Annotated in this window: 45 protein-coding genes, 2 pseudogenes and 1 riboswitch (1 of these 48 only partly in view); of the genes and pseudogenes, 21 read left to right on the top strand and 26 right to left on the bottom strand. The window is 58.8% G+C overall.

All coding sequences use genetic code 11. From position 1 onward, the window contains the following. The 10 genes and pseudogenes from XI02_RS12275 to XI02_RS12225 form a co-directional block, all read right to left on the bottom strand. Positions 1–24, bottom strand: the 5' portion of a protein-coding gene (locus tag XI02_RS12275) for a glutamine synthetase family protein (RefSeq protein WP_016841940.1). 1,311 nt of this gene lie to the left of the window's left edge; only the first 24 of its 1,335 coding nucleotides appear in the window; it begins with the start codon at positions 22–24; its stop codon lies beyond the left edge, outside the window. Continuing rightward, positions 21–1,310, bottom strand: a complete 1,290-nt coding sequence (locus tag XI02_RS12270) for a hypothetical protein (protein WP_016841941.1) — start codon at positions 1,308–1,310, stop codon at positions 21–23. Before XI02_RS12270 ends, XI02_RS12275 begins: the two co-directional genes overlap by 4 nt. Continuing rightward, on the bottom strand, positions 1,307–2,209 hold the full coding sequence (locus XI02_RS12265) for a DMT family transporter (RefSeq protein ID WP_172648453.1): 903 nt from the start codon (positions 2,207–2,209) through the stop codon (positions 1,307–1,309). Before XI02_RS12265 ends, XI02_RS12270 begins: the two co-directional genes overlap by 4 nt. Positions 2,210–2,338: 129 nt before the next feature. Further along, positions 2,339–3,157, bottom strand: a complete 819-nt coding sequence (locus XI02_RS12260; protein ID WP_016841943.1) for a gamma-glutamyl-gamma-aminobutyrate hydrolase family protein — start codon at positions 3,155–3,157, stop codon at positions 2,339–2,341. Then, entirely contained in the window at positions 3,154–4,212 is a 1,059-nt protein-coding gene (gene rtxC / locus XI02_RS12255) for a dhydrorhizobitoxine desaturase (RefSeq protein WP_016841944.1), read from the bottom strand. The genes XI02_RS12260 and rtxC overlap by 4 nt, the downstream gene beginning before the upstream one ends. Positions 4,213–4,243: 31 nt before the next feature. After that, complete coding sequence (locus XI02_RS44870) at positions 4,244–6,655, bottom strand: 2-aminoethylphosphonate--pyruvate transaminase (RefSeq protein WP_016841945.1); 2,412 nt, start codon at positions 6,653–6,655, stop codon at positions 4,244–4,246. A gap of 1,807 nt (positions 6,656–8,462) precedes the next feature. Next, entirely contained in the window at positions 8,463–9,350 is an 888-nt protein-coding gene (cysC, locus tag XI02_RS12240) for an adenylyl-sulfate kinase (RefSeq protein ID WP_016841948.1), read from the bottom strand. Positions 9,351–9,441: 91 nt separating this feature from the next. Further along, positions 9,442–10,798: pseudogene (gene cysD / locus XI02_RS46355) on the bottom strand (sulfate adenylyltransferase subunit CysD). Positions 10,799–11,069: 271 nt separating this feature from the next. After that, positions 11,070–11,219, bottom strand: a complete 150-nt coding sequence (locus tag XI02_RS45320) for a hypothetical protein (RefSeq protein ID WP_016841951.1) — start codon at positions 11,217–11,219, stop codon at positions 11,070–11,072. Positions 11,220–11,338: 119 nt separating this feature from the next. Beyond that, positions 11,339–12,373: a sulfotransferase gene (locus tag XI02_RS12225; RefSeq protein WP_016841952.1), complete on the bottom strand. Its 1,035-nt coding sequence runs from the start codon at positions 12,371–12,373 to the stop codon at positions 11,339–11,341. A gap of 919 nt (positions 12,374–13,292) precedes the next feature. On the opposite strand from XI02_RS12225, the gene XI02_RS12220 reads away from it, so the two are divergent. Continuing rightward, positions 13,293–13,844, top strand: a complete 552-nt coding sequence (locus XI02_RS12220) for a MarR family winged helix-turn-helix transcriptional regulator (RefSeq protein WP_018270242.1) — start codon at positions 13,293–13,295, stop codon at positions 13,842–13,844. A gap of 1,863 nt (positions 13,845–15,707) precedes the next feature. Here the strand turns inward: XI02_RS12220 and ccoS are convergent. The 10 genes from ccoS to XI02_RS12170 all read right to left on the bottom strand — a co-directional run bounded on the left by ccoS (position 15,708) and on the right by XI02_RS12170 (position 24,659). After that, positions 15,708–15,926 carry a cbb3-type cytochrome oxidase assembly protein CcoS gene (gene ccoS / locus XI02_RS12215; protein WP_018270241.1) on the bottom strand — a complete coding sequence of 73 codons (219 nt, stop codon included), beginning with the start codon at positions 15,924–15,926 and terminating at the stop codon, positions 15,708–15,710. After that, on the bottom strand, positions 15,926–18,112 hold the full coding sequence (locus tag XI02_RS12210; protein ID WP_016841956.1) for a heavy metal translocating P-type ATPase: 2,187 nt from the start codon (positions 18,110–18,112) through the stop codon (positions 15,926–15,928). The genes ccoS and XI02_RS12210 overlap by 1 nt, the downstream gene beginning before the upstream one ends. Positions 18,113–18,124: 12 nt before the next feature. Beyond that, positions 18,125–18,625 (bottom strand): FixH family protein, encoded by a 501-nt coding sequence (locus XI02_RS12205; protein WP_016841957.1) that lies wholly within the window; start codon positions 18,623–18,625, stop codon positions 18,125–18,127. 22 nt (positions 18,626–18,647) lie between these two features. After that, complete coding sequence (ccoG, locus tag XI02_RS12200; RefSeq protein ID WP_026192394.1) at positions 18,648–20,117, bottom strand: cytochrome c oxidase accessory protein CcoG; 1,470 nt, start codon at positions 20,115–20,117, stop codon at positions 18,648–18,650. Positions 20,118–20,194: 77 nt separating this feature from the next. Then, complete coding sequence (gene ccoP, locus XI02_RS12195; RefSeq protein WP_018270238.1) at positions 20,195–21,067, bottom strand: cytochrome-c oxidase, cbb3-type subunit III; 873 nt, start codon at positions 21,065–21,067, stop codon at positions 20,195–20,197. 6 nt (positions 21,068–21,073) lie between these two features. Then, positions 21,074–21,238, bottom strand: coding sequence for a cbb3-type cytochrome c oxidase subunit 3 (locus XI02_RS12190; protein WP_016841961.1), 165 nt, complete (start codon positions 21,236–21,238; stop codon positions 21,074–21,076). Between the two features lie 11 nt (positions 21,239–21,249). Continuing rightward, on the bottom strand, positions 21,250–21,984 hold the full coding sequence (gene ccoO / locus XI02_RS12185; protein ID WP_194483400.1) for a cytochrome-c oxidase, cbb3-type subunit II: 735 nt from the start codon (positions 21,982–21,984) through the stop codon (positions 21,250–21,252). A gap of 8 nt (positions 21,985–21,992) precedes the next feature. Further along, a complete protein-coding gene (ccoN, locus tag XI02_RS12180; RefSeq protein ID WP_026192393.1) occupies positions 21,993–23,645 on the bottom strand; it encodes a cytochrome-c oxidase, cbb3-type subunit I in 1,653 nt (550 codons plus the stop codon). Between the two features lie 67 nt (positions 23,646–23,712). Further along, positions 23,713–24,045 carry a hypothetical protein gene (locus tag XI02_RS12175; RefSeq protein ID WP_125459132.1) on the bottom strand — a complete coding sequence of 111 codons (333 nt, stop codon included), beginning with the start codon at positions 24,043–24,045 and terminating at the stop codon, positions 23,713–23,715. Positions 24,046–24,431: 386 nt separating this feature from the next. After that, positions 24,432–24,659: a hypothetical protein gene (locus XI02_RS12170; RefSeq protein ID WP_075968369.1), complete on the bottom strand. Its 228-nt coding sequence runs from the start codon at positions 24,657–24,659 to the stop codon at positions 24,432–24,434. 248 nt (positions 24,660–24,907) lie between these two features. Between XI02_RS12170 and XI02_RS12165 the strand changes: the two genes are divergently transcribed. The 8 genes from XI02_RS12165 (at position 24,908) to hemN (ending at position 33,593) form a co-directional block, all read left to right on the top strand. Next, a complete protein-coding gene (locus tag XI02_RS12165) occupies positions 24,908–25,198 on the top strand; it encodes a hypothetical protein (RefSeq protein WP_125459131.1) in 291 nt (96 codons plus the stop codon). Between the two features lie 481 nt (positions 25,199–25,679). Further along, positions 25,680–25,880 carry a hypothetical protein gene (locus XI02_RS12160; protein ID WP_018270235.1) on the top strand — a complete coding sequence of 67 codons (201 nt, stop codon included), beginning with the start codon at positions 25,680–25,682 and terminating at the stop codon, positions 25,878–25,880. Between the two features lie 400 nt (positions 25,881–26,280). Beyond that, positions 26,281–27,711 (top strand): PAS domain S-box protein, encoded by a 1,431-nt coding sequence (locus XI02_RS12155; RefSeq protein ID WP_016841968.1) that lies wholly within the window; start codon positions 26,281–26,283, stop codon positions 27,709–27,711. Further along, complete coding sequence (fixJ, locus tag XI02_RS12150; protein WP_016841969.1) at positions 27,708–28,313, top strand: response regulator FixJ; 606 nt, start codon at positions 27,708–27,710, stop codon at positions 28,311–28,313. Before XI02_RS12155 ends, fixJ begins: the two co-directional genes overlap by 4 nt. Positions 28,314–28,966: 653 nt before the next feature. After that, complete coding sequence (locus XI02_RS12145) at positions 28,967–29,800, top strand: universal stress protein (protein WP_016841970.1); 834 nt, start codon at positions 28,967–28,969, stop codon at positions 29,798–29,800. Positions 29,801–30,292: 492 nt separating this feature from the next. After that, positions 30,293–30,976, top strand: coding sequence for a helix-turn-helix domain-containing protein (locus XI02_RS12140; RefSeq protein WP_233475709.1), 684 nt, complete (start codon positions 30,293–30,295; stop codon positions 30,974–30,976). Positions 30,977–31,127: 151 nt separating this feature from the next. After that, entirely contained in the window at positions 31,128–31,754 is a 627-nt protein-coding gene (locus XI02_RS12135; protein ID WP_035632897.1) for a hemerythrin domain-containing protein, read from the top strand. 486 nt (positions 31,755–32,240) lie between these two features. After that, a complete protein-coding gene (gene hemN / locus XI02_RS12130; RefSeq protein WP_026192392.1) occupies positions 32,241–33,593 on the top strand; it encodes an oxygen-independent coproporphyrinogen III oxidase in 1,353 nt (450 codons plus the stop codon). A 712-nt stretch (positions 33,594–34,305) separates the two neighbouring features. Here hemN and metE read toward each other — a convergent pair. Continuing rightward, complete coding sequence (metE, locus tag XI02_RS12125; protein ID WP_018270234.1) at positions 34,306–36,651, bottom strand: 5-methyltetrahydropteroyltriglutamate--homocysteine S-methyltransferase; 2,346 nt, start codon at positions 36,649–36,651, stop codon at positions 34,306–34,308. 101 nt (positions 36,652–36,752) lie between these two features. Further along, positions 36,753–36,956: riboswitch (cobalamin riboswitch) on the bottom strand. Between the two features lie 1,348 nt (positions 36,957–38,304). Here metE and XI02_RS12120 point away from each other — a divergent pair. The 6 genes from XI02_RS12120 to XI02_RS12095 all read left to right on the top strand — a co-directional run bounded on the left by XI02_RS12120 (position 38,305) and on the right by XI02_RS12095 (position 44,464). Next, positions 38,305–39,153, top strand: coding sequence for a hypothetical protein (locus XI02_RS12120; protein WP_016841977.1), 849 nt, complete (start codon positions 38,305–38,307; stop codon positions 39,151–39,153). Positions 39,154–40,300: 1,147 nt separating this feature from the next. Further along, entirely contained in the window at positions 40,301–40,495 is a 195-nt protein-coding gene (locus XI02_RS12115; RefSeq protein ID WP_016841991.1) for a type II toxin-antitoxin system VapB family antitoxin, read from the top strand. Positions 40,496–40,539: 44 nt separating this feature from the next. Next, a complete protein-coding gene (locus tag XI02_RS12110; protein ID WP_016841992.1) occupies positions 40,540–40,941 on the top strand; it encodes a type II toxin-antitoxin system VapC family toxin in 402 nt (133 codons plus the stop codon). Between the two features lie 1,112 nt (positions 40,942–42,053). Then, entirely contained in the window at positions 42,054–42,434 is a 381-nt protein-coding gene (locus XI02_RS46350; protein WP_157183433.1) for a transposase, read from the top strand. After that, positions 42,431–42,781 carry an IS66 family insertion sequence element accessory protein TnpB gene (tnpB, locus tag XI02_RS12100; protein ID WP_026192390.1) on the top strand — a complete coding sequence of 117 codons (351 nt, stop codon included), beginning with the start codon at positions 42,431–42,433 and terminating at the stop codon, positions 42,779–42,781. Before XI02_RS46350 ends, tnpB begins: the two co-directional genes overlap by 4 nt. A 99-nt stretch (positions 42,782–42,880) precedes the next feature. Next, positions 42,881–44,464, top strand: a complete 1,584-nt coding sequence (locus XI02_RS12095) for an IS66 family transposase (protein ID WP_018270228.1) — start codon at positions 42,881–42,883, stop codon at positions 44,462–44,464. Here the strand turns inward: XI02_RS12095 and XI02_RS12090 are convergent, their stop codons facing one another. Both XI02_RS12090 and XI02_RS12085 read right to left on the bottom strand, forming a co-directional pair. Beyond that, positions 44,465–44,902, bottom strand: coding sequence for a hypothetical protein (locus tag XI02_RS12090; protein ID WP_018270227.1), 438 nt, complete (start codon positions 44,900–44,902; stop codon positions 44,465–44,467). 145 nt (positions 44,903–45,047) lie between these two features. Then, positions 45,048–46,049, bottom strand: a complete 1,002-nt coding sequence (locus XI02_RS12085; RefSeq protein ID WP_276325455.1) for an effector protein NopP — start codon at positions 46,047–46,049, stop codon at positions 45,048–45,050. A gap of 41 nt (positions 46,050–46,090) precedes the next feature. On the opposite strand from XI02_RS12085, the pseudogene XI02_RS12080 reads away from it, so the two are divergent. From XI02_RS12080 to XI02_RS12070, 3 genes and pseudogenes are all read left to right on the top strand, one after another. Beyond that, positions 46,091–46,984, top strand: a pseudogene (locus tag XI02_RS12080) (IS630 family transposase). Positions 46,985–47,415: 431 nt separating this feature from the next. Then, on the top strand, positions 47,416–48,135 hold the full coding sequence (locus tag XI02_RS12075; protein ID WP_018270226.1) for a thermonuclease family protein: 720 nt from the start codon (positions 47,416–47,418) through the stop codon (positions 48,133–48,135). An 8-nt stretch (positions 48,136–48,143) separates the two neighbouring features. After that, entirely contained in the window at positions 48,144–48,893 is a 750-nt protein-coding gene (locus XI02_RS12070) for a carbonic anhydrase (RefSeq protein ID WP_233475711.1), read from the top strand. Positions 48,894–49,734: 841 nt separating this feature from the next. Here the strand turns inward: XI02_RS12070 and XI02_RS12065 are convergent. Beyond that, positions 49,735–50,877 (bottom strand): 8-amino-7-oxononanoate synthase, encoded by a 1,143-nt coding sequence (locus tag XI02_RS12065; protein ID WP_016842069.1) that lies wholly within the window; start codon positions 50,875–50,877, stop codon positions 49,735–49,737. Between the two features lie 579 nt (positions 50,878–51,456). Here XI02_RS12065 and XI02_RS46345 point away from each other — a divergent pair. After that, positions 51,457–51,618, top strand: coding sequence for a Dabb family protein (locus XI02_RS46345; protein WP_016842070.1), 162 nt, complete (start codon positions 51,457–51,459; stop codon positions 51,616–51,618). Positions 51,619–52,124: 506 nt separating this feature from the next. Further along, positions 52,125–52,478: a hypothetical protein gene (locus tag XI02_RS12055; protein ID WP_016842072.1), complete on the top strand. Its 354-nt coding sequence runs from the start codon at positions 52,125–52,127 to the stop codon at positions 52,476–52,478. A 700-nt stretch (positions 52,479–53,178) separates the two neighbouring features. Here XI02_RS12055 and XI02_RS12050 read toward each other — a convergent pair. Both XI02_RS12050 and XI02_RS46340 read right to left on the bottom strand, forming a co-directional pair. Continuing rightward, complete coding sequence (locus XI02_RS12050; protein WP_016842073.1) at positions 53,179–53,760, bottom strand: NYN domain-containing protein; 582 nt, start codon at positions 53,758–53,760, stop codon at positions 53,179–53,181. A 167-nt stretch (positions 53,761–53,927) separates the two neighbouring features. Beyond that, positions 53,928–54,191, bottom strand: coding sequence for a Flp family type IVb pilin (locus tag XI02_RS46340; RefSeq protein WP_016842074.1), 264 nt, complete (start codon positions 54,189–54,191; stop codon positions 53,928–53,930). Between the two features lie 977 nt (positions 54,192–55,168). Between XI02_RS46340 and XI02_RS12040 the strand changes: the two genes are divergently transcribed. Next, positions 55,169–56,884: an MFS transporter gene (locus XI02_RS12040; protein WP_018270225.1), complete on the top strand. Its 1,716-nt coding sequence runs from the start codon at positions 55,169–55,171 to the stop codon at positions 56,882–56,884. Positions 56,885–57,671 lie beyond the last annotated feature (787 nt).

The following is a 57,671-nucleotide window of genomic DNA, read 5'->3' as shown; positions in this document are numbered from 1 at the left end:
GCAACTGTCGCAGATGCCGGTCATTGGTTCGCTTCCTGCGGCACCAAATCGAACACCTGGTCCATCCGCATCGCACGCAGTTGGCGATAATCTTCCTCAAGCTGTATCAGGTCGTTGTTCACGAGATACACAATGCCTGGCGTCGACGCCAAGTCGATCGTCGGAACCAGGTTTTGCCCTATCGGAACGAACGCAATGGCATCCGCGAAGCTCGGCAGCTTGCCGATCGCATCGAGTCCGGGATAGCCGGCAACAACACCGCCCATGTCGGAGATCAGCGAGACGCACAGTGCATGAGCCTGCCGCTTGTAAACCCCGCGTCGCCTCATATACCCAGCAAAGCCTTTGGGATCTGCGTAACGCCACGCGGTGAGCGTCAAATGGTTATGGCCCAACGCCATCGTCCTGGCTTTTGCCGACATGGTTCCTTGCAGCCTCGCTCCGAAGTCGACCAGAACCGGTCCCCGATCATCGACGATGATCTCGGCATGAGCAGGTCCGTCGGTGATCCGAAGCGCCCGCAGCGCACGTTCAAGGTAGTCGGATAGTTCAAGAACGATTGGCTCCTTACCTCCCAATAACCGCTCGAGTGAGCAGACCGAAGACGCGCCCTCAATAGGAACAGTGTCATAGGTCCAGGCCTCCGTGACGAAGGTCTCGCCGTCGATCGAGACGGCATTTACGGTATATTGCTGGCCGTTGATTTTCTCCTGTCCAAGCGCCAATTGATTGAGCGTTCCGACACGGTTCGTCTTACCGACGATCGCGGTTACAGCGCGCTGAATATCGGCATCCGTCGAGCAAAAGAACACGTCCTCCGTGCCTGTGCTGTTCAGCGGCTTGATCACAAGCTCATCGAAGGTCTCTTGACGCTTCCATCTTGCGATCACTTCAGCATTGTCGGACACCACTTGTCTGATCGATCGCACGCCTGCTGAGGCCAACGCTTCAGACAGGCGCGATTTGTCCCGTCGGGCGGCCGAAAGGGCGGTGCCATTTGAAGGCAAGCCCAGCCGCTCCGAGATCGAATCGGCCAGCTCAACTCCTGTCTCGCACCCCGCTATGACGAACTCCAGCTCCCTGCCCTGGAGAGCCCGAAGATGATATTCAACGATCTCGTCGTACCCCATGCGCTCGGGCGGGCGAATGACTTCATCATACAGATTAGCATTGAAATGCGATTGAAAGATCGACGGAATCTGTGCAGCCGACATCACATGCACTGTTGAAATTCCATACCGCTTGAACTCTTCCGGCAAGAAGCGGCCGGTCGAATATGCGTCGACGATTACACAGTTTCGCTCGTTCATGCGGACCTCCGGTACTGCAAACAGACGTTGCCGACGGCAACAGCCGTGATGAGAACATTTCCAACGAACGTATGCGGCGAAGGCACGATACGAGAATCGAAGTACTGGAACAGAAACGTGATGACAGGAGCGGTGGACAGGACCATGTTGACCGTGAAGGGCTCGACGCGGCGAATACCCTCCTGGAACAAGAGCAATGGAACGATGATCGTGGATAGCCCAATCGTTGCGATCGCAAGCCAATGTTGCGAGATCTCGAGCACGATGGAGGAATGGTCGACCAGTCCCAGCAGCAAAAGGATCGTTCCGTAAAAACGATGCGCCAACACCTGTCGACCCGAAAATCCGCGGTCGAATAGCAGCTTGACGAGTATATTTGTAAGAGCGAGCGATAGGCCGGCCACGATTGCCAAGACGATGCCGAAGGACGATCGAGCTCCCCACTCCACGCCAGCGTTGCCGGTTGCCGAGATCCATATCATGTAACTTCCAACTGCCGCGATCGTCACGCTCACGACGATATCGGATGCTGGAGGAACGCCCTGGCGCCTGATCAGCGCGTTTAACCACACCGTCGCAGCGGGTCCTAGCGCCACCATGAACGCGACGACGATCGCCGGTTCGGTGTATTTCAGGCCGATAAACAACCCGATCCAACTGATCGCGGTCACGACATTGAGCGACACGAACACCAGGAGCGCCGACTTCGCAACCCGTGCCGTTTCTCTCTCGTGACCTGCCAGCAGATTAAATGTCAGACAGACCGCGGCAAAGGACACGAGGAGAGCGACGAACGCATCCGCCCGCTGAAAATACGATGCCGCATAAACTTCGCCTGCCGCGCTCAGGACGACATAGAGCGCTACAAAGAGAACTCCCAGAGCGAAGCGTCTTGTCAATCGCCCACCCGTCCTCTGCGGGCGGGGCGGCGCGGCCCGCCCCCCGGACCACGCTTGTCCACCAGTTCCGGAAGACTCACCTTTCGACCTGGGCGGACCGCGCTTGGTTTGAAACGTCACAATCCGCCTCTAATGTTTCTTTGTTTGGTAGTACGCAACACACGCCTCTCCAAAAGCCGTGAACAGTCGCTGGCTCAGGAGATCAGTTGAGGCGTGCCATTCGGGGTGCCATTGCACACCGATTTGCAACGTCGGCGCGCCGATGACCGAAGCCGCTTCGACCAGTCCGTCAGGCGCCCATGCCTCGCGCCTCAGTGCGGCGGCAAGCAGCTCGATGCCTTGATTATGCAGGGAGTTCACTTGCGCTTCGATGGCGCGCACGATCGGAAAGAGCGCACCATCAGGAGATATCCTCACGCTGTGCGCGGCATCGTACTGACGGTCTCTTGGACGATCTGGTTTCTCGGCATGCATCAGGCCACTTCCCAGTCTCCACTCAGCAAGCGATGGATGGAGAGTGCCGCCAAAATAGACGTTGAGCTCCTGAAGCCCGCGGCAGATGCCCAAGATCGGCATTCCGAGCGCGATGGCGCTCCCAATGGCTACCGCAGAGAGCCTATCCCGCGGGCGGTCACGAATTCCACCATCAACGTCCTGTTGGTCAGCCGGCGGAAGTGATGCAGGTGCCTTCAAGACGGCAGGGTCAATATTCGATTCATCCCCTGTCAAAACCAGACCGTCGAGCGCGCCCATGATCGCCAGGCCGACCTCTAGCCTCACATCTTCCGCGTCGATCGTCGGCAATATGACGCATGCCACGCCCGCATGATGAAGGAGGGCCTTGAGGTATTTTTGCCGTAGCCAGTCGCGATGCACACCATCGACCAAAAGACGGTTCGAGGTGACGCCGACCACGGCGCGAGCGTTGTCTGAGCGTTGCAATGTCACGCCACGTGCCCCTTCGCATGGGCATCAGCAAGCGATTGCTCATACAAGCGTCGATTTCGCTCCTTCAACTGAGTTATGACACTGGGTTGACCTTGCGGCCCCTTGACGAAGAGCCCTCCCCAGCTCGCGGCAACCTTTGCGTAACCCGGATCCTGCATCCGGATCTTCTGGGCCTTGTGCAACAGCCAGAATGGGATACCCGGCGAGAGGTGATGCTCGAGGTGATACTCGTCCAGGTTTTGTCCAAGGATCGCCCGCTCCAGGAAATTGCCTTTCCGATTCCTGGTTAGATAGACGTTCTTCGTTTCGCTCTCGCACATCGGCGAGTGCTCGGCGAGCTCGACAAACCAGCCAAGAACCTGAAACGTTGTGAGATAGGGGACGATCCAAAACAGGATCACGATGTGGAGCAGCCCAAGAGCGTATGATCCGGCCAGGATGCCGATCCAGAAGAGGTAAAAGCCATACTTGTCGACAAGTATGCTTGACCGGCTCTGGTCCTCGGAATCTGTGATCGAAAACCGGTTGGTCCAGAGATACTTCAGGTAGGCCAGTGTCGCGCCACCAAATATCGGCTTCCAGATGATATTGAAGGCGTACCGCTTGGGAGGCTGGACGTCGTAAACACCATTGGCCATGAAGAACTTCAGGTCGGGATCCTTCTCCGGGTCGCCGAGATACGGATGATGCAGATAGACGTGCGAGATCCGGTAGGCCCAGTGGCGCTGGAACAGGGGATAGGCCGCGAACAGAATGCCGAGGACGTAGTTCCAGGTCGTGTTCTTCGCGAGCGTACGGTGAGCCGCATCATGAGCGATCGTCGTCAGGCCGCGCTGGTAGGCACCGATCAGAAGAACGGCGAGCGGGTACAGCCACCAGGAGACGCAGAGCGTCGCGAGCGTGCAAGCGGCAATTACAGCGTAATCCTTGGCGATGTAGATCGCTCCCATCACATTGTCCGGCCTCAGCTCGGACAATTGCTTATTGATCTCCCGGCTGAACTGAACAGCCTCATAACGAGACGACCTCAGTTTCCAAGCGTCTGCCTGATTCATGAGAACCTCCTCCTGATCGCCTTACAAGTTGTCAGATTGCGGAAAGCGCCCTGTCCAGATCGCGCACGATGTCGTCGACATCTTCGATGCCCACGCAAAGTCGGATCGAGCCGCCAAATATGCCGGCGGCTTCGCGCTTCTCCCGCGGAACAGTGGTGTGGGTGGTCGAAACAGGATGCGTTACGAGCGTACGGGCGTCCCCGACATTCGAGACGTGATACATCAGGTCGACATTCTGGATGAATTTCCGCCCGGCCTGCTCGTCCTCAACTTCGAACATGACCATCGCGCCGTGTCCGTATGCGGGATTGAGTGTCTGGTCGACAGTTTCCCGATCGGCTCCCTCGAACAGCCCCGGGTAGAAGACGCGGCGCACTTTTGGATGCTCCTTAAGAACGTCGGCCACGATCCTGGCGTTTGCGCAGTGCTGCTTCATGCGAAGGGGCAGCGTTTCAAGGCCTTGGATCAGCTGAAAGCTCGCAAAGGGGGCAATGGCCGCGCCAGTATCGCGCAACCAGGTCATGCGAGCCTTCAAGAGAACCTCGCTTTTTCCGAGATCGTCGACATCTTGCAGCGCGTTGCGCCAGATGATCCCGCCATGCGCCTCGTCAGGACTGTTGAACAAGGGAAAGCGAGAGGCGCCGCGGTAGCTGAACTTGCCGTTGTCAACGATCAGACCGCCCAGCGTTGTGCCATGGCCGCATATGTATTTCGTAGCGGAGTAGGTCGTAATCGCAGCACCGAGATCTGACGGCCGACATACCAGCGGGGTCGTCGTATTATCCACCACCAACGGAACGCCGTGCTTTCGGCCGATCTCAGCCAGCTGTTTGACCGGAAGCGGAATCAGGCAAGGATTTGAAATCACCTCTCCGAACAGGCAGATCGTGCGATCATCGATGGCACGTTCGAAGGTCTCGGGCCTTCGGGGGTCTGCCGTTCTGACGCTGATACCAAGACGCTTCAGCGTGTTATGGAGCAGATTCCACGTGTTGCCATAGAGATACGGTGAGGCGACGATATTGTCCCCCACCTCGCCGCTTGACAGGTTGACGATGGCAAGGAAGGTTGCCGCTTGACCTGATGCGACGGCGAGCGAGTCGCTTCCCATGTCGACCGCGGCATACCTTTTTTCCAGCGCGCGGGTCGTCGGGTTGATGATCCTCGTATAGGTGAATCCATCAGCCTTGACGTTATAGACGTCCGCAATGTGATTCAGATCGCCATCAAGTTCGTAAGCCGTGTTCTGATAGATCGGCACTGCGACAGCTTTCGTCACCGGATCGCGTCGGTAGCCGGCGTGCAGAACAGCAGTTTCGGCAGAGAACGGCAGCTGCGAGTCCTTTGCGAAGGACGATGACATCTCGACCCCACGCTCGCAGGCCTGGCGGGTTGACGGCGTCCCCATGGATGAAGCCGGGCCGGACCGAAAATATGTACGAAAGGCGCACCCCAACTGCTCGATCCAACTGGGCTGGATCTCGCCAATGCAGCCGACCCGAAAACTCCGCGTCGCAAGATGCAGCTTCGAGTAGATATAAAGATTGTGGGCCGCCAAGTGACGATATAGCCCATCGAAGCCTGCCTGATCCGCGATTCCGGACGGCGCGCTGAACGCGACGCAGACCGGAGACTGCAATTCGGCGGATAGCAGCGGAGACACTACCCCTTCGAGTTCTTGGACGAGATCGTCTCTGACCTTCTCATACCTGCGGCGCCTGGCATCAATGCCCTCCCCCTCCAGAATCTCCAAAGCCTTCGTTGTTGCCTGAACGATGTGGGTGGGTGGGGTCGATCGCCACTCTCCGGTACGCTCGAGCGAGAGCCATTGGTCTCTCACGTCGAGCACAAATGACCTTGGTTCTTGAACCGCTTTTTCCAGCAGCTCGCGAGACGCGATGACAAAAGCTACTCCTGGCGGCCCTTCGATGCACTTATTGCTCGATGTGACCAGGACATCCGGTCCACCACGGCTTAGGTCGATGTCAATCGCGCCAAAAGAGCTCATGCCGTCGACGATCGTCTTCACACCACGCCGCCTCGCCTCCTCTATGATCGCGTCAAGCGGATTGACGATTCCGGTTGTTGTCTCGCAATGCACAAGACATAGGTGAGTAACGCCGGGATTTCGGCTCAGCTGCTCGGCAACTTCCTGGGGGTCCAGGGGCTCGGTCGCTCGCTTGACAAGCTTCAGCGCTTCGACGCCCCACAGCCGCAGAATCTTGAAAATGCGCTCGCCATAGATGCCGTTTATGCAAACGAGCGGCTTGTCGTTCCTGGACACGAATGAAGAGAGCGCGGCTTCCATTGCAAAGGACCCGCCCCCCTGAATGGGGACCACCGAATAGTCCTTGGCACCTCCCAGCAGATTGAGCATCAGCCGCCTCATGCGGGCGGTCACTTCCTTGAACTCACCATCGCGCGATGCGAGGTCGAGCAGCATCTGGCTCCTGACCGCCAGCGACAGCGACAATGGACCAGGCGTCAGCAGAGAGCGTTGTCTAGTCACACCAATTCCCCTTAAACCGTATTCGTCGATGGATCTGAAGCGCGATGATGCGACCTCACCCCCTTGGGCGCAGGCTTTCTCGATTCATCTGCTGCTGGGAGAAACACCATAGGCGCGGGCAAGCATCGCCAGCAGCCCACCACATCATGCATGCAAGGATTTGAGCGCCATCGCATTGCTAGCTAGGCGTCGATCGGTTTACGCCAAACCGTGCATTCAGGCGAACGTTGAGGTTCGGACGAACGTGCACATCGGGTCCATCGCGTGCGGATATCGATCCGCGCCTGACGGACATGATGCGTTCCGTTGCTGATGAGCCTGATCCTGCGTGAGCCTGAGACTTGGGACATTCGCATACTGTCACTCGTTGGAGAATTCGGGACGTTGACGACCTTTGCCGTCCATTTTCAGATCGTACAACTTGACGTTAGGTGCGTTTCAACCCTCTCCCGAACTCTTCTCGTGTGAATTTTTTCTGACGTGCACCTCCAAAAGGAGCGATAAGCCAACTCGAGCGGCTGAACGATGTGATTTGCGGCAAGCGAGCTCGGAGTTTTCATAGTTCGACGTCAGGATCGTCCCGCAGTCCATCATCACGGCGGTGGGCGTGTCGTGGTTGACGGCTGATCCAGAGTGTCGCCGCGGGGAGTGCGCCGTCGTGGAGCTCGAATGCTCAACTCGATCGCGGAGCAGCTCAACGGCTTGCGGACCGATGAGCCTGCCCGCAGTCATGAGGCGTTTGACCTCGACGGCTAGCTCCTTCGAGCCGTTCTGCTCGGTTGGCTCCTCTGCTAGATCTGCCAAATGTCGAGCGCACTCTCGATCCGGCGTCCGGCTCGAGGCCGGTGTCGCTCAAGCTCAAGACAGAGCGTCGAAAATGCCGGAAATCGAGCCAGCGATAGCCTCGCCCTTAGCGTCTACCCCCTCGCTGGGGCCGTTAGCGGCCTTGGGTCGAGTTTTTCCCCACGAGAACTGACGCCAGCAAGCTGCAGGCTCATTGAGGAGGTGAGCGGTCCGGCATGAATTGAGTGTGGGGGGCGACCCGCGTCGCGAGCCTGTCCCGCGGCTTTCGCATTGTCCCCTGCCGGCCCGCCTCGTGCAGACATGTTCACAGCCAGCCCCGCAGACGGCCCTTTGAAGCTCGCGCGCAGGTGAGGGATACGGCCCAAACTGAAGACAGCGCGCCGGAGGGTAGGCCTAGCGCCCGAGCGTCGGGACAGGCTGCTCCTGCTTCCCAAGTCAATGTACTGGCAAACAATTGCGCCGGATGCGGCTAGACCCGGAGGAACGAGTTGCCCTTCTTCATCGTGCGCGAGAGATCGAAGCTGGATGTCCGAGACGCCGGCAGCTCGGTTACGAGAGCCTAGGCATGACGCTAGTCGGACGCGCGGGAAACGGCATCAAGCGAAACTTCAAGCTACTGGAAGTCGGACTTCCTCTCTGGCCTTTGTCCTGGCGTCATAGATTCTGACCTGGAGCATGGGACGGCGCTTCTTGAGCTCCTGGGCTCCTGCGAAGGCCCCATCCCTGGTTGCGAATTCGGTTTTCAATTGACCGTCGATTTCGAGCACATAACCAGAAGCGGGCAATCGACGTGTGGACGCAACCATTTTGTTCCTTTGGAGCCTGAGTCTGATTGATGCCTTTGCTTAACCTGAGTCGCCGTGGCCGGGCCAGCAGGTTAGTGGGGGGCATCTCCTGCTATCGATGGTGCGATGCGAGGTGACAGGTTTGACGAACACTAACGGCCAAGAATTGCGCGAGCCATCAACACATCGATCACGGCCTGGGCCATTTGCTCAGGTGTCTGCTCCATGGTCCTGAGATGAATTTCGGGTCTTATCGGCGCTTCATAGGACGCATCGATGCCGGTGAAGTTCTTGATCTTACCGGACTTCGCCTTTGAATAAAGACCTTTGGGATCGCGACGCGCGCATTCTTCGATCGGCGTATCGACAAAGACTTCGACAAACTCCTCCTTGCTGACCAGACTGCGCACCATGTCTCGTTCGCTCCTGTGGGGCGAGATGAACGAACAAATTACGATCAAGCCACTGTCCGCCATCAGCTTGGCAGCCTCCCCGGCGCGCCGAATGTTTTCCATGCGGTCGACCTCGGAGAAGCCGAGGTCCGCATTTAATCCGTGCCGCAGGTTGTCCCCATCCAGCAGCATGGCATGCCGGGACATTGCGAACAGCTTTTGATCGACGATGTTGGCAATCGTCGATTTTCCTGCGCCGGACAGGCCGGTGAACCAAATGATGCAGGGCTTCTGGTTCTTGAGGTCGGCCCGCTCCTTCCGTCCCACTGCAACGGGTTGCCAAGCGACGTTGGTCGCCCGCCGCAGTGGACATGCGATCATCCCGGCCGCGACCGTACGGTTTGTATACCGGTCGATGACGATAAATGATCCGGTCTTGCGATTGGCCTCGTAAGGATCGAACGCCGCAGGCCGGGTGGTTGATATATTGCAAAAGCCGATCTCGTTAAGGCCAAGCGTCCCGGCTGACAGGTGCTCCCGTGTATTGACGTCGATCCGATGATTGATCGCGGTAATGCTGCCGGCTATGGTCTGCGATCCAATGCGCAGAATGTAATTGCGCCCGACAACGAGCTGGTCCTCATCCATCCAGATCAGATGAGCGGCGAATTGGTCGGCGAGCTCCGGCCGCTCGGTCGGACGTGCCAGGAGATCGCCACGGCCGATATCGATTTCGTCTTCAATGGTGATCGTGATTGCATCGCCGGCCTCGGCGCAGGTACGCTGCGACGACGATGTCGTCGCCCACCGAGATGCTTCCCGAAGCCACGGACCCGGCGTAGCCGCGGAAATCCAGGTCCGGCCGGTTCACCCACTGTACTGGAAAGCGGAAGGCCTGCCCGGAGCTGTCGCACCGGATATCAATACTCTCCAACTGGCCGAGCAGGCAGGGACCATCGTACCAGTGAGTGTTGCCGGAGCGGTCGACGACATTGTCGCCGTACCTGGCAGAGATCGGGATCGGAACGATCGATTCGAAGCCAAGATCGCTGGCAAAGGCCACATAGTCGGCGACGATCCGATCAAAGCTCTCTTTGCTGTAGTGGACGAGGTCGATCTTGTTCACTGCCAGGACGAGATGGCGGATACCAAGGAGCGAACAGATGAACGAGTGGCGCTTGGTTTGAACCAGCACGCCCTTGCGGGCATCGATGAGGATGATAGCGAGCTGGGCGTTTGAGGCGCCCGTTGCCATGTTGCGAGTATACTGCTCGTGGCCGGGCGTCTGCATCTCTGCGACGATGTCTTCGATCGTTCGTCGCGTCGGATTCAATAGCCCCGCTCAACGGATAGCAGCCCAGCGTGCGGAAACGGATCATCCGCATTTGTGGCGTCTCGCCAGACCGAAGCGGCAATCGCTTGTCGTCGATCATGATCGTCGCGCCATTTCGACGCACGATCGGTCTTTGCTTGGCGAAGTAGAGCGGGACGACCGGGATCTTCTCGCACATAATGTATTCCCACACGTCGAGCTCAGTCCAGTTTGACATCGCAAAAACGCGCATGGTTTCGCCCTGGCGAATCCGCGTATTGAACAGGTTCCAGAGCTCCGGCCGCTGATTGCGGGGGTCCCAGACGTGCCCGGACGAACGGAAGGAGAGTATCCGTTCTTTTGCGCGGCTCTTCTCCTCATCACGCCGGGCGCCGCCAAAGGCGGCATCGAATTCGTGGAGGTCGAGCGCCTGCTTCAGGGCGTCGGTCTTCATCACCCGGGTATGAAGCGCGGAGCCGGAGTCGATCGGATTGATCCCGCGCGCGATGCCCTCCTCGTTTACATGGACGATCAGGTCGAGGCCGAGGCGCTTGGCTGTCGCGTCCCGGAAGCTGATCATCTCACGAAACTTCCAGGTCGTGTCGACGTGAAGCAGGGGAAACGGGAGCTTTGCGGGATAGAAGGCCTTGATCGCAATATGCAGCATCACGCTCGAGTCTTTTCCGATCGAGTAGAGCATGACCGGCTTTTTGAACTCGGCGACCACGTCACGCATGATTTCGATCGATTCAGCTTCGAGACGGCGCAGATGTTTCGGCAGCATGTGTCTTCTACGATGCGGGATCTTTAGTTCGTTCAGTACCGCGTTTGCCTTGCGATAGGCCCGATAGGCGTTGCAGCGATCGGCTGCCTGCCATAGCGCATCGGCGTCCACCGGGTCAAACAGCGGATAGCGTCCATCCTTCGTTCGGCGTCTGCCAGCAACCAATCGAAGCGCGGCTGGACACGCGAGCCGGCGGACTTACTTCCGCTTGCCAGCTAGACAACGAGCTCGATAAGGCAGGCAGCACATTTTGACCATAGTCCTGGGAGGATCATCGCTCGTGATTGTTGCTCCCCTCCTTGAGCCGCACAATCTCGCCCCGCAGCGCCTCGATAACGGCGTCGCGATGCCGAACGGCCTCTTGCAGTGCACCTCGATCCGATTCCGAAGCCAAGAGTGCCATGCGCAACTGCGCCTCCATCGAACTCGTCAGCTCCTGATTTTGGTCGAAGTCGGTTCCGGATAGATGCTGCGCATCGTGCCCTGTGGACGCATTTGGTGTGGAGCATGAGTTCTCGATTGGCCGCCGAATGCCAGGGGTCAGCTTACCGGGGTTGGCTGAAATGCTCGACCATGCCCGTTCCTTGCTGAGGCGCAGATCCCACCACATTCGAAATATCTGACGATATAGCTCGGTGACCTCGCGCCCTTTATCAACCACCGCAATTCCGCTTCATATCCGAGCTGTATCATCAGCTCGACGCCGATCAGATCGGTTATCGTTTGCATCTCTTCGACGCTCAATTGGACCTGCCACGCGTCGACAGACTTCTCATCGACGGTCCTTCTTTCAAGGATTTTCCGATCTCCAAAGCTGCTGGAGTGAAGATAATCGGCCCGAGCCGTCGACGTAGCTGCGGTGTCTTTTGGATCACAGCCAAGGCCAGCGATGAGACGCTGGATTTCCTCCTCCGGACACGCCGCCAGGCGTTCGTACTGCACCACCATCGTCTGCCGGCGATCGCGGTGCGCAGCGAGTTTGGGCAGGCCGAGAACCAGATCAGCAAGCGAAGAGGCAATAACGTCAGGCAGGCGGAGCATGAGATCAGCAAGCGAGGACAAGCTGACCGAACGGGAGCTTTTCGCCTGAAGGGGGACTCCCCAAGTCGACTTCAGGGATGCGGCAATGGCGTAGGGATTGCGCATCAGAAGAATATGCGGCGCCTCAGGATAAAGAAGATCCAAATAGTCGAGCACCATCCAGTAGCGTGGTGTCTTGTCCACGATGATGCGCTTGCCCGCCGAGGACAGATACGCACCGTACGCCGCATCCGCAAAGGCACGGCTGACGGCAGCGCGATCGATCCTGCCCAAGAACTCGGAAGTTGCCGTTTCGATCAGAGATGTTCCGGCCGGGTGACGATGGTCCACCCTGCCAAACGCCTCAAGAGCCAGCATGAGCCAAGGCTCTGGTGGAGCTGTAATTTCCGGATGCTGTTGGAGCAAATGCGCCAACAGCGTCGTTCCGGACCGTGGAAGGCCGAGCAGAAAGCAGACCGTGGCCCCGCGGTTTGCATCCTGGCTCAAAATACCGCTCCTGATGCGCTCGAGGAAAGCGCCCCCCGGACCACACACTTGTTCGCTCGAGGACGACGGCGGCCGCGCAATTTCCCATCGGCCGATCGCTCGCGACACTTTGCCATACGAGGAGGGAGGCGCCTGCAATTCATGGTCTGAATCCGTCGAATTGATGAATCGCGCAAGCGTTTTTGGCAATTGCAATCGGCAGCCTGCCGCCTACTCGCAAGGCTAGTTGTGACCAAAAGCCCGCTCAACTATACGAAGGCAAGCCGCCGATATGGAATCGGATGAGAAGACTATACTGCGGTTTATCGGGCAACCACCACACAACACTGTTGGCGAAGGCGTGAAGCGACGACACTAGCCCCAGGCAACCGAGCGTCAAGACGTATCGTCTCGGCTTCGGAAGCAATTTGCATTGGCTTCGATGATAGCCCACCGGCGGACCTCGTCGTTGAACTTGCCTTGTCGCTTATCGATCGCTTTCTGCATAATCGGCCCGATCTCATCGAGGCTGATGGTCTGCGCCCAACGGCTCGCGGTGCTGGACATTGCAGTCCGACCGCGTGGGAAGAGCAAGTCGTATCCTTTAATCAGAGGGAAAGATGGCGCGTCGAGATTTCGCGACACGCGGCGCAGATGTTCTAACGTTCCTCGCTCGAGACTTTGACCGCTCGATGATCCGGCAAAGGAGTGAGCAAGCCGGCGAGTAACCAATGAAGCAGACCATGGACGTCTCGTTGGTAGGGGCATCAATCTTACCGGCGTGTGGGATCGACCCGACAAGTGGATGCCGCCGGTTCGTCAAGACAATGAGCGCTCTGTTGCCGCAACTGCTCCGGCCAGTTCATGATTGGCACACTCCCCTTTCGTCCGTACCGTACCAAGCATTTGATTTGCCTGCTCTTACGGCGTTGTCGCCACTTCTCATTCGCGCTAAGGCAAGCTGGTAAAAGATGGAACCAGAGCTTCGATGCCGCCGGATTTGCCTGGCCCAGCAAACGCGCTTGGCAGTACCTCTACTGACGAACTGGAGACGATCCGGCCGTTCATGTGGGAGATCAGATCGATCAGTGCGTGGCTCGAAGAGCTTGCGAGATCCCGAGCCGATGTCCTTGGCATCACCGGGCCACAGTGGATGATCCTGATGGCCGTGGCCTATTTGGGGAAAGAGAATGGTGTCCCCGTCAACATGGTTTCAAAGTTGATGCACGTCGATCCTTCCTTCGTCACGACCCATTCAAAGCTGCTCGAGAAAAATGGATTCCTGCGGCGCAAGCACTGCGCAAGCGACGCTCGGGTCGTGCAGATGACGCTGACAGCCAAAACTCGTAAACGTCTGGCATCTTTGGCAGGGCAGGAAGCACTGGATGAGCTCGCTTCTGATGAATTCGGGGTTAACGGATCAAGCGAGTTCATTGCCAAGCTGGCTGCAGTCAGGCGTCGTCTGGAGAAGGTCTACCGCGAGAGCGGTTCTGGCCTTCCGAAGACCAAACGCACGTCCGTCAGAAATGATGCCACGTAGCCATGTCAACGCTTCCAGTCTTCGAGTTTTCCTTGAAGCAGCGCCGACGAAGGTGGTTGTGGTCCGTGCATACCGACGAGGGCAAGCAGATGATGACGGGCTCAGGGCGCAGCCGCTCGGCCGCCAGATATCAAGCCAACCGAGCGCTGTTTTTATTGCTGCTGAGCGCGCCGTATCGTTCCGAAGCTCGAGCTCACCAGCAGGCTGGGCGGGGCACTCTTGCGCCCAAATGATCTTCGAGGAACGCCCCACTCGCAAGGTTGTTTCTATCGGCTAACCCGTGGGCCCATGACTGCGCCGCGTCCCAATTTTTGCAGAATCCACTCTTAGGCCATAACGACGACCTTCTCAACTGTGGTCAGCCAAAGGGGACCGTCGCAGTAACAACGAGGTAGCTACGAGCCGACCCCTGATGAAAGCTGAACATTCTTGAGCGGTTTCGGGCGCGTCGTCTGTACAGACCTCGATGTGGCGGGAGCTGAATCTCGCGCTTAAGCAAATCGCGCAGAGCTGGCTTAGATCTGCGGGCTCATGTGACTTAGCGTGTCACCAGCTTTTTGCCGAGATATTGCCACAAAGCGCTTTCCAAAAATCTCATCGAAGATGCCGGACGCTCGAGGCCGCTCCGCCATCGCCAGGCTCCGCCCAGCACGTGGTGTGAAAAGCCCATCTTCATCTGCAAATCGATCGTCGGTCGAAGCCACGAAGATCTTTGACGCGCCGCCGATCGTGGACACACACGCCCTGCCCTGTGTTGGAGAAGCTCCTTGTTGAGGTAACCGCCCCTAACGTCGTAGGTGAGAAGCTCTCCTCTCATCAGCCAGCTGAGGACTCCGGGACCTCGTCAAAGCTGATCGGCTGCAGAACCAAGCGGCCAGTCCTCTGGCAGGTACACGCCGAGAAGCAGACCAGACGTTCGTCGTAGCAGGAATGCAGACTGTACTCACTGAGTTCGCTGGATTCGATCACCTCACTTTATAAAGCTCCGACAATGCTACGTTCTCGGACAGCAGCAACAATCGCGGCGCTGAAATCGATAGGAAATTACCCGGGCTCGAAGCTGGTTGATCAACGGTTGGGCGGAACCAGCTGTTGCGACACAATCCAACAGCCAATAAGGGCGGCCCGGGAGCCGCCCTACTGTAGCAATCAACAGCGCAGCCCAATTAGCTACCGCTGATGTCCCAGTCCGATTCCGAGATGTAAGGCCTTCTGGCGTAGCGCACCGACAGAGCGTTTGGTCATTTTTGATATTTTCGTGACCGGGGTCCGAGCCTTTGAATGGACCTTGAGTTCTTTGATATCTGCCTTAGTCCACTCGCGCCGCTTAACGCGTTTCTTGGTTGCTTTTTTCACAATGAATGCTCCTTTTGAGAGGAGCGGCTTCTAACATAGTTTTTTCACAGCGACGACCGTAAAAAGGAGGCAAGCATAGACCTCGCGCAAAGGTGCAAGGCTCTGTCATGTGTTCAGAAGCAATAGCTACAGCGCCTTCCCAGTTGTTAGTTTCGTGGAGGTTTTCGTATCGAGAAATTTGGCCATGAATTGGCGTATCCAGTCTCCTAATTGACACATCGTTGTTGGAACCTAGCAGGTTGTTACAAGTCTTTGAAACACCATGAGAAAGGGAATTGCGATTAGCCAGAGAACTTCAGGTAGGGTCGAGATTTGTATCCAGCTCAGAGGGGATCAGGCATTGAATCCGGCAGACACCATCGCGCTCTCATACTATGGTCATCGATAGCGAGTGGGCCACTGAGCAGCCGCTGCTGATCACGGCGCCCTGCCGCCATCAACAGGCTGCTAACCGTCCGACCTTCGCCTGTCCCACAGTTGCGGCGGTGGACCGCCTGGACGGGCGAGTTAGTACTCGCGTCGACGCCCGCTTCCACAAATGCGCTGGTCCGTTGGCACTATTTGGACCGGCACTGGAGGCTGATCGGGCTCCTCATCGGCGATGGCGCGCCAGGCCGCGCCGTCGAGATCGTCATATTGGCCGCTCTTCAGCGACCACAGAAAGCCAAGCAGACCGAGGAAGCCGAGTGAAAGGGCGAGCGGAACCAGATAGATCAGCACTTCCATCAGAGGGCCTCGCCTCTTCGCGCCCGCAGCGCGTTAAGCATGACCAGCACCGACGAGCATGACATTGCCGCGGCGGCAATCAGCGGCGTCACCAAGCCGGCGATCGCAACGGGCACAGCCAGGACGTTGTAGACGACAGCAAGACAGAGATTCTGCCGCATCAGCCGCAGCGCCCCGCGCGAGGCAATGACCGCCTTTATCACGGGCCCAAGATGCGCACCGAGGAAGATCGCATCAGCGACCGCCTGGCTCATATGGGTAGCGGTGACAGGCGACATCGAGGCATGGGCTGCTGCGAGCGCGGGCGCGTCGTTCAAGCCATCGCCGACCATCAACACCTTGTATCCCCTGCTCGTCAGATCTTCGACCCGGGCGACCTTGTCCGTCGGCGAGACGTTGGCCCGCCACTTGTGAATGCCAAGCGTCTCGGCCGCCCGCCGAACAGCCGGCTCGCGATCCCCGGAAACGATCTCCACCATGATGCCAAGGCGTGCGAGGCTTGTGACGACCTCGACCGCGTCCGGCCGCATCCTTTGCCTGATGGCAAAGACATGCCTCGCCTCGCCGTGGCTGAACGCGACGACGGAGGCCTCGGGATCATGGCACAGGATCTCGTCAGCGAGGCTGTCAGCGCCGCAGAACAAGGGGCGGCCCAGCCGGATCGGCGCGCCCTCATAGTAACCGCGGACGCCCCGTCCCGGCTCCTCTTCGATATCGGCCAACGGCTCGTTTGCGCCGGCAGCACGCGCCAGGGCGGCGGCGACCGGATGGCGGCTCGACAGCGCCAGCCGGCCCGCCAATTTGACGACATCCTCGGGAATGCCAGCGAGATTGGCGACATCGAGTTCAGGCAGCGTCAGCGTCCCGGTTTTGTCGAAGATCACCCGATCCACCTCGGCGATACGCTCGATTGCATCCCCGGCATTGAGCAGCACGCCGGAACGGAACAGTGCGCCGGCGGCCACCGTCTGCACCGCGGGGATAGCCAGACCCAGCGCGCAGGGGCAGGTGATGATCAAGACTGCGATCGCCGTGACCACCGAATTATGAAAGGTGGCGCCAGAGGCAAGCCAACCCAGCATGGTCAGGAAGGCCGTGATGTGAACGATCGGCGCATAGAGTCGCGACGCGCGTTCGGCGAGGCGCAGATAGCGCGAGCGCGCTTGCAGGGCATGATCGAGCAGCCTGGAAATCTCAGCAAGCAGTGTGCCGTCCGAGGTCGCCGCTGCACGGACGCGCAGGGTGCCGGACCGTACCAATGTGCCGGCGAACACCGCGCTGCCGGGCGTCGCGATCGCCGGCAAAGTCTCGCCGGTAATAAGGCTTTGATCGATCTCGGAGCTTCCCTCGATCACGTTGCCGTCGACTGTACAGCATTCGCCGGGGCGCACCAGCACGATGTCCCCCGGCTTGATCGCCGCCACCGGAACGGTTCTGATCTCGGTCGGGCTAATGAACTTCGCCGCAGTCTCCGCCTTGAGTGCTGCAAGGTTGCTGGCGAAGGCGCGGGTGCGTCGCCTCATGTTCTGGTCAAGATAGCGACCTGCGAGCAGAAAGGCGATCAACATGATCGCCGCATCGAAATAGGCGTGCTCGGCATGAGCGATGGTCTCGATCAGCGATGTCGCCAGGGCGAGCAGAATGCCGATGCTGATCGGAACGTCCATATTGGTTCCGCGCGCCCGCAGCACGGCAAAAGCGGAAGAGAAGAATGGTTGCGCACAATAAGCCGCGGCCGGCAGGACGATCAGCGCGGAGAGCCAATGAAAGAAGTCGCGCTGTTCCGGCAGCATATCCGAGACATTTCCGGACCATACCGGGATCGACAGCATCATCACGTTCATCGCGGCAAAGGCGGCGACGCCCAGCCGCCGCAGCAATTCCTGCGCTCTCTCCGCCTCCAGCGTCTCCGCATTGTCCCGCTGGAACGGATATGCCCTATAGCCTAATTCGGCGAGCCGCTTGACAAATAGAGCTGGATCGAGGGCTCCGGCCTTCCATTCGAGCGCCAGCCGATTATCGGTGAGGTTCACGCGTGCCGAGGTCACATCCGGAATGCTCGACAGATTGCGCTCGATCTTGCCCATGCAGCCCACGCAACTGATCCCCTCCACCGCAAGGTCAAGCTGGAGACGGCCCGCGCCTGTCCTCTTCAGAAAGTGAGAAAAGTCGATGTCGGACTGCATGTGCACACGCTCTCAATTCAGGACGATGCGGTTCTTCGACAGAAACATGCGGCGGTCGTCATCGTCGCCCTCGATCACGAGATCCCACTGTCCGACAGCGACGCCCGAGGCGCTGCCGCGGTAGATCCCAGCATTGGCCTGCGAGACATCAATCGCCCGATCGGCCCGGCGGTCGACCGGGCGCTCGAGGCGGGCCACGAAATTCATTCCGGCGAGAGGCGCACCTAGGCGGTCGCGCGCCTCGATCGCAAGCTCAGCTTCACCATCCGACTGCCGGTGGATGTATACCTGCACCTGCCAGTTTCGCTCGTTCTGCTGCCGTGCCGCGATGATCTCGCGCTGATAGGCGAGGCTCGCACGATAGGCGCTGTCAACCTCCGTCCCCGGCAGCGTAACGATGGCAAAGCGCATCATGACCAGATTGGCGCCGATCACGACCGAAAAGAACGCAAGGATCGCGATCAGGACGAAGCGCCCGGTAATGGGCCACGTGACTTGATTTGATGCGGTCATGGTCACATCCCGTCAGTGATCGTCAGGGGAGAACAAAATGATCCGATGCGGAGGCGACCTCGCCGAGGCCAAGGTCGGTGACCCGAAACCTCACCGGCATCGAGCGTTCCGCCATGCCGTCAACCGGCGCCGTCAACAGCACACGCAGTTCTGTCGTCGTATCGCGAGCCAGGACGATCATCGGCCGATCCACGGTCACCGAATCGGCGCCGACGACGTGGACGGACGTCTTGGGCGGCCCATCGATGTCGATCGCGATTACCCGATCGAAGTCGCGCCTGTTGAGCAAACGCACGGTATAGGCGTTGCGAACCGATCCATCGCTGAGTCTGACAGCCATGGGATTACGATCATGCAGAACGCTGAGATCGAGCATCGTTCTCGACAACAACTCATAAACCATCACCGCGCAGATGATCGTGATCAAAAAGGCATAAACGAGCGTGCGCGGGCGCACCGGCTTGAACAGCTCCGGCTTGCCGTCCATCCGCCGGCGGATATTGATGTCGTTGTCGTAACCGATCAGGCCGCTTTTGCGCCCGATCTTCTTCATGACGGCATCGCAGGCATCGATGCACAGCCCGCACTGGATGCAGCCCAGCTGGGCGCCATTTCGTATATCGATCCCGGTCGGACAGACCGCCGCGCATTGATTACAATCGATGCAGTCTCCGACCCTTTCGCCGCGTGCGCGCAGATCGAATGATTTCTTCAATGAGCAGCGCTGCTCGCCGCGGTCGTATTTGTAGGCGACATTGAGGGCCCATTCGTCGGTGAGCGCGGCCTGGATGCGCGGCCACGGGCACATATAAACGCAAACCTGCTCGCGCATGTAGCCAGCCAGCAGATATGTCAAAGCGGTCAGGATCCCAATCCAGATATAGGCGGTTGCGGGCGCTTGGAACGTTGCCAGATCGTGCACCAAGGTCGGCGCGTCGGCGAAGTAGAGCACCCAGGCGCCGCCGGTCCACCAGGCAATCATCAACCAGATTGCGTGCTTCAGCACGCGCTTTGCCGCGCGCCCTGCTGTCATCGGGCGCGCGGCGGCCTTCAGCCGCTCGCGACGGTCGCCCTCGACCCAGCGCTCGACCGCATAGAACAGGTCGGTCCAGACCGTCTGCGGGCACAGATAACCGCACCAAATCCGCCCGCCCAGTGCGTTCATCAGGAACAGCACGATGGCAGCAAGCACGAGCAAACCGGTGAAGTAATAGAGCTCTTGGGGCCACAGTTCGATGAAGAAGAAGTAGAACCGCCGGTTTGGAAAATCGAGCAACACCGCCTGGTCGGGAGCGCCGAGGCCGCGATGCCAACGCACGAAGGGCAGCAGATAGTAGATCCCCAGACACACGACCATCAGCCGCCATTTGATCGTGCGGAAAGTACCGCGGACGCTCTGCGGATAGACCTTCCTATGGGCTGTATAGAGGGGTCCATCCTCGTCACTCACTGGCTCATCGAGCGAAACGGTCTTGTTTACGGTGGGCTTCATGACCGACCTGACATCGGGCGCGGATGGCTCGCGTTGATCCTGGGTCACCGGCGCGCAGGTTTTGCGGCGCATCTCGCCTATTGTCCGCCGCCGAGCGAATGGACATAGACGGCAAGTGCCCTGACTGTGATGGGATCGAGCCGCCCGCTCCAAGCCGGCATGATGCCGGCGCGGCCATAGCTGATGGTCTCGACCAGCGTGTCCTCGTCCGAGCCGTACAGCCAAATCCGGTCAGTCAGATTCGGTGCGCCGAGCGCCTGATTGCCTTTGGCGTTCTCGCCATGACAGACCGCGCAATTCTCGGCAAAGATCTTGGTGCCGGCCGCAGCATCGAACTTGGCTGCCGTGGTCAGGCCTGACAGCGATCGCACGTAGTTTGCTACGGTGACAATCTCGGTTTTCGTGAGAATGCCGTCGCGGCCAAAGGCCAGCATTTGTCCCTCATGCGCCTGGGCATGCCCGGAACGTGCGCCGAACTGGATGGTCTGCAGGATCTGGTCGAGCGATCCGCCCCACAACCAGTCATCGTCATTGAGATTCGGATACCCCTTGGCACCCGCGCCACCGCTCCCGTGGCATGGCGCGCAATTGTCCGCGAACACCGTCTTGCCGCGCGCGCGAGCCAATCCCAGCAGGGCCGGATCCTTCTCGATCTCGGTAAGAGACGCTTTGCCCAGCACGGCCATCTTCTCGCCGCGCAGCTCCTCAAGACTTGCGAGGTCGTTGACGACGCTGGCGCGGGTCGAATAATCAAACACGCCTGTCGTGTAGCTTGAGAGGAGCGGCCATGCCGGATAAACGACCCAGTAGCCTATCGCCCAAAGGATTGTGGCGTAGAAGCTCAGAATCCACCAGCGTGGCAGCGGCGTGTTGAGTTCCTTTATACCATCCCATTCGTGCCCCGTCGTGGAGCGGCCGGAGATGTGATCGATGTCGTTGTGCTCGGTCATGATCTGTCAGTCCCGGCGCAGCGGCATGCGCGCCGCAGAATCAAAACGCCTCTTGTTGCGAGGCCACAGCGCGTAAACGACGATGGCTATGAAGATGCCGACGAACAGCGGCGTCCAGAGCGTCACAACGAAGCTCGATGCCAGATTCTCGATGGAAATAACCGCTTTCATCAGAGGATCCTTCAGCGCAGATTGGCTTTTTCGTCGTAGAGCTTGAAATCGATCAACGTGCCGAGCATCTGCAGGTAGGCGACGAGCGCATCGAGTTCAGTCGGATTGCCGGCCCTGCCGTCGAAATTGCGCACAGCGGCCTTCGGGTAACGCTCCTGGAACGATTCGACGTTCGCGCTGTCAGGATCGAGTTGCGTCTTCATGTCGGCGACAGCGTTCTTGATCTGGTCCTCGCTATAGGGGACGCCGATCGCCCGATTGGTGCGCAGATGTGCGACCATGTCGGTCAGGTCGACCTCGGTGTTCGCCAGCGACGGATAGCCCGGCATCACCGATTGCGGCACGATCGCGCGCGGATTGGTCAAATGCGTGACGTGCCATTCATCGGAATATTTCCCGCCAATACGTGCGAGGTCCGGGCCAGTCCGCTTCGAGCCCCATTGAAACGGATGGTCATACATGCTCTCAGCGGCCAGCGAGTAATGCCCGTAGCGCTCGACCTCGTCGCGTAACGGCCTGATCATCTGCGAGTGACAGACATAGCATCCCTCGCGTACGTAGATGTTGCGGCCGGCAAGCTCGAGCGGCGTATACGGCCGCACGCCGTCCACCGCCTCGATCGTGCTCTTGAGGTAGAACAACGGCGTGATCTCGACCAGGCCACCGATCGCTATCACGGCAAGGATGCCAGCGATTAAGATGATCGAGTTCTTCTCAAAGATCTTGTGTCGGTTCCAGAGCGACATGCGATGACCTATTCCGCGACCTGGAGCGCTCGAGCGTCCTGGATTTGATCAGCTTCCCGCGCATTCACCGTCATCCAGAGATTGGCGGCCATGATCAGCGCGCCGATCAGGAACAGTGCGCCACCCGCGGCACGGATGATGTAGAAGGGATGCATGGCCTCGACCGACTCGATGAACGAGTACTCGAGGAAACCGAGCGAAGTATAGGCGCGCCACATCAGCCCCTGCAGGATGCCGGACACCCACATCGCGGAGATGTAGAGCACGATCCCGATCGTGGCGATCCAGAAGTGCCAGTTGACGAGCTTGAGGCTATACAGCTGTCGATTCCAAAGCCAGGGAATCAGACAATACAGCGCGCCGAATGATACGAAGCCAACCCAGCCCAGTGCGCCCGAATGCACATGGCCGACCGTCCAGTCCGTGTAATGGCTAAGCGAGTTGACGACCTTGATTGCCATGGTGGGACCTTCAAATGTCGCCATGCCGTAAAAGGCAACCGAGACCACGAGCATACGAAGTACCGGGTCGGTGCGGAGCTTGTCCCAGGCGCCCGAGAGCGTCATCATGCCGTTGATCATGCCGCCCCATGAGGGCATCCACAGCATGATCGAGAACGTCATGCCCAGCGTCTGCGTCCAGTCCGGCAGGGCGGTGTAGTGCAGATGGTGCGGTCCGGCCCAGATGTAGAGGAAGATTAGCGCCCAGAAATGGATGATTGAGAGACGGTAAGAATAGACCGGCCGTTCGGCTCTTTTCGGAATGAAGTAGTACATGATCGCCAGGAAGCCGGCGGTCAGGAAGAAGCCGACCGCGTTATGGCCGTACCACCACTGAAACATGGCATCCTGCACGCCGCCCCAGGCAATGTAGGATTTCGAACCGAACACCGATACCGGCAATGCGGGATTGTTGCCAAGGTGGAGCACCGCAATGGTGACGATAAAGGCGAGATAGAACCAGTTGGCGACGAAGATATGCGGCTCCTTCCGCTTCAACAGTGTCGCCACGAACACAATGAGATAAGTGATCCAGACAATGGTGAGCCAGAGATCGGCGTACCACTCCGGCTCGGCATATTCCTTCGACTGGGTGACACCGAACAGATAGCCAGTGCCTGCGATCAGAATGAAGAAATTATAGCCAACGACCACAAACCATGGCGCCAGATCGCCAGCCAAGCGGGTGCGGCAGGTCTTTTGCACGACGTAGAACGAGGTCGCGATGAGCACGTTTCCGCCGAACGCAAAGATCACAGCCGATGTGTGCAAGGGCCGGAGCCGACCGAAGCTCGCCCAGGGCAAATCAAAATTCAGTGCAGGCCAGGCAAGTTGCGAGGCGATCAGCAGACCGATGGAAAAGCCTGCAATGCCCCAGAACATCGCCAGCACCGAGGCGAATTTGATCGGACCGAGATTGTAGTTCGGTCGGCCATTGATCTGCGCCGGCGGTAATTGCGCCGGCCGTTCGTAGTAGCGATTGAGGATGACGCCCGTTGCGGTCAGACTGGCGGCGGAAGCCAGCAATGCGTGGAAGGTAAACGCAGAATCGTGCCCCATCGCTCCGGCGAAAAAGAAGACGTAGGCAGAAACTGCAAATACCGACATCAGGCCTGCTTCACCCATCGTCGTGGATTTCGAGGCAAAGGATGGGCTTGTCATGGCTTGGCCTTCTTTGAAAGCGGGATGCTTGGGGAATTATTTCCGGCGAGCTAAGCGATTGGGTTCATCAATCGCAAAAGCGCTGCGGGAGGCCGTCGTCGACCTCACGACCGAGCGCGCGCAGGGTTTGTTCGTTGGGGCAGTCTTTCAGCGGATTTCGATAGTTCCCTGTTTGGAGGTTGGCGACGCAACGGGCTTTGGCCTGACATAGGCCGCATACTCGCTGCAGATCGCGCAGTACGTCGCCATGGCGGGCGGCAAGCGCATGCTCGGAAAAACCGGCAAGTGCGAGGCGCTTGCTCAAGAGTTCGGGAGAGCCCGGACTTTGTGCCAGGGTTCGAAAAGCGGATGTAGACAGATTAAGCTCGCGCGCGATCGCATCGATGTCCTGCGGGCTCAAGCAAGCCAGCTCGGACGTCCGAGACAGGCTCGCTCGCAATCGGCTGAGCAAATTCCTAAACCGCCAAGGACTACCGATATGTGCAGGTTGGCTGACCATGTGTCATGTCCCTCGAAGCAGCCATAGCTGCTGGAGGCAGGTTTGTTTTTGACCTGCATCAAATGTAAGAGCAAATCGTTCGATCCGGATCGCTCTACCCCGGGGCGCCTGCGAGACTGCGCCGAGGCCCATTTCGTGTTGCGGGCAACAGCCCGCCTGCCGCATTAGCGACAGCATCGCGAGCTCCTTCGAATCGACTCGGCGCGATGTTTTAAAAGATCGCGCTTGAACTCGCGGATTGACCATCGCCATGAAATTCGCAAGGACCTGCGCTAGCCGAACTCAGGCTAGCCGCCCCATGCCGGGGGCAACGCAGGCGGGGTTCGAAGCTCCATCGCATCCGCGAAAATGGTCCAATCGCGGACACCTTTTTGCTTGCAAAAGTCGCTCTCCGCTTGCTGTGCAGCAGCACTCAGCGATGCGGCATCGACCTTGAACGCTGCCTGACAGGCACGATGCTCGTGGCCGGTATCGTCACAGACGGTCTTAATGAAGCGAACGTTAAATGAAGGCATGACTACCCTCTTGCGGTGGGTTTGCTTATCCGTGCCTATTCTGCCATTAGCGCGCGGAGAGTATTTGATTTGTCTCAAGCAGCATCCAAAGTAATCGGTCACTTACCGTGACAGAGACTGTTCTGACGCGTGCTGGCGGCCCGGCATGTCGTTAGCCAGACCTGCGTCCCCGTGATCGTGAGCAAATGGGGCGAACCGCCCCTATCTCGCGCCTGACGACCCACCCTGCCGCCGCAATGGCAAAGCCGATGACCAAGCTCGCCGCAGCCAAGGTTTCGATAAGGCCAAGGTTCAGGGCTTCCGCGCCAAAGCCTATGGCTGCGATCAGCGCCGGCAAGACCACCGACAATGCGAGGCGAGCAATCACTAAGGGTCTCCTTTGCGCCTCTCGCATCATTGATGACACGTGTGTCATGGTCCGATGCGCGTCCAGTGCGCTTCAACATTCGCATGATTGCATCGCCTCTATTTTGATTTCCATCAATCCGGCCGTTCCAGGGCTTGTCGGGATCAAGGCGCGAGGCGAGCAAATCATCTGAACGGGAACATGTTTGGCCCCTGTCCTGCTCGCGGCAGCCATACGCCGTCGGTCGTTCTAGACGCGCATCGCTTTTTTTGACCTGGATCAATACTTCAGCGGCGGCCGAGCGATAGAAACGATCTCCAGTCAAGGTCAGACATATGGCTCACAGAAAGACTTGGCGCCCCATCATCTTTTCGTGCTCAAATACGGGCGACCGTGTTCAAGCACTGCTGCCGAACGACGCAGTCGAGCCAAGCGCCAACGACCTGCACCCGGTAACCTGCATCGCCTGCGATGGTGTCCACGTCATCGACCCGCGGACCGGCCCGACGCGCGGGGCCGAGCGCAGCTAGCCGATCCGTCCCACGACCGACGCCGTAGCAAGGAGATGTCCCACCAACAAAGGATGTTCGATATGACAGGCCACGGCGAAACTCGCTCGGCGAGGGGCTCAATTGTGGGCCGCGGTCCAGTCCAGTTTCTGCAAACACCCGATCATGACCAACCGGGGAAGGCTTGAGCAGGTTCGAATCAGTTCGACCGAAGGTGGCAAGGTGCTTCGTAGCATCAATCCCGATATTTGGATCGGCAAGAGGGCCATGACCCAGCACGATGGGTTCGACGATGCCTCCGCCGACAGACCCGAGGCGGCGACTGCTGCGATCGAACCGCGCGCCGCCTGCGCAATATTGGGCTGAACCAGGTCGCGGGGCGGACAAGCGATGTGGTTCGTACTGTCTGAAAGGTTACTTGAATTTGTCAGTCGGCGGCGATGAACACCGTCCAGGATCTAATGGCAACGTGACGTGGGAGCGGATCGAGACGGCGCCCTTCGATCGCGACCTTGAGATTGGCGTGATCGAGGGTAATACCATTCATCGGCTGGTCTTCCCTTGCCGCCGCATCTTTGGCGGCTGGATCAAGGCGAAGACCGGAGAACACGTCGCTGTGCAGCCCACGCACTGGCGCATTTGGTTCAAATAGCGATGGCTATCCTGCAACAATATAACGGCGCGAATTGACGCGCATCTGCCTCCGGTGGCCCTCCCGCGGCCAAACGATGTAGGATCGATCTCATAAGAGGGTCTGCCGGCAAATATGTCCGACCACATCTGGTATCGCTATGGTACTGCCGCGGCAGCCGCCGCGCTCGCCCTCGTGCTCCGCGCGGCGCTCAATCCGTATCTCGATGACCGCTCATTTACGATCATCTACCTTCCGGCGATCGTTTTTGCCGCTTTCGCCGGCGGCCGCGGACCAGCGAGCTTCGCGACCCTGCTCTGCCTCGTCATCAGCGCGGCATTTCTTGGGAAAAGCCTCATCACCGTTTCCGCAAACATGATCGATATTGCCGCATTTGCGGTACTAGGTCCCATGCTTGGCTTCATGGGCGACCGGCTGCGGCAGGAATCGGAGCAGGCGCGGTATCGGCAAGCTCATCTGCAGTCGATCCTGGACACCGTACCGGAAGCCATGATCGTCATTGACGAGAAGGGTATCATTCGCTCGTTCAGCGCCGCGGCAGTGCGTTTATTTGGCTGGTTGCCGGACGAAGTGGTTGGAAAGACTGTATCCAAGTTGATGCCGCAGCCCTACCGGGCCGAGCATGACCGCTACATTGAACGTTATCTGACCACCGGCGAGCGGCGCATCATTGGCATCGGTCGCATCGTGGTGGGCGAGCGGAGCGACGGCTCGACCTTTCCGATGGAGCTTGCCGTCGGCGAGGCCAAAGTGCGCGGCGAACGCTTCTTCACCGGCTTTATCCGAGACTTAACCGAACGGCGGGCGCAGGAACGGCGGCTGCAGGAGCTGCAGTCCGAACTCGTCCATGTGTCGCGGCTAACAGCCATGGGTGAGATGGCATCGTCTATTGCCCATGAAATCAACCAGCCGCTCTCCGCCATCACAAACTATATGCGCGGCGCAAAGGCTCTGCTGGCGTCAGACAAGCCGAACGCCAATCGCATTGGTGATGCACTCGAACACGCCGTCCAACAGGCTCTGCGCGCCGGCGATATCATCAAGCGCTTGCGGGAGTTCGTTGCCAAAGGCGAGACGCAGCATTCTGTGGAAAATCCGCTCACGCTACTTGAAGAGGCTGTAGCGCTGGCCCTGCTCGGCGCCAAGGAGCAAGGCGTGCGGGTGACAATGCGCAGCGACCGCGATCTGCCGTCAATGATCGTAGATAAGATCCAGATCCAGCAAGTCGCTCTGAACCTGATACGCAACGCGATCGAGGCGATGGCTTCCTGTCCGCGCCGCGAATTGACCGTCGGAGTCAGCAAGGTCGATGGTCTCGCCAGGTTTACCGTTGCTGATACGGGTTCCGGTATCAGCCCTGATGTCGCCGACCGCCTGTTCCAACCCTTTGTCACGACGAAGGAACACGGCATGGGTGTTGGACTATCAATCTGCCGGACAATCGTGGAATCCCATGGCGGCCACATCGTGGCGGAAGCAAATCCGGGTGGCGGCACGATCTTTCAGTTCACGCTGCCATTTGCGGACGTCGGTGAAGAAGCATGACCGGGCGGCGCATTCTTGTGATCGACGATGAAGCCGCGATGCGGGATTCGCTGGCGTTTCTGCTTGATATTAGTGGTTTCTGGGTAGCAACCTACGAGACCGCGACCGAGTTTCTCAATGACATTGCAAGCGGTCCGATCGACTGCGTTGTATCAGACATCCGCATGCCAGGAATGAGCGGCCTCGAACTGGTCCGCAAGCTGAAGGCCGATCGCCTCGACTGTCCGGTCGTCCTGATAACCGGTCATGGTGATGTATCACTCGCAGTTGAAGCGATGAAAGCGGGTGCGGTCGATTTCATCGAGAAGCCGTTCGAGGATGAGGTGCTGTTGCGTGCCATCAACGCTGCTTTGGAAGCGCGGCCAACGAAGCCAGACGATGACGCAGCGAAACTGCAGGCAGAAGGGCGCCTTGCCGACCTCTCGTCGCGCGAACGTGACGTCCTGCAGGGACTATTAGCCGGCAAGATCAACAAGGTAATCGCCCATGATCTTGGCATCAGCCCCCGGACGGTCGAGGTTTATCGCGCCAACCTGATGGCCAAGACCAATGTACGCAGCATGTCTGAGTTGATGCGGATTGCCATCGCCGCAGGATTCTAGCAGGGGCGCGAGCGGCACGGTCCAGGCGACGAACAAGGGCTCGAAAGATCTTGGAGAATTCGTCCAGGAATGATCCTCAATCGCGAGCATGGCGCGCCTTAAAAACGCATTGTCCAGCGGAGCCTTGAGCATAGGCCACAGACCGGCAATGGAGAAAATCAAGACGAGCCCAGCGAACGATGCACCCGCACGTCGCGCTGCGCCCGCTCTCCGTCTGCGACAATGTCCTCTCATGTTGCTGATTGATCCCCCGGCAGCCGTTGGAGAGGCTTGAGCATTGGCGTATTCGGCTTGACCGCGGACTAACCAGCCGCACATCATCTTCCGTACTGGCGATCCTCTCAGTGTACCTGTTGTCGATGAGGGTGAATGTCGAGCAGGCAACGGGGAGAATCGACGGCATCCGCGATCTCGGGCCGCCCCCTAATCTGTGCAGCAAAAATCGCTGTGCACGAATCGTGCAGGATTCGCAGTTGACATGAGCGATGCAACACATGCCATGCTGCTTCTACTTGGCATCGGACTCTGCGCGAACTGTCCGTGGCCGGTTTGATCCTGCCTAACTAAATCGGCGAGCGTATGAAGCAGATCAATTGTCCGGCCCAGATTTGTGCTCCGATCGGCAGCAATCCTTTCACGCCCGGAGAACGGCAATGTTCGGGAACATATTGGTCCATCTTCCCACGGAGCTCCCGGTGCGGGCCGCGGTGAACGGTTCGATTTCCTTCGCACTGAGCACGGGCGCGCATCTTGACGTTGTGGCCATCGGTTATGAGAGGACCATTATTCCGCTCGCCGCACTCAGCGGGGTGGCCGTCACTTCGGTCTTTGAAATCGAGCAGGCGCGTGCGTTGGAGAGAGCCGAAGCGGCACTCCGTGTCTTTGATCTGCGGGCAAGGAGCTCCGGCATATCCTATGCGAGCCGCGCGCTCAGTGCGGTTCCAGCGGAGGCGCGTCGAAGCATCTGCGCCAGCGCGCGAGTGCACGACATGACTATCGTCACGCAGCCCCAGAGCGGCTACGAGAGCTATGACAACGTTATTCCCAAGGACGTCCTGCTCCAGGCCGGCAAGCCAGTTCTGTATCTGCCAAGCGTCATCCACGGCTCTTTTTCGGCCAGACGAATTGGGATTTGCTGGGACGGCAGCCGCCTTGCGGCCCGCGCGTTGCACGACGCGATGCCGCTGCTGCGCGAAGCGGACGCGCTGACCATCATCGCGATGACTGATGCGCACAAGGTCCCGGCGGAGAGCTCCGCCGACCATTTGGGACGGTATCTTGAAAGGTCGGGCCTTCCTGCAAAGATCGTGTCGCTCCCAGCACCCCAGTCGGTACACCGCGCCCTCCTGTCGCTTGTGGCGGACGAAAGCCTCGACCTGCTGGTGATGGGCGGATACGTCCGCTCTCGGCTGCAGGAAAGGCTGCTCGGTGGCATTTCGGGAAATCTGCTTCGTGCAAACGTCATTCCGGTTTTGATGTCGCACTGAAGGCAAGAAATATAGATGCGATATGCCGCCAGATGCGCCCCGGACCCAGTCGATGGGCGCGGGGCAAGGCACCAGCCGCCCGCCGATCTGGAGAACAGGAGCGCCGTTTGTCCCGGCTTTCGCGGGCCCGCCGTCGCTCCATCGACGAGGCGGGGCGAAACCGCTGAACATGCGCCGCGGTTTTCGAACGTTGCACGTAGGCTGCCGGTCTAGAGGAGCGGGACAATCTGGTCACCGCCCACCCGAGGATGCCCGAGCTCAACTTCAAGCCGAACGGCCAAGTCAGAATGCAGCTTCCTCATTCAAACGCGGCTGGTCGGCTTTGAGCCGCATTCGAGATACCGAAAGGCTGCGTCGCCCCCATCGAGAATTCTTCTCACGGCATACGTATAAATACTTAGTGGGTTCTACTTAGGGGAAACATCGAAATTTTCCAGTTCATCAGAAGCGGCCAATCTCCGCTCCATTGACGTTTCGAAGATCGAGTCCGCCATGTACGCTCAGGCCACAAGTATTCACGAGATCAGCCATCATCCGAGCAGCGTCTTGTGCAGGCAATCTCGTACCTATGGACCGTTTGGTATGGTTGCGACCCCGATGCGGTTCGCTCGCAATAGCGAGATCTACGGCGAGGACGAAGCAGCCGAACACCTATACCAGGTGGTATCGGGTGCTGTACGAACCTACAAGATTATGGAAGATGGGCGTCGTCAGATTGGTGCGTTTTATCTGCCCGGTGACATCTTCGGCTTTGAGGCCGGAGACAGCCATATCGCTTCGGCGGAGACGGTCTGTGAGACGCACCTTTTGATGGTGAAGCGCAGCGCCCTCATCGTTCGCGCCAGCCAAGATTGCGAGCTCACAAGGCAGCTCTGGGACGCGATGGCGCTTGAGCTCCGCCGCTTTCAGGAGCATCTGATGCTTTTGATCAGCAGCGCTGAACAGCGGGTCGTGGCATTTCTGCTCGATATGTCTCGTCGTACTACGAAGAACGCTGCGATCGAGCTGCCGATGTCACGGCAGGATGTTGCCGACTATCTTGGCTTGACGATCGAAACGGTCTCGCGCACCCTCACTCAACTCGAGCAGAATGGCGTGATTGCCTTGCCGACCTTGCGCCGAATCGAGTTACGTAACGACAAACTGCCGAGCCACGTTGCACAGAACTTGGGCTAAGCTCAAGAAGCGCTGTGAAATGCGCGGACTTCCTTGCACCGATCAGCGCCGACGGATCGCAGCACGTGAACGACACCCGAACATCGGCTTGGGCGATCGCGCACAGATGGCAGGATCGCTCGCTTACATTGTTCCGCCCTGGAGCACCGCAATGATCATCGATTTTTTGCTTCGAGAGCATCGCAATATTGACCTACTTCTGGTCGCCCTCCAACGTGAATTGGAGATCTTTGAGCATGGGGCCCGTCCTGACTATGAGGTCATTCGCGCGATTATCAGCTACTTCGAGGTTTACCCGGAGGTGTACCATCATCCTCAGGAAGATTTGATTTTCTCCAAGCTTAGAACTCGCGATCCGGATGCGGCTGCAATCGTCGGCGATCTCGCGCATGAACACCAGGAAGTCATCGACCGCCTGCACCATTTTGCTCAAGCTATCGATGCTATCCTCGCGGATCGTGAAATCCTTCGACAAGACGTCGGTAACATCGTACGCGACTTTATATTGCGGGAGCGGCACCACATGATGTGGGAAGAGCGAGATTTCTTCCCCGCCGCCGTCAAGGCTCTATCGGCTGAGGATTGGACGGAAATCGCTTCCGCCCGCACTGATCATGGGGATCTGCTGTTCAGCGAGACGGCGGAAGCGACTTCCGATGCACTAAGAGCGCATATTCTACAATTAGAGCAAGAAGCTGAAGCCGAACGGAGTTCGGTGGCGTTTTCGTCCGCAATGGCCGGCAAGCCGCCAGATGGCGCCAAAGCCGATGGACCGTAATTGATCACTGACTCTGCACGCCGGGCCGTGCAGGTCATGCTCATCTCATTGAAATGAAGGTGACAGTCCTTCTGGCGCGTACGCCGCGCGCGGCCAGCGCGACATCCGCGCCCGATGATCACTTGCAGCCGGTCCCTTCGCAAACAGCACGGCCGGGGTCCGGCTGGTCCCGTGACGTGAACGTCGCGCGGGCAATTGGCAATACCGCTCGACCAGCGCCCCAGTGATATTACGTAATATGAGTGCCCCTTACGTCCACCGACCGACCGCGATCGATCGTTGCGGCACTGCTGGACCTCTTCTTGCCCGGAAGAGGGCAGGACCTTCATCGCGATCCAAAGTGCGATGCGTACGTTGCCGGCATGCCCTACCAATCTTGGCTTTAGGGCCGCTATCGCCATCAACAACGCGGATATTTTGAGCCAGCGCAAAGCCTATCCGCCGCGTGTCCGGTAATCGGTTGGCCAGGGAAGAAAGGCACTCTGAATGCGACCGGACTTGGCACAAGCCTACGGGCAGCAACGGCTGCCGCGCTACACCAGCTATCCGACGGCCCCCCATTTCTCAGCTTCGATTTGCGAATCCGACTATCAAATGTGGCTCAAGTCGTTGGGCGCGCAGCAATCCGCATCGATCTACGTGCACGTGCCGTTTTGTCGACGCACGTGCTGGTATTGTGGCTGCCACACTTCTGTCACGAAGCGCCAGGAGCCGATCTCGTTCTATGCAGCGGGACTGCGGACCGAAGCTTACCTCGTTGCAGAAACCCTTGGCCGACGGCAACCGATCACTCATATCCACTTCGGGGGCGGCACCCCGACGATCATGACACCTGAAACGTTCGCTGATCTGGTCGGTTCGTTGCGCCATTCATTCGCGGTCCTGCCTGATGCCGAGATCGCCGTAGAGATCGATCCACGCATGTTGAGCGAGCCGATGGCCGAGGCTCTTGGCTATTGCGGGGTCAACCGGGCGAGCCTTGGTGTCCAGAGCTTCGATCCAGTTGTTCAGCAGGGCATCAACCGTCTGCAGAGCTTCGGACAGACCGCGACCTCGGTCGATCGGTTGCGCCGTGCCGGCGTCGAACGTATCAATTTCGACCTGCTCTATGGCCTGCCCCGGCAGACGGTCGCTTCGTGCCTGGATACCGTCGCCAGATGCCTCGAGCTTCATCCGGACCGGTTTTCGGCCTTTGGCTACGCGCATATTCCTTCCTTCAAGAAGCATCAACGTCTGATCGATGCGTCCACCCTGCCCGACAGCATTGCGCGCCACGTCCAATCCGAAACGATCACGGAAGCTTTGGTTGATGCGGGATATGTCCGCGTCGGAATCGATCACTTCGCCCTACCGGACGACAATCTCGCCCTGGCGAGCCAGGAAGGCAGGTTGAGGCGCAATTTCCAGGGCTACACTGACGATAGCGCGGACACCTTGATTGGTCTGGGCGCCAGCGCCATCGGCCGTATGCAACAGGGCTTTGTCGCGAACGCCGTCCCGACGAAGGACTACCTCGCTCGCATCAGCGAGGATCGGCTGGCCATCGCAAAGGGCTATTTACTGACTGACGACGATCGCTTCCACGCCGAGATTATCGAACGAATCATGTGCGATTTGACAGTCGATCTTTCCGAGACATCCCGTCGTTACGGCCGGGATCCAAGCTTGGCCGTCGTTGATCGTTCTCGCCTCGACGGCCTTATCGCCGATGGCGTCGTGGTGATGGATGATAGCCGGCTTTCGATAGCCGGTGGCGCAGAGTTCCTGGCCCGGAGCGTCGCATCGATCTTCGACGCTCACCTTACTCGGAGCGGGGCTACACATAGTCTGGCGGTCTAAACCAGACGAAGCCGAACCGAGCCGTTTCAGATCCGAGTTCGACATCACCAAACCGGTTTATGCTCTGGATCGCGAGCAGTCGCGGCGATCAAGAGCACGCTGATCGGCATCCCGTTCGCCGGCTCTTCGTCGAGCCGCACAAGATTTCCAACAGAGGTTGGTATAAAAACTTGACTAGACCAATGACTAGCTGAAGCGGGATCAATAGCAAGCCGCAGATTGCATTGGTCACCACGATAAGATCCTTGCTGTGCGCGTTATCGTATGGTCCCGTTGATCGAGCCCATCGTTTCCGGCAGAAAAGCGTACCAACGTGCGCTTGGTGCCCGTCCATGATCGCCCGGCACGACCGCCCCACATTTCTCGGCCCTGCAGAGCGTTGCGAAACTACTCATAAGTGACAAACCTTGGTGTAGATTTCAAATCTAGGCTATATCGGCCGCATACCAGGGCATGATTGAGCTACGCTGAGCTTGCGCCTTAACTGGGGTCAGATTTCGGCGGATGTCCCCGCCGTAATCGAACCATCGGCGCCCTCCTTCCGCCGATGGAAGTCAGCACGTTGCCTAGCAGCGTCGCTCCTCCCGGACACACTTCCGCCCGGCCGCTAAAGGCGGCCGGGCCTTTTTCTGCTCACCAATGCCTCCCACAATTATCGAGCCCGCAAATCGTTGACAGGCGACCGGCCTTCTCGACGAAAGACCAGACCAGGTCAACGGTCGGCTGGAGTGGATGCAGCGCGTAGTTCGCGGGCGGCGGAGACCATGTTCACCAGCGCCGGGCGAACCTCCTCCCATTTGCGCGTCTTCAGACCGCAATCCGGATTGATCCAAAGTTGCGAATCCTGCAGCCGCTTTCGAGCCAAAGCCACGAGCTCTTTCATCTCGCTCGACTCGGGCACGCGCGGAGAATGGATATCGTACACACCCGGCCCGATTTGATTTGGATATTTGTAGTTCCGAAACGCGTCGAGCAGCTCCATTTTCGACCGCGAAGTCTCGATCGAGATGACATCCGCGTCCATTGCAGCAATCGCATCGATGATGTCGTTGAATTCCGAGTAGCACATGTGGGTATGGATCTGGGTTTGATCGGCGACGCCCGATGAGCAGATGCGGAAGCAATCCCCGGCCCACTCGAGATAAGCCGTCCACTCCGATCGGCGCGGCGGCAATCCTTCGCGCAGCGCAGCCTCGTCGATCTGGATCATGGCTGCACCAGCATTTTCGAGATCGCCGACTTCGTCTCGGATCGCGAGCGCAATTTGACGACAGACCTCGGCTCGGGGAATATCATCGCGAACAAACGACCAGTTCAAGATCGTCACTGGTCCGGTCAACATCGCCTTCATCGGCTTCTTGGTTAGCGATTGCGCGTACCGCCACCACCCCACGGTGATCGGCTTCGGCCGTGAGACATCGCCAAACAAGATCGGCGGCCGGACACAGCGCGAGCCATAGGATTGTACCCAGCCATTTTTGGTAAATGCGAAGCCGGCGAGTTGTTCGCCGAAGTACTGCACCATGTCATTGCGCTCAAACTCGCCGTGCACAAGCACGTCGAGGCCAATGTCCTCCTGCCAACGTACGGCACGCGCAGTCTCTTCCTTGAGGAACTCGTCGTATTGTCCGTCGTTCATCGTGCCTCGCGCGTGCGCTGCGCGGGCATTACGAACCTCTGCAGTCTGCGGAAACGATCCGATCGTCGTTGTCGGAAACGCCGGTAGTTTGAAGCGCTTGCGCTGGATCTCGGCACGGCTGGCAAATGGACTGGCGCGCCGGCGCGTGGCCTGGTTGATCGCTCTCATCCGGATGGCGACATCGGCATCTCGGATCTTTGGCGAAGTCCCACGATCGGTGGTGACGCGCTCCGACTGCGCAAGAGCGCCAGCAACATCCTGATCGCCTGCAAGAGCGCGCGCCAAGGTCGCAAGCTCGCGAATCTTCTGAACGGAGAATGCTAGCCAACCCTTGATGTCTGAAGCGAGCTCCGTCTCGAGTTCAACATCGACCGGCACGTGAAGCAGCGAACAGGATGGAGCGATTTGTATGCGATCTTTGCCCAGCTTCGCGATAGCGGGATCGAGCCGTTGGCGCAGTGCCGACAAATTCGTCCGCCACACATTGCGGCCGTCTATCGCGCCGAGTGACACGACGAGATCACTTCGCTTGGCGGTAATGATCTGGTCCAATAACGCTGGCGCCCGAACCAGGTCGACGTGCAGCCCGGCGACAGGTAGGCGCAAGGCGGTGGGAAGATTGTCGCCGAGGCCACCGAAATAGCTGGCGACCATGATCTTGATGGCCGGCCCTTCCTTGGCGAGCCGGTCATAGGCATGTAGCAAGGATTGTCTTGATTCCTCATCCAGATCAAGAACCAAGCAGGGCTCGTCGAACTGAACCCAATTTGCCCCGCGTTTGGCCAATTCCTGCAGAACCTCGATATAGACCTGTATCAGGTCATCCAGGAGTGACAGTGGCTGGAACGCAGGATCAGCACTCTTGCCTAGCTTTAGGAATGTGACCGGGCCGATCAGGACAGGGCGAGTCTGAAAGCCAAGGGCCTTGGCTTCCTCATACTCGTCGATAGGCTTGCGAGAGGACAGCCTGAAAGTCTGTCCGCGATGAAATTCCGGGACCATGTAATGGTAGTTGGTGTCGAACCACTTGGTCATCTCCTGCGCGGGTGCGCCATCGCCGCGAGATCCGTGGCCGCAACTCGCACCCCGGCCGTCGTATTGTGAACCGCGTGCCATGGCGAAATACGTCTTGAGGGAAACGGGCTCGGCTTTCGAGGCGTAGACTTCCGGGATGGCGCCGACCATGACACTGGTGTCGAGCACCTGATCGTACAACGAGAAGTCGTTCGACGGAATCACGGTGACACCGAGGGACTTCTGGCGCGCCCAGTTCGCGGCACGTAGGCCGGCTGCGTCCTCAAGCAACTGCTGTTCACTAATTCTTCCGGCCCAATAGCCTTCGAGTGCGACTTTGAGCTCGCGTCTTGGACCGATGCGCGGCGTTCCGAGCGTGGCAACCGGAAGGGAGAGAAGAGACATAGCGCTAACCCCATGTTGGGGGCAAAGGCCATGGCGGACGCAGGCAGGAGAAGTCGCCCGAGCGACGGCTGCTTGGCGCACCACCGGGACACCCCGCCCGTGGATGAATATTTTGTCGGGGCAGGTCTCCTGGCTCGCGGGTCATTGCCGCCGTCCGGCCTTCCCGAAGCCGCGCGGGCTTCAGTGACTTTGTTGGACAGTGGCTCACCGCTCACAGTTGCGGGGGCAGCGCCGGCATTGGCACCGGCTTCCCTCTTAGCTCCGGATCAAACGGAAACCGGAGAACCTCGACGACTTGGATTATCGGCAAGAGAACTCGGCCGTCAACCTCTCAAATTGGTGCTGCGACCTCTCTTACGCGAATGCTCCTCCGAGGCCACGCTTGATCGCGACGTAGAAGCCATCTCCAGTCATAGGATATCGGAATGACCATCTCGGAGACGCATTGGCGTCGGGCGGCGGGTCAGATCTGTGCACGAGACGAATGCGCCCAGCACGAAGAAGCTCACGGCGCCGCGCAAGACGCTTGTCATGCGGCCCGGCTTTTGAACGATTCATCGAGCACGCTTCGATGCGCCCTCCCTTCTCCATTAATAACCATGGATCAGTGGCGAATACGCGCAAGAGGTATTCGCTTAATCCAGCAGCGTGCTCAGCGGACGTGTCGATGTGCGACCAGCCAATCCTGGTAGGCGTCACGCCGACGTTTTGGTGATACTGGCCAAAGCAAGCATATTGAATCACCACAACCAAAAGAGACCCTCGCAATGAAAATGGCTGTTTGGAGCGCCCTCGGCGTCTTTGCTGCTGCCGTCTTTACTGTCGGTCTGTTCGGCTGGATGGCAAGGCCTTTTATGAGCCGCCCCGTCAGACAGATGCTCTCGGAAGTGTTGAGTAGTTCGAGCCGAAGCTAGCAAGACCTGAGGCTTCCCTCTTGCCGGTCGACACGGCTGCGTGGAAGCGCAGCTCCTTGAATGTTGACTGCAATGACGAGCAGGTAGACGACGGCCCCTAACGTTGCGCGAGCGGAGAATGCCACGTCTCGTCCCCTGCTTGATCCGTGAAGTTCCTTAACATCGATTCCAAATCGCCCGCCGCTGAAGGGCGGCTCCGCGTTGGTGTAGGCCGCAAAGTGCCAAGCACAACAGGCTGGGGCGCCCTCGACATTCGTAGTAGCGGCAACGCCCCCGGATCACACGGATCGATGGCGGCATACCTGCTCCCAATTGTCGTCAAGACTCTGGCAGCGAGGCATTCGCCCGCTGTCGAAGATTCAGTGCGTGACAAGAATCATTCACGGAAGTCGTGGCGAATAGGCTGAATGGTAACATTAGAACGTGCGTAGGTCGGTAAGTCGACAAAGACAGCACAAATCTGCCGCGAACTGCCGGTTATTGCCTGGCACGAACAATGCAAGTCCTCATCATGTCCAGGCTTCTCCTCCTGGGCAGGTCCAGCATTGCAAATTGAGGCTTTGGCTGACCACTGAAGTTAGCGGCGCGTGACATCGAGGGACGGCGCCTGCTCGCGCGGGACATCGGCAGGCGCCTGCGTCACGTTGCCGCTAACTTCTTGCGATCTGCGCAAAGCACGCTGAGGAAGACGTGCCGCTTTGGATTGACGTGTGGATGATAACCAGATGAGCCGGAAGCAATGAAGAAAAAGTCTGGAAAGCGCGTGCTTTGGTTCTGTATCGCTCGGTCGCTGATCTGCCTGGCCGGGCTGGCGGCGACGAGCAACAATGTTCGCGCCAACGACCACACGCTTGTCGAAAGGGTCAAGTCAACGTGGCGAGCGCAAGATGGTGAGACTATAGAACAAATCATTTCCAAGGTCTCGAAGGTGGCTCACTTTGTGCCTCGATCGTGGGGAGTCGCTGAAGGAATTGACCGAACAGAGTACGTTTATTTTTCATGGACCAGGCACCCGGACAACAGATCAGACGAACAGTACGCTATCACTTGGAAGATCGCGACTGACGGGACGATTAAACTTGCATCGACATATGCAAAGCCGATTGAATTGGGCTGGCGCGCCTTGGCGCTCTCGTTGATCGCCAGTGAGGTTACAGATGGCGAAAGGGACGCGAATCTTCACTTTCTGCATGATCCGGCCAACTTCAACTTCGTGACGACTGCGCAAGGCAAGCTCGGCAATCTTCTGCGGCACGGCCGCTGCCATATCATTGAACCCGTTGTAGTGGATTACGTGTCGAAACCCAATGCCAAGCCGACCGAGAAGGGCGATCTGTGGCGCGTTCTGCTTTTGGTGAACTGTAACATCCCAGGCCCCCATTATTTTACCCACAACGGCGTCATCACTTTCGAGAAGAGCGAGGGACAAGATTGGGAGCCGCAATCTTCCTTCGCTAAGCGTATCGCGGCCTATCCTCCAGGCTCCTGGTTCGATCGGATAGAGCCAAGTGAACGGGAAGCAATAGAGAGGGCGCGAAAGGCCTCGGCCAATGGTCACACAAAGCAAGATCGCGGCGCAGCTCCTTGACGCTGAGCGCCTCGGAGTAGCAGCAAAGCACACGCGTTCGGAAGCGCTGACTTGTCCTGTAACGTTTTTGCGACAAACCGCCAGCCTCTCGCAGCTCGTCATAGGGCAGTACCGTTGCTCTCGGCCCATTCCGCGAAGCAAGCGATGCCTTGACCAGGCGCGCACGTGCCAGCTTACGAGAGCCGGTTAGCCCTCCCCGCTCACATGCAGCGAGCGGACGCCAATCTGCGACGCGGCCAGCTCTAGATCCATTCTTCGGGGGAGTTGGCCTAGCGATGCTTGCGGCCCCTGCTCTGACCAGGCGTGCGCGCAGCGCATCGCTTCAACGGACAATGGCACCCGCAGGAGCGTGACGCCGAAGGCGGCACGCGGGAGCGAGTGCAGCGACGAGACCGGTTAAAAGGGTACCCGGGAACGGGGCAGTGATAGCGACGCCGGCATACCTCATGGCGGCGGGCCCTTTCCCGAGTACCCCCGGCGAGGAGTTCTGCAGCCATGCTGCGTCGGATCGACTGCAGAATTGGGACGGAAGATCTAGATTTCCTCACGCGGATCGTTTGCGCGTCGTAAATCCTGATCTGAAGCATGCTTCTTTCGCTCTTCCCCACCCGCCGGGCGCCGTCTCTCGTTACAAATTCGGCTTTGAGTCGGCCGTCCGCTTCAAGCCTGTAACAAGAGCTCGGCAGTTCACGGCTGCCCACTGCGCCCCTGGATCGCGATGGCCTTCCGAAGGTCGGACGCCTTCTCCGCGCCGACGGAGCGCTCGATGTTGTCAAATTCGCTAAGCCTGGATCGCTCTGCCTTTCGCCGGCGTACCCGATCGTCTGACCACAAAGTTCGCGCAGCTGAGCCACTCGCTATCGTGCGGAGGCGCCGCCTGGTCCCTATGCATCAAGACTTTTGAAGACCGGGCTGACCGCATAGATCGGACCGAACACGGCCTGCAGTCCTTCGGTGCCAGATCCCGATTTAGGCCCGACCGCAGAGCTCGTCGTTGCTGCATGAAACCGGACCTGCAAATTGGTGGCTCGTCTCTCTCGCGACCCATTTTGCGACAAATATAATTGTAATATCAATTAGAGCGTGGAAACGCGCCCTTGCTAAGGTACCTAAGTATGGACACCTATATACCTGAGCAGAGGTACCCATGGCCTACAACATTAAAGACCGCGACACTGACCGGATCATTCGTGAACTTGCCACCCTCAAAGGCAAGCCGATCCTCGATTGCATTCGCGAGGCTTGCGAACATGAAATTCAGCGTGAACGCCTAAAGACGCCGCTCTGGGAGGTGCAACCGCTGCTCGACCGCATCGCACCCGCGCTCCCAAAACCGGCCTGACCGCCGATAAGGCATTTTTTCGACGATCTGTCCGGTGATGCCTGATGATGATCGATGCCTCAGCCCTGGTCGTAATCTTGCTACGCGAGCCAGACGCGGCTGAGGTCGTCATGGCAATTGCGGACGCCAAAGCGCCGTTTACCTCACCATCGCGGTATACGAACGATCTGTGCTCTCATGCGCGTCAACGCATGGGGTGCGCCGGAAGCGGAGGCGGCAGTGCGAAAGTTCTCGACGCCGGATCCATCCGCGTGTGCGCGATTGCCGACGGCATGATATCGACCGCCGCCATGGCATTCGATCGGTTCGGAAACGCGCGACATCCGGCTCAGCTCAATCTTGGCGACTGTTTCGCCTCTGCCTGCGCCAAGACCTATCGCGCGCCACTGCTGCACAAGGGTGACGACTTTCCGCGAACCGATCTCGAGCTGGTCTATAAAGGATAGACCGCTGGCAACGTCTGCACGATTACCCCGAGGTCCCTGCCCTGCCCCAAATTCGCGGCGCTGATGCCAGCGGCCGACGAGCGGCTTTCGGAAAACTCCGATCCGCGACGGCTGGATCGCACGCAGATCGTTCGTGCCGGTAGTGTCGGAGTCGGCGCTACCGGCCGCCGCGTGGCCTTCCAGATCAGGGGATGCAGCCGTCGTGACGGTTGAGTTCCAGGGCGCCCGCGTGGAGGTGCGCGGGACGCCTGGCTTCGCTGCGTTGAGTGATGTGTTCATTGCGGTCCGACGGACACGTTCATGCTGACGCCACGCGGGAACCTCATTCGCAAGCGAGGGGCGCACGGGCGCTTGTCCGTCGTCACAACGATACCCAGGAAAAGGCGAAGGTGTTTGTTCGCGGGCTCACAGTAGCCTTTCCGGCAATCAAAGTGTCAGCACGGTCGACATGATCGCCGGCCAACCGTCAACTGGCGGGATGGGCAGCGTTCTACAAGTTCACCGATTCACCACGTACCAATTCCGGCGCATCGACCATGTCGTATTCTGAAAGATAGCGCATTGGAGGGCGCACAAATACCGATCTCGCATCAAACCTTTGATGCGGAAATGGCCCCCCCCCGGAACCGGGCAAGTTGAAACCTGGCTCGTGTTCAGTCGGAATGAGCGCGGCGGGCCGCACGGAAATGCACTTCACTGGCTTGTCTCAAGTCCGAAGGCGGAATTCCGGTGGCGCAATCCGTAGGCACCGAATACCCCTTCTCTTCCGTAAAACAATTGCGCTTCATGCTCTGGCCCTCGTCGTGTGGCCAGAGCGCACTTCAAGCTGGATTGAGCCCACGGGATGCGGCAAATGAGGCAGGCGCACCCCAGGCGCGCACTGCAGTCTACGACCATCGTTCGCGAGAATCAGGGAAGATAGACGAAGTGTGTCAACGTGTCCTCACCGGTTAAAGGTGAGCGTCATCCGGTGACCACGCCCTGAGGGCTGATCTGGTCGGCTAGGAAGACCTCGTGGATTGGTTTTTCACGAGGTCACCATGTCAAAGGATAGTTGTAAGGATGGCGCTAAGGATAGGCATACGGCTATCCTTGAGGACGGCTCTAACACGTTGCAGCGCATCGAGATCATCACGGGGACTGGCCGCCGACGGCGCTGGTCGACGGATGCGAAAGCGGCGATTGTTGCGGAGAGTTTCGCGCCGGGTGCAAGCGCTTCCGGGGTGGCGCGGCGGTACGACATCAGCCCGGGCCTGTTATTTCTTTGGCGTCGTCAGGCAACGCGGGCAAAGGTCGCGGCGCGCAGGGATGGAGGCGTGGCACCAGGCTTTGTGCCGGTCACGATTACTGGCTGCGGCGGCAAATTGCCGGTATGCGAGGAGCAGGGGGCGATTGAGATCGAGGTCGGCGCGGTTCGCATCCGTGTCGTGGGAACGGTCGACCGGCGGGCACTCTGCGAGGTGCTGGCGGCAGTCGGGACGGTTGGCCGATGATCGGGCTCCGACCTGGGTTGTCGATCTGGATCGCGACGCAGCCGGTCGATTTCCGTCGCGGCATGGACTCGCTGGCGCTGCTGGTGAGCGAGGCGTTTGGAGCCGATCCGTTCGACGGCGGGCTGTGGGTGTTTCGCTCCAAGCGCCGAGATCGCGTGAAGATTCTGACCTGGGACGGAAGCGGCCTTGTCCTTTACTACAAGAGAATCGAGGGGCAGTTCACCTGGCCGCCGATCAAGGAAGGCGTCATGCCGCTATCTCATGCTCAGCTCTCGGTACTGCTTGACGGTTCGGATTGGAAGCGTGTGCCGATGCGGGTTGTGGATCAACCAACACGAGCTGGTTGATCATCGTCAAGAGTAGTTCGTCATTCATGCAGAGCTGTAGTAGAAACACGCTGCATGATTGATTTGCCTTCTGATCCAGCATTGCTCCAGCAAACCGTGATGGCGTTGTCGTCACGGCTTGCGGTGTTGTCGGCGGAATGTAGCACGCTGGCGACCGAACGTGATGCGGCGATCGCCCAGCGCGATGCTGCGATCCAGGAGAACGACAAGCTCCTGGTGATCCTGTCGCAGTACAAGCGCACGATCTTCGGTCCCCGCTCCGAGACACTGGATTCCGGACAGCAGTCTCTCTTCACCATTGCGGCGCAGGCGGCTTCTGCGGCCGGCAATGATGATGCGCCCGGGGCCAAGCTGCCCGACAGATCCGAGGCTCGTGGAAAGCAACCGGCGCGACGCAACCGGGGGAGGCTTCCGGAGCATCTGCCGCGCATTGATGTCGTGATCGACGTCGAGACTGACATCTGTCCTTGTTGTGGCGAACGGCTGCACAGGATCGGGGAGACCGTCAAGGAAGCCTTCGATGTCGTTCCGATGCAGTACCGGGTCAAGCGCATCATGCGCCCACGCTATGGCTGCCGGGGGTGCCGCCAGGGTGTGCTGCAGGCGGCCGCGCCGGCCCAGGCGGTCGAGGGCGGGATGGTGACGGAAGCCTTGCTGGCTCACATCGCGGTGATGAAATACGGTTACCAGCTGCCGTTATATCGCCAGGAACAGATGTTTGCCGCGCAGGGCATCGCGCTCGACCGTCAGACGCTGGCTTCGTGGATGGGCCGCGTCGCCTGGTGGCTGAGGCCGCTTCACGCGCTGTTGCGCGACACGGTGATCTCCTTCCCGCGGCTGTTTGCCGATGAGACACCGCTGCCGGTTCTTGATCCCGGCCGTGGCAGGACCAGGATCTGCCAGTTCTGGGCGATCGCCACCGATGACCGGCCGTGGGGCGGCCCGGCACCGCCGGCGGTGGTCTACGTGTTCGCCGAGGATCGCAAGGCGATCCGCGCCAAACAGCTGTTCGGAGACTACCGGGGCATTCTGCAGGTTGACGGCTATGCCGCCTACAAGGGTCTGATCAAGAACGGCGGCCATCTGGTGCAACTGGCATTCTGCTTTGCGCATGCGCGGCGGAAGTTCTGGGACGTTCACGTCGCGACGAAGTCGCCGATTGCCGCGGAAGCGCTGCAACGGATTGCGATGTTCTATGCCGTCGAAGACCGCATCCGTGGTCTGCCGGCGGCGCAGCGGGCTGCGGTTCGGCAAACTGACACCAGACCGCTGATCGAGGACTTCAAGCCCTGGCTCGAGGCGCGGCTGCTGGAAGTCTCGAAGAAGTCTGGCCTTGGCAAGGCCATCCGCTACACCCTAAACCATTGGGAAGGCCTGACGCGCTTCATCGATGACGGACGCATTGAAATAGACAACAATACGGTCGAGCGCACCATCAAGCCGATAGGGCTTGGAAAGAAGAACCATTTGTTCGCGGGCAGCGAAGGCGGCGCCGAGACATGGGCCATTCTCGCGTCGCTCATCAACTCGGCAAAGCTGCAAGATATCGACCCACGGCATTATCTGACCGACGTTCTCGAGCGCATCGTCTCCGGACGCACCAAGATCAATCAGCTGCACACATTGCTGCCGTGGACATGGAAGGCCGAGCGCGATGCTCTGGAGACAAAGCTCGCTGCCTGATCAATTTGACGGGAGGGCGTCGGGAACTTCCTGCGCGTCGCTGGTGTCGTCATAAATCTCTTCGCGGATCACGCGCAGCGTCACCTCGTGCAGATAGACTTGCAGCGCCCTCTCCAGCTCGGTGAACTCCGGCAGCAGAACCTTGTCAACGAAGCCCCGTGACGCGCGGATCATCACCGTGTTGCGTCGCTGGCGGCGGTAACGAAACGGCCGCAGCCCGTATCGGCGGCAAAGTGCCAGAAACAGCTGCCGCGACCATTGGTCAGGAAGTGATAATTGTTGCTCGATCGGTGGATCGTGGCGAGCGAGCTCCTCGACCCGGGCACGCACCCGCTGCAGCGCGGCTTCCGCTGCCAAGCGCTCACCAGCAGTTCCTGCACCCGCGAACAACGCCTCGATCTTCCGAAGCTTCTCGCGCAGCTGCGACTCGCTGGTCATTCTGATCCCCGTTACCCGCTCCAAACCGGGATCACCCCATCACCGCGCGCCGGCAGCGTCAATCATCCCGACCGGGCTATCCAGAGCATTCCGCGCAAGTCAAGCCCGGGCACCAGTGCTCCTCTCGTGACGCTCACGGTTAAAGTCACATAAAGTCATCCTCGTACGCGTATCCGGAGCTTGCTACATGGGTATTACGACGCTCGCCGTCGTCTACTTTAGCGAGATATCGTTCAGGTTTGTTGGCGCGCTGCCATTCACCTGCGCTATTCGTTGTCCATTTGTCAGGATGCTGAGTAGGATCAAGTACCATATTGCAATCGTCGACCTCTACGAAACCTAACTTCGCCGCGCGAGCTTTCGATTCTTCGTTAAGTGGATACCATTTAAGCAACGGTTGCTCGCCTTCTCGCGCATCTCGCCGAAGCTGATATTCGAGTAGAATATCGCCTGCGTTCTCCACCAAGGGATGGGCAAGCTGAAGATCGACGACGGAGGTGATGTGTTCTCGCCCGGGAAACAGTTCTCGCCACCTGTCGTCGTGGAATTCGTTCATGCTGTATCCGCCTTCCGTCCGCAGCAGTGCGACAGTTTTGTTTCCAAGATTATAGCTGTAGTATCGCGCTTCCTCCGAATCTCTGGTCGAGCCGTAGTCCTCCGCAGCCTCTCTGACGTTCTTGGCTCGTGTCGATACGAAACGCGAGTACTCCCGCGGATTCTCGGCGATGCGCATTATTTCATGATCATTTTGGAAGATCTTTGCTTCTCTGCGAAACGTATCCTTGTCGATCGGCTCTATCGGAGGCTTGGTCACGAGGGAATACGTTGGCGCTGCAGAAGAGGAGGTCGGCTCCGCTGCGGACAGGTGCATGTTAGCGAACCTGCCCTCGAAATCTCTGTCATCCGCGTGTTCGTCGTGGGATGCCCACGTAACTGCTTCATAATACCCACCAATTCGACCGTACATGAGGATCCGTACTCCTAAGGCAAGAGGGTTTCTTATTGATTTGAGGCGCTTTGGGCCGCGCCAAAGTAGCCAGGCGAAACTGACCGTAAGCTGACTAGGAGCTTGTTGTTTTCTGGAATCGGGATTCCCCTCGGGTGGGATTTCTGATTCGACCTCCATGCTGGAGGCGGAGGCCAGCATGGATGACGCGCCCCCATTCGGAAGACATCCGCGAATGAGCCATGGCGCGGGCTGACGCGGGCGAGACGGTTCGTTCGATTGCGGAGGCGCTACAGATCAGCCCGTCCCTGCGTGACGAATTGGAAGAATCTGAGACGGGATATCGGGGGCCTGGCCCCGGTTAGATCGGCCGTCATAAGAAGCGGGTTCTGTCGGATACCAACGCCTACTGGCTGCGCGAACGCATTCGCTCGGGGCCATTCACCTTGCGCAAGCTGGGAGCTGACTGCACGGGGATCAAAACAGGCGTGCGGGCGGTGTGGACTGTTGTTCTCGCCGAGGAGCTCAGCTTCAAAAAAACGCTTCTGCCAGCCGAGCAGGATCGCCCAGACGTCGCCCGTAAGCGGACCTGCTGGAAAGCGCACCAAGGCAGGATCAATGTCGCGCGGCTGGTTTTCATCGACAAGACGTGGATCAAGACCAATATGGCGCCGCTACGCGGCTGGAGGCCTTGTGGGCAGCGCCTCCAAGCATCTGCACGTTTCGGCCATTGGAAGACCATGACCTTCATCGCGACGCTGCGTCACGATCGGATCAGCGCGCTGGCCCCATCAATGGTGAGCTCTTCACGCTGTACGTCGAGAACGTGTTGGCCCCTACCCTCGCACCTGGCTAGATCTTTGTTCTCGACAACTATGGCAGCCACAAAGGAAAAGCGACTTGCCAAGCTATCGGCGCCAGAGGCGCCCACCGCATCTTCCTGCCGCCCTATAGCCCTGACCTCAATCCGATCGAGCAGGTCTTCACCAAACTCAAACACCTCATGCGAGCTGCGCCTCGTGATGTCGAGGCCGCCTGGCGAAAGGTTGGTGAACTCCTCAATCTCTTCCGAGGAAGAGTGCACCAACTACCTCAAAACTTCGGGCTACGCTCTGTGTAAAGACAGCATGCTCTAACGGTCGCGCCCGATGTCTGGCACATCGACGAATCTACATCGAACGATCGTGCGCCGTACGATGGCGCTCGCGAACGCGTTGCAAGCCATGTTCATTTACTTTGATTGCTTTCTCTTTCCGGGAGCACTCAGTTGCTTTTTTATGCACCGAGTTCGACGCTGTGCCCGATGATCTTAAGCACGGTGCGGTGTGCGCCAACTGAGAGAGACGATCGAGGCCGGAAGCCCATCGCAACTCACACAAGAAATCGCTTGAATCTCACGTTACGTCAGGCCGTAGGTTGGCAATCACAATCGAGCTTCCACCAACCAAACATCGAATGATGCAGCACAGGCCAAGTAACCGACATGGTGCGATCAAGCAGTCGAATGCGGCGACGCCGGATTGCACGTGTTTCTGAGCGCACGGACCAAGAGCGAAAGGCTGTCGGGATGAAACGTCGCGCGATGATAACCGCATTGCTCGCCATCATCACGTCTCCGGCTTGCGCAGCGAAACTCAGCGGCCCTCCGCGCATCGTCGATGGCAATACCATTGAGATCGAGCAAACCAAAATTCGGCTTTCGGGTATCGAGGCGCCAGAGACGGATCAGATCTGCCTCGACGCCCACGGCCAGAAATGGGCTTGCGGCATAGCTGCTCGCGATGAGCTTATCAGGCATTCGAATGGACGAACGTGGGATTGTCATACCACAGGGGTGGATAAGTACGGCCGGTCACTCGGCAGCTGCTTTATCGCGGGCGAGGACGTGAACGCATGGATGATAAGCTCGGGCTGGGCACTATCATCCGATCCTCACACCTACATTATCTATGAGGTTGTAGCGAGCAATGCCTATGCGGGCCTATGGTCGGGGGCGTTCATCGCTCCTTGGGACTGGCGTCGCCGCAACAAGGGGACGATCGTTGTCGGCGCGAGCTCGATACCGATCGACACTCAGGAACTCCTGCTCGGATCCGCTTTGCTATCCGACCCGCCCTCACCCGAATGTCTGATAAAGGGCACGCTGGGCCGCGGGGGCGAGCGCATTTATCACATGCCCGGGCAACTTGGTTACGGACAAATCGATATGACGAAGAAGCTGGGTGATCGATGGTTCTGCAGCGAAGCGGAGGCTGAAGCCAATGGATGGCGTAAAGCGGCGCGATGAGGCGACACATGCACGCAGACCGTTCCCCTAATATGTCTTGCTCGCCGATGATCAAGCCGTCGCGCCGGTCGCTATTGCTGTCGCTGTTCGCGTTTTCGGCGGTTGGCATGCGGCTCGGCGACAACATCGTTAATGCGAAGGAAGCAAAACAGCTGCCCAAGCCGGACAATCTGCTCTCGCCGGATGCTGCGCTCAGGCGGCTGATCGAAGGTAATGACCGATTTGTCCAGGGCGCATCACGAGGCGACGATTTCAAGCGCGCGCGTCAGGTTTTAGTCGATGGACAAAATCCATATGCGGCGGTTCTGAGCTGCGCCGATTCTCGCATAGCGCCTGAACTTGCTTTTGACAGCGGACTTGGTGACCTGTTTGTCTGCCGCCTCGCCGGCAATTTTGCCAACGATGTCACGATCGCGAGCATGGAATACGCGGTCGCTGTGCTAAATACACCGTTGATTTTAGTACTCGGTCACGATCATTGTGGCGCGATAGACGCCACGATCAAGTCGCTCAACGACGACAAGCCGGCGCCGGGGCATATTCCATCCCTCGTCACTGCGCTTGCGCCTGCCGTTCGGAAATCGCGCCAGCAACCCGGTGATGCGTTCGCCAATGCCACCCGGCAAAACGTAATCGATAACGTCGAGAAACTTAAATCGGCGGGCCCGGTTCTGAACGCGGCAGTTGAGCAGAACAGACTAGAGGTCGTCGGGGGTCTGTACCGGCTCGACACCGGCAGGGTCGATCTACTGAACTGACCTGCACTTTCGCAGTCGTTTGAACCGCCCAGCACGGCTTCGGTTGCGTTCCGCAAAACTCACCCGTCCATCGGTAGATGCACCGGATGTGATCCGCTGCACAATTGACATACAGCTTCGGGACAGGACACCACTTTGTATGCGCGGGCTCTTTATCCTCCTCTTACTCTACGTACTTGTGTTGGCAACGCGCGGCCAGCACCCACACAATTCATGCCGCGACCGAACAGGGTCAATGCCTTCCGTCAATGCACTGGTCAACACAGTTGGCTGAAGCCGCAGAAATACGCTGCGATGGATGTCGGGATCGAAGCGGGGCTCGGCGACACCGGACAAATTTCATATCCTCGCCCGATCATCCGTTTTGGAACCGATAGAGATCGTTCCGTTAAGCCCCCCGACTCAGATCGGGCTGAAGATCACATACAGCAGAATTAGGATCACGACGGCGGTCCAGCCTGCTGATGTGAGGAACACTGTTGCTCGCGACGGCATCTGACGGTCTCTCCTGCATCAGCCAACGAAGCGACCGCCAATCTCGGAAACGCAGCATCGCTGAAACTGTAAGACCATACTTTGGATCCGCAATAAACCGGCAATTTTCGCGCGCGCGACAGTTGCGATCACGGGCTGGAACGCAGAATATTCTTCTGCGCGTCGCCTACATCCGTCGAGCCTGGCACTCAAGGATTGATGGACGTCCTGAGAACTTGTCCAACGAGCTGTAGTAGCTCTGCGCGGGTGCGCCTTGCCAATTTGAATTCCGAAGCGGGTGCGTCGGCAAGCACCTGTGAAGACCGTTTTGCCGATCCCGACATCAGCCTGGTCATCCTGCGCGGCCTCACTGCACGTCGCCCCAGGTCTCCTCGACCAACGCATCGATCATGTCGGATACATCATCTTGCCCGACGTTAAGTGTCAGCGAGATCCGCAACCGTGCCGTTCCCACAGGCACCGTTGGCGGCCGTATCCCGCGGATATCAAAGCCGCGCGCCTGTAGCGCAGAAGCGAGCCGCATCGCACGGGCGTTGTCGCCCACAACATAAGGAACGATTTGTGAATTCGAAGAGCTCGCGCGACCGCACACAGCGAACTGCCGATGTGCAAAGTCGATCAAATCGATCAGATGCCGTTGCCGGTCGGGTTCCTCCTGCAGGATTAAGATTGCCTCTCGCACCGCGACGGCCATTAGGGGTGACGGAGCGGTAGCGAAAATGAATGGACGGCACCGATTGACCATGAAGTCGCGCAATACGCCGGAAGCCGTGACAAGGGCACCCGCCGCGCCCAGCGCCTTGCCGCAGGTGTGGATCACTAAGAGATTTTCGCGCCCTTCATAGGGCGCAGTAAGGCCCCGTCCCTGCTCGCCGTAAACACCTGTGGCATGTGCCTCATCCACGACCAGAAACGCTTCATGGCGCTCGGCGATTGCGACCAGATCTGTAAGCGGTGCGAAGTCTCCGTCCATACTGTAGAGGCTTTCTACCACGATCCAGACGCGTCCCTTTCCGCCCCTGGCGCGCCAGTCGCCAATCGTGTCTTCGATCGACTGGGGGTCATTATGGGCGCTTATCCGGAACTCGGCTCGGCTCGCTCGTGCGCCTTCATGAATGCTAGCATGCACGAGCGCGTCGAGAACAAGCAAATCGCCTTCCTGCGGCAGCGTTGTCAGAACGGCAAAATTTGCGATGTAACCGCCGCCGAAGAACAGTGCTGTCTCCGTTCGGAAGAACCGCGCCGCATCCGCTTCGAGAGCTTCGTGCTCCTCACAATTTCCGCGCAGGAGCCGTGACCCACCGGCTCCGATCGGCGTTCCGGCATCGAGCGCGGTGAACAACGCCTTCTTCATACGGGGCGCACTCGCCAGCGCCAGATAGTCGTTTGAAGCAAAATCGGTCCCTTTGCGCGGCTTCAGGCCACGGAGCCGATCGTCTTCATTCAAGGCTTTTAGGGCCGAGACATAGCCATCAAGCGGCGTATTCATTGATCGAATTTCCTACCGCCCGCGGCAGCGCGCTACCGACCGAGTCTTCGTGGCACGGATCTCAGCTTGAGTCATGTCATCGACGCACGACAATTTGCAAGCAAATCGAAGCGCCGCTGGCCGAGAAGCACGGCACCTAAAGTCCATCGGTAATGGACTGCCCTCCGGCGAACAAGCCTCCTGCTCGGCCGAATCCCGCTTTTGGCCGTCGCGACCAAACGCACCAAGATCGCTCAGCGGCGCGACTAATCGTACATCTTTGACTTGCAAGCAGGCTCCCTCACCCAACGTCCGCCGAGAGAGTGAACCAGTGGCGGTGCGGGCCATTCCGCCCTCATCTAGCTATGTGGCAGATTGTGCTTCCTCATGCGCGCGCAAACTTTGTACAAAACGGACAATCGGAGCGCGTTTGCTCAGGGAGCATGATCTGATCGTATCAGGAGCGCACGTTCCGTACCGGAGCACTCGCGACACCATTGTCAATTCCAGCGCTTCAAACCATGGACCTTCATGACGCGCTGCGGCGTGACAACCTAACGATAATTGTCTAACCGACTTGCAAACAAGCTTCGGACCATCATGCTCCTGCCGGTTTTCACAACAATCCCACATGCACGTCGGCTCGAGATCGCTCGCAATCGCAAGATCGACCAGTTCGACAACGATATCGACGTCGTGGTCTATGCCGAATTCGACAACGAGACGGAAGTCGGAGCTCGTAAAGCGCATGGCCTATGCTAGGAGGCGATCAGGCTGGTACGACCACTCCGGGAGAAACGATTTGCGGCCGACTACGATGTGCGCACAGATACGCGCTTAGCCGCGGAAGAAGGAATGAGCCAGCTTGGCCGCCGCGCATGGCCTACGTGCGGATGTTAACCCGACGGTCGACGCCAAGAGTCTGCGCCACCCAACGGAGCGGCGCAATTCGATACCTGATGTCTGGCGGTGTTTGTTTTTGCCCCGCTTCCCGGTTGCCGATCACGGCTAGAAAGCGCGCCGGTGCCGGGAGTGCATCGACCTCAAAACCGGCACGGGTTTCGTGCGAAACGGGCGTGCGCGCTATCATCGTCGACGCGCACCACAAGGGCACGTTCTGAACCATCCGCGCCATGATAATCGAACGCAACGGTCGAGCCGTGCCGCAATGGCGGGCGCAAGCAGTGACAATTGCTAGTGCTCGATGCCGTTGGACGGTACAATGGGCTCTTACCTAGGGACCGCCCCGGACACAGGGGACCGGCGACATGTACCGGTACGTCGCACGCGCCAACATCGATCGCTATCTCAGCGTGCTCTACAGCGCGGATATCACCAACTATGAGCGACAAACGGTCACGAAGTTGCTGCTCGGCGAGTTGGACAAGCTCCGTCATGATCCCACGCAGCTTGAGTTTGCCGAAAAGCGAGCCGCAAACGGCCGCGAAAGGGTCAACCACGCCAGGCGACTTTGCGCATCTTATGCGCTCGGCACAACAGAGCGCGAAGAATCGGATAGGTTGTTAGCAGACGTTGAAAGTCTTCACATCCTGCTAGATGCTTTTATGGCGGCTTGCACGAATTCTCGCGGCATCCTAGCACGGCGATTTGATCGTAGATGACGCTAAGTGCTGCACGACATCGACTTGATCTTCGTCGTCAAGACTCACTCATAGCCAAGTTTGAATGGCGGAGATCAAATTTGCTCACTGCGGCTTTATCTCGTGAACCACGATCCGGGCGATGAAAATTCATCAAGAGAGGCACTTCAAGGCCGGTTTCATGCGTGAGCTGGGCCAAAATTGCATTCAAACATCGCGCTAACTGAAGACAATGATGGCATGAAAAGCTTCTCGTTGGCGAAATGGACCAAGAGCAGGATATGGCCAGTCATTTCTACCGACTGCTTTACCGATTCCGCATGCGGGCATATGCTGAAACATTGTTTCGGCGTAGCACGCACGAGAAGCAGGAAGGGCTGTGGCTGCGGTGCAGCCTGATGCGGCTTGGGAGCGAACTACGACAATCCAACCACCGGTCCAGCGCACCGTGTCAGCCGGTGCGAGATGCGGCCGAAGCTATCGTCAGACCCACCTGAGGACGCCGGACGTCGCGCTGCCGAGAGCGCACCGCGTTACAAGCAACAAGCGCTGTTGGAGCCGACCGTTGCGAGAGAGGATGGCATCGGCGTCTAGAACACCATAACAGGCGCGAGACGCCCCTGGCAGGAGCAAGCCATCATGTGATGGTCGTGCTGTCGGATGGCGCCGGCGGGACTGCCGGGTATCATGGCCACTTGTCGTCCCCGCATCACCATATGCGCTATTCCGCGCTGGCTGACTCTCGCTTGCCAGCCCCCGTCGCGGGCCCGAGCCGTTCGGTCGGATCGCGGCCCAATTTCGGCTTCAACTGTGCTAGTTCAATAAAGTCGTCTGCCTGCCGCCGAAGCTCGTCTTCGATCATCGGCGGCTGGATCGTATTGGTGGAGATGACGGTGACACTGACGCCGCGGCGCTGCACGGCCTCGACCAAGGAACGGAGGTCGCCGTCACCAGAGAACAGGATCATCTGGTCGATATGCCCCGCGAGTTCCATGGCATCGACCGCAAGCTCGATGTTCATGTTACCCTTCACTTTACGCCGACCGCTGGCGTCAAGGAATTCCTTGGTTGCCTTCGTGACGACGGTGTAGCCATTATAGTCGAGCCAATCGATGAGCGGACGGATCGACGAATACTCCTGATCCTCGGCAGTCGCCGTGTAGTAGAATGCCCGCAGCAACCGGCCCGCCCTCCGATACTCCTCAAGCAGGCGCTTGTAGTCGATCTCGAAACCAAGCGCCTTGCAGGTAGCGTGGAGGTTGGGACCGTCGATAAAGATGGCAAGCTTTTCGAATCGGGACATCACTGCTCCGGCTTGCAGAATGGTTGCGCGGGGCCGCGCAGGCTGTGAACTAGCCACTTACGAGGAGCTGGAGGGTCGGCGGCGAAGGGGCCTCTTCCAATGGCATGGGACGAGATTTCTATCGAGCTCATAACACCGGTCGCGTTTCTTATTCCATCGACTTCACATCATCGGCCCAAGGATCCAGCGGAGGCCTTTTCGAAGTTCTGTTGCTTGCCTGTGCCGGGTTCGCGTGCGAGATCCATCTTGTCGAACTCGCCGGTCGAAACGCTGCGCGCAGGCACAGCACTGCAATCAGCGTTATAGTTTGCACGAAGACCGTTGAGCGCAAGGATAAGTGCAACGGAGACCGCCACCGCGATCAGACCGTACTCGATGGAGGTCGCCCCAGTCTTGTTCGGCCAAAACCGCTGAAAAGCGAATGATCTCATGACAATGTCATTTCTGGCGCCCTCCGGGCCTGGAATTCTGCTGTAGCAATTCCGGTCACTCCCAGCCCTTATTGCTATGTCACGTGACGTTATCTTAAATCTTCACGACATGCGCTTTGAGGCGCACAGTCTCCTGCTTGCGCATCGCTCTTCCACTGCTCATCTGTCGTCCCCGATGATCTAGAGCGGCTCTGCCATGTCCGTCTGCCATGCCGGCAATGAATACCTCGATTCCCTTCGGCTGCGCTCGAACGAACTCAGTACGCAAGGGACGAACCAGCTCGTTTCCTATCCCCCGAGCGTCTCACGTGCACCTTCACCCGAGAATTGACCATCCCGAGCAGGTTTTGACATCATGACCCAGCCTAAGATCCCGCGCCTGGTCTAAATGCCGCCGTGGCACACTAGCGCAGCAATGCGGTCATCAGCCCCTCGCGAAAAGCGGATGCAGCTGCAGCAATGAACTCGGCATTTCGCGTCTAAATCATCCGGGCGGACCTCTCTTAGAGGCTGACTGATGCGCCGCCCCAAAAGAATCCCGCGAGATGGAGATGCGGTTCCTGGGAGCTAGTTCAGCTTCTCGCAATGCAGACCGTGTCCCGCTTAGAGGTCTCGCGCATTGTCCGCCTCGTACAAAACTGGGCATCTGCCAGCGAGCACAACCTCTCAACAAGAGCATACAACCAGCGTGCTGGAGCGAATAGGTATGAGGCAGGCTTTAAGTCATCCGATCACGATTAGAAAGCGATCCTACTGCGATAGGAGATTGCAGCACCGGCGATGGTGACTGTTCCTGTTTTCTGCGCCGCTGCCTTTGCTATCAGGCGCAAGGCGACAGAAGCAGTAGATCACTGTCAACCAAACGCGATCGAAGCATCTCATTTCACGACCATGCCAGGATCTGACGCGATATCGCGCCAGGAACACCCTTGTGATCCCTAGCAAGATCAAATCATGGTAGATTATCACGAGCTGATATGACCGATTCACCTCAAGCCCAGACACGTAGCGCCGACGGCATCACGGCGCCGCTGCGGCACGCGACCTTCAGGCGCATCTGGCTCGCGAGCCTCCTGTCCAATGTCGGTATCCTGATTCAAGGTGTTGGCGCAGCCTGGGCCATGACGCAGATGACGTCGTCGGCCGACAAAGTCGCGTTGGTGCAGACCGCGCTGTTACTGCCAGTGATGCTGATTTCGATGCCAGCCGGGGCGATCGCGGATATGTATGACCGCCGCATCGTGGCGCTGGTCTCCATTGGATTGGCGCTCGCCGGAGCGACCGGGTTGACGGTGATTGCCTGGCTTGGCTTGGCCACCCCAAACCTCTTGCTCATGCTATGCCTCGTTGTCGGCAGTGGCATGGCGTTGATGGGACCGGCCTGGCAATCGTCGGTTAGCGAACAAGTTCCCCTGGAAGCACAGCTGCCTGCGGCGATCGCTCTGAACGGCATCAGCTACAATATCGCGCGGAGCATAGGTCCGGCAATCGGCGGAGTCGTGGTGGCAACCGCGGGTGCAGTGGCCGCTTTCGCGCTCAACACGTTGCTGTATGTGCCGCTGATTATCGCTTTGTTGCTTTGGAAACGCATCAGCGCACCCTCACGCCTGCCGCCTGAAAGATTGAGCCGCGCGATGGTTTCTGGCGTACGCTATATCAGCAATTCGCCGTCGATCAAGATTGTGCTGATCCGTAGCCTGGTAACCGGCATCATTGGCGGTGCGATCACCGCTCTGATGCCGCTGGTGGCGCGCGATCTCTTGCATGGCGACGCGCAGACCTACGGCATCATGCTTGGCGCTTTTGGCCTGGGTGCGGTGGTCGGTGCACTGAATATCACCGAGCTGCGCAAGCGATTGAGCGGCGAGGCCGCGATCCGCGCCTGTGCGCTGTCCATGGGCGCGGCGATGGCCGCGGTTGCGCTCAGTCACGAGCCCGTATTGACCGCGGCGGCGCTCGTCCTGGCGGGAGCCGTATGGATGATGGTGTGGGCGGTATTCAACATTGGGGTGCAGCTGTCGGCGCCGCGCTGGGTGGCCGGACGCTCGCTTGCAGCCTATCAGGCGGCGAGCTCAGGCGGGATTGCCGTCGGCAGCTGGGGTTGGGGCCGTCTGACCGACGCGGCCGGCGTCGAAACGGCGCTGCTGGTATCGGCCGCCCTAATGCTTGCCTCACCACTCATCGGCCGCTGGCTGCCCATGCCCCGCATCGGAGCGCGGGGTGAGGAGCCTGAGCCGCTCGCCGACCCCGAGGTACGGCTCGCCTTGACCGGACGCAGCGGCCCGCTCGTCGTGGAGATCGAATACCGCGTTGCACAGGAGAATGCCAGAGCGTTTCATAGTGTTATGCAAGATGTGCAATTGTCTCGCCAGCGCAACGGCGCCTACGGCTGGTCGATCGCGCGCGACATTGCCGATCCGGAAATGTGGACCGAGCGCTATCATTGCCCGACCTGGCTCGACTACTTGCGTTGGCGGAACCGCTCGACGCGGTCGGAACGTATACTAGAGCAGCGGGCAATTCATTTCCACGTCGGCCCCGCGCCGATACGGGTCCGTCGTATGCTGGAAAGGCCGTTCGGCTCGGTACACTCGAACGACGATGCGACCGAGTACGCAGCTGGCGAAATGCGAGGGGAGATCGCAACCCCGACGAAGGCATTACGTAGCCGGCCACTCCGCCCAATCAAGTGACCCAGCCTGCTGGCAGGGGCCGGAACGCAGCAATCAACACTTCATCACACGAAAGGCGCCTAGCTGGACGCTCCTTGCCTTGCCCTCGCGAAAATCGACGAAGGCGTCAGGCCGACTAAGCGATAATCGCGCGACGATTTCCGTCAAGCGCAATGAAACGCTCGGGCTTTGTAAGCTCTTGTTCGACGCGCCTACTCGCGTACGGTGGCTTTGCTGTTGGCCAGCCGTACATCTCCCGATGGTCGCGTCACCAAGCTAGTCTAGCAATACGTTGTGCTCGCCTGCCGTCGGCGGCGCTTCCTTGGATGGTGGGCCCTCAGCTTCGCCCCGGGCGCCAAATCACCATTCGACGCTCGCCGCATAAGAGCTGTCTATTTCTGACGTTTCGAGCCTCCATCCGCCCCACTTCTTACGCCGAACTTCAACAGAATACCGCTGAATAATGCCGCAAAAATGCAGCATTCACCCGGACGACGCGGAAATAGCGCAACCAGAATCGCATAATTTGCTGTCGAAGCTCAAAGAGACGAGCTGCTGCTGCGCGTCTCTCCTTAGCTGCAATCGAGGGTGCGCTTCATGGGCAATCATGATCTTGTCTCCGGTAGCCTCCTTGTGCTGACCGCGACCAGCTTCGCACTACTCTGCTCGAGCCTGCTCGTCTTTGCCTTCATTTGAAACCGCGCTGGTTGCCTTGCGCGTGTTATCAAGGCGATCACGCCGTCGAGCATCAAGTGTTTCTGCGTCTCGAAAGACGATGATCGCGCACGAGCTGAACGACCGTCTCTCG

The organism is Bradyrhizobium sp. CCBAU 21365 (genome assembly GCF_015291305.1).
Lineage (GTDB): Bacteria > Pseudomonadota > Alphaproteobacteria > Rhizobiales > Xanthobacteraceae > Bradyrhizobium > Bradyrhizobium elkanii.
This window is presented reverse-complemented; position numbering and strand designations above follow the sequence as displayed.

Bases quoted from the DNA above. Each gene is read 5' to 3' on its own strand.
- XI02_RS46345 (WP_016842070.1), top strand. From the start codon at position 51,457: ATGCTCCTGCCGGTTTTCACAACAATCCCACATGCACGTCGGCTCGAG.
- XI02_RS12065 (WP_016842069.1), bottom strand. From the start codon at position 50,877: ATGAATACGCCGCTTGATGGCTATGTCTCGGCCCTAAAAGCCTTGAAT.
- XI02_RS12070 (WP_233475711.1), top strand. From the start codon at position 48,144: ATGCACGCAGACCGTTCCCCTAATATGTCTTGCTCGCCGATGATCAAG.
- XI02_RS12190 (WP_016841961.1), bottom strand. From the start codon at position 21,238: ATGAAAGCGGTTATTTCCATCGAGAATCTGGCATCGAGCTTCGTTGTG.
- XI02_RS12165 (WP_125459131.1), top strand. From the start codon at position 24,908: ATGACCAAGCTCGCCGCAGCCAAGGTTTCGATAAGGCCAAGGTTCAGG.
- XI02_RS12055 (WP_016842072.1), top strand. From the start codon at position 52,125: ATGTACCGGTACGTCGCACGCGCCAACATCGATCGCTATCTCAGCGTG.
- XI02_RS12040 (WP_018270225.1), top strand. From the start codon at position 55,169: ATGACCGATTCACCTCAAGCCCAGACACGTAGCGCCGACGGCATCACG.
- ccoN (WP_026192393.1), bottom strand. From the start codon at position 23,645: ATGACAAGCCCATCCTTTGCCTCGAAATCCACGACGATGGGTGAAGCA.
- XI02_RS12155 (WP_016841968.1), top strand. From the start codon at position 26,281: ATGTCCGACCACATCTGGTATCGCTATGGTACTGCCGCGGCAGCCGCC.
- fixJ (WP_016841969.1), top strand. From the start codon at position 27,708: ATGACCGGGCGGCGCATTCTTGTGATCGACGATGAAGCCGCGATGCGG.
- XI02_RS12160 (WP_018270235.1), top strand. From the start codon at position 25,680: ATGACCAACCGGGGAAGGCTTGAGCAGGTTCGAATCAGTTCGACCGAA.
- cysC (WP_016841948.1), bottom strand. From the start codon at position 9,350: ATGGATGAGGACCAGCTCGTTGTCGGGCGCAATTACATTCTGCGCATT.
- XI02_RS12135 (WP_035632897.1), top strand. From the start codon at position 31,128: ATGATCATCGATTTTTTGCTTCGAGAGCATCGCAATATTGACCTACTT.
- rtxC (WP_016841944.1), bottom strand. From the start codon at position 4,212: ATGAATCAGGCAGACGCTTGGAAACTGAGGTCGTCTCGTTATGAGGCT.
- XI02_RS12120 (WP_016841977.1), top strand. From the start codon at position 38,305: ATGAAGAAAAAGTCTGGAAAGCGCGTGCTTTGGTTCTGTATCGCTCGG.
- XI02_RS12170 (WP_075968369.1), bottom strand. From the start codon at position 24,659: ATGCCTTCATTTAACGTTCGCTTCATTAAGACCGTCTGTGACGATACC.
- XI02_RS12270 (WP_016841941.1), bottom strand. From the start codon at position 1,310: ATGAACGAGCGAAACTGTGTAATCGTCGACGCATATTCGACCGGCCGC.
- XI02_RS12110 (WP_016841992.1), top strand. From the start codon at position 40,540: ATGATGATCGATGCCTCAGCCCTGGTCGTAATCTTGCTACGCGAGCCA.
- XI02_RS12075 (WP_018270226.1), top strand. From the start codon at position 47,416: ATGAAACGTCGCGCGATGATAACCGCATTGCTCGCCATCATCACGTCT.
- ccoG (WP_026192394.1), bottom strand. From the start codon at position 20,117: ATGAAGCCCACCGTAAACAAGACCGTTTCGCTCGATGAGCCAGTGAGT.
- XI02_RS12095 (WP_018270228.1), top strand. From the start codon at position 42,881: ATGGCGTTGTCGTCACGGCTTGCGGTGTTGTCGGCGGAATGTAGCACG.
- XI02_RS12220 (WP_018270242.1), top strand. From the start codon at position 13,293: ATGCCGCCGGATTTGCCTGGCCCAGCAAACGCGCTTGGCAGTACCTCT.
- XI02_RS12050 (WP_016842073.1), bottom strand. From the start codon at position 53,760: ATGTCCCGATTCGAAAAGCTTGCCATCTTTATCGACGGTCCCAACCTC.
- XI02_RS12205 (WP_016841957.1), bottom strand. From the start codon at position 18,625: ATGACCGCATCAAATCAAGTCACGTGGCCCATTACCGGGCGCTTCGTC.
- XI02_RS46340 (WP_016842074.1), bottom strand. From the start codon at position 54,191: ATGAGATCATTCGCTTTTCAGCGGTTTTGGCCGAACAAGACTGGGGCG.
- ccoS (WP_018270241.1), bottom strand. From the start codon at position 15,926: ATGGAAGTGCTGATCTATCTGGTTCCGCTCGCCCTTTCACTCGGCTTC.
- XI02_RS12210 (WP_016841956.1), bottom strand. From the start codon at position 18,112: ATGCAGTCCGACATCGACTTTTCTCACTTTCTGAAGAGGACAGGCGCG.
- XI02_RS12140 (WP_233475709.1), top strand. From the start codon at position 30,293: ATGTACGCTCAGGCCACAAGTATTCACGAGATCAGCCATCATCCGAGC.
- tnpB (WP_026192390.1), top strand. From the start codon at position 42,431: ATGATCGGGCTCCGACCTGGGTTGTCGATCTGGATCGCGACGCAGCCG.
- ccoP (WP_018270238.1), bottom strand. From the start codon at position 21,067: ATGACCGAGCACAACGACATCGATCACATCTCCGGCCGCTCCACGACG.
- ccoO (WP_194483400.1), bottom strand. From the start codon at position 21,984: ATGTCGCTCTGGAACCGACACAAGATCTTTGAGAAGAACTCGATCATC.
- XI02_RS12115 (WP_016841991.1), top strand. From the start codon at position 40,301: ATGGCCTACAACATTAAAGACCGCGACACTGACCGGATCATTCGTGAA.
- XI02_RS12145 (WP_016841970.1), top strand. From the start codon at position 28,967: ATGTTCGGGAACATATTGGTCCATCTTCCCACGGAGCTCCCGGTGCGG.
- XI02_RS44870 (WP_016841945.1), bottom strand. From the start codon at position 6,655: ATGCTGCTCGACCTCGCATCGCGCGATGGTGAGTTCAAGGAAGTGACC.
- metE (WP_018270234.1), bottom strand. From the start codon at position 36,651: ATGTCTCTTCTCTCCCTTCCGGTTGCCACGCTCGGAACGCCGCGCATC.
- hemN (WP_026192392.1), top strand. From the start codon at position 32,241: ATGCGACCGGACTTGGCACAAGCCTACGGGCAGCAACGGCTGCCGCGC.
- XI02_RS45320 (WP_016841951.1), bottom strand. From the start codon at position 11,219: ATGGAGGCGCAGTTGCGCATGGCACTCTTGGCTTCGGAATCGGATCGA.
- XI02_RS12090 (WP_018270227.1), bottom strand. From the start codon at position 44,902: ATGACCAGCGAGTCGCAGCTGCGCGAGAAGCTTCGGAAGATCGAGGCG.
- XI02_RS12085 (WP_276325455.1), bottom strand. From the start codon at position 46,049: ATGCTGGCCTCCGCCTCCAGCATGGAGGTCGAATCAGAAATCCCACCC.